The organism is Sphingomonas hylomeconis (assembly GCF_025370105.1).
Classification (GTDB): Bacteria; Pseudomonadota; Alphaproteobacteria; order Sphingomonadales; family Sphingomonadaceae; genus Sphingomonas; species Sphingomonas hylomeconis.
The window spans coordinates 1-56,047 of sequence record NZ_JANQBK010000005.1 but is presented as its reverse complement, the minus strand read 5'-3'; the positions used below and the strand labels follow the sequence as shown (position 1 = coordinate 56,047).

The window sequence follows — 56,047 nt, the reverse complement described above, 5'->3', positions numbered from 1 at the left end:
GCGCAAGGGCGCGAGCAGTTCGCGTTCGCGCGCGATGCCGTCGCTGGCAAGCCGATCGAGCGCCAGCGGATGCCGCCGCCGCGTCTCGGAATAGCGCCGCTCGAGTTCCGATCCCGCGCAATCGAGGAACAGCGTGCCGATATCGTGGCCGTGATCCTCGCGCAGCGTCTTGATCCGCTTGACGATACGATCGGGATCGAAATCGCGCGTGCGGGCACCGATGCCGATGGCGAGCGGCTGATTATTGCCCTCCGACCCCTCCGGCAGGGGCGCGCCGAGCAGGCGATCGAGCAGCAACAGCGGCAGATTGTCGACCACTTCCCAGCCGAGATCCTCCAGCGTGCGCAGCACGGTCGATTTGCCCGCGCCGGACAGGCCGGTGACGAGCAGGATTTGCTTCGGTTTCGGCATCAGTTCCCCGTCCCGGCAAGCGCGAGTTCGACCTTGATCGGCGCCGACGGCTCCAGGCCGCTGAGCGCGATCATCGGTATGGCGACGCCGGCGATCATCTCGTCGGCGCGCTCGGGCATCCGCTCGACCGGCCGGTCGAGCCGGACGAGCAGCGCCACCGGCGCGCAGGGCAGGTGGCCGAGCGACACGATGCCGAGCCCGCGCACTTCGATCTGCCCGGCGATCGTCGCCGGCGCGCGCGCGACGAGCCGGTCGTCCTCGCGACTCAGCACGGTATAGTCATCGCTCACCAGCGTGGCACCGCGATCGATCAGGCGCAGCGCGAGATCGGATTTGCCCGCGCCCGAGGGCCCCGCGATCAGCACCGCGCGGCCGCCGATCGCCACGGCGGACACGTGCCGCGTTTCGCTGGTGCCTGCAGTCGCCGTCATCTCTGGTCCGCCAACGGTAATCTCACCACGAAGCGCGCGCCCCTCAATCGGTCTTCCCGCGATTCGACCGAGATGTCGCCCTGATGCCCTTCGACGATGGTCCGCGCAATGGCGAGACCGAGCCCGGAATGCTTGCCGAACTCTTCGCTTTCCGGCCGAAGCGACTGGAATCGGCTGAATACCTGCTCGCGCGCTTCCTCCGGAACGCCGGGGCCTTCATCCTCCACGCGGATCGTCACCCGATCGCTGCCCTGCACCGCGCCGATCGTGATCAGCCCGCCATCGGGCGAGAAGGATACCGCATTGTCGATCAGATTCTCGAACACCCGCTCGAGTCGGGCGCCTTCGCCCATCACGACCAGCGAGTCGCCGGGGGTGTGATCGAACTTCATGCGAATGCCGCGCTCGATCCCGCGCTGCGCGCGCTGATCGAGCAGCCCGGCGATCATCGCACCGATATCGACCGGCTCGAACTTGGCGCGGCTGAGCTGCGCATCGAGCCGCGACGCTTCGGAGATATCGGTGATCAGCCGGTCCATCCGGTGCACGTCATCGCGCAGGATCGCCAGCAACCGTTCCTGCAGCGCCGGATCCTGCACCATCGACAGGCCCTCGATCGCCGAGCGCATCGAGGCCAGCGGGTTCTTCATCTCATGCGTCACATCGGCCGCGAACGCCTCGGTCGCGTCGATCCGCGCCCGCAGCGCCTGGCTCATGTCGGACAGCGCACGGGCCAGCATGCCGAGTTCGTCGCGCCGCGACGGCAGGCGCGGCACGACCACTTCGCGCGCGCGCCCCAGCCGCACCCGCACGGCGGCGCGGGCCAACCGGCGCAGCGGCCGGACGATCGTCCGCGCAAGAAACAGCGAGAGCAGGATCGAGACCAGCGACACGATCAGCAGCACCATGCTCAGCCGGAACCGCTCGACGCGCACCGTCTGCGTAATCTCGGTCGCGTTGCTCGTCGTCAGAACGGTGCCCTGCCCGGGGACCACCGCCGCGGCGGTGATCACCGGGGTGCGATCGGGCGCACGCCACACCGTCGCCGGGATCGCCCCGGTTTCCTGCGCCGCGCGGACATCCGGCCAGGCCAGACCGTCCGCGCGCTCGCGATACAAGGGCGCGCGCGGCGCACCGACGACCGTGTCGATCACCGCATCGAGAAAGCGCGCCGCGCCCTGGCCCCAATCCTGCTTGTCGGGATCGCGCAGCACAACGTTGCGCAACCCGAGCGCGCGCGTATCGGCGAGCAGCATGCCGCTTTCGTCGTACAGGCGCAGCCGCGCGCCCGTATCGCCGCCGAGCCGCAGCATCAGCGCATCGCGCCGCCCCGGCGCCACCGAGCGCAGCGCTTCCGCGACCAGGCGCGCTTCGCTCACCGATTGCGCGACGCGGCTGTCGACGATGCGGCTGCGATAGGAATCGAGATAGAAGAAGCCGCCGGCGAGCAGGGCGAGCGCGAAGATGTTGACCGCCAGGATGCGCGGCGTGAGCGAAATGCGGCCCGACCAGCGCAGGTCGAGCTGGTCGTCATCATCGCGCCCGAAAGGGGTCATTCCTCGGAAAATCGGTAGCCGGCGCCGTACAGCGTCTCGATCGCATCGAATTCCGGATCGCTCTGGCGGAACTTGCGCCGCACGCGCTTAATATGGCTGTCGATCGTGCGGTCGTCGACATAGATGTCGTCCTGATAGGCGGCATCCATCAGCTGGTTGCGCGTCTTGACGATGCCGGGGCGCTGCGCGAGCGTCTCGAGGATCAGGAATTCGGTCACCGTCAGGGTCACCGGCTTGCCGTCCCACATCACGCGGTGCCGCGCCGTATCCATCGCCAGCCGCCCGCGCACCAGCTCGCCGGCGGCAACCTCTTCCGCGCTCGCCGACCCGGCCTGCACCAGTTCGGTACGCCGCAGGATCGCCCGGATCCGCGCGATCAGCAGGCGTTGCGAGAACGGCTTGGCGATATAATCGTCCGCGCCCATCGCCAGGCCCAGCGCCTCGTCGAGCTCGTCGTCCTTGCTGGTCAGGAAGATGACCGGCGTCGCCTGTTTCTCGCGCAATCGGCGCAGTAGCTCGAGCCCGTCCATCCGCGGCATCTTGATGTCGAAGATCGCCAGATCGGGCGGGTTGTCGACCAGCGCCTTGAGCGCGGTCTCGCCATCGGAATAGACCCGGGTGACAAAGCCCTCGGCCTGCAACGCGATCGACACCGAAGTCAGGATGTTGCGGTCGTCATCGACGAGCGCGATCGTTGCCGTCATTGGATCACCTTGCTTACCGGCCTCGGGATTAGGCCAAATGCTGCAACTGCTCAACTGCTGGCGACATTGCGCCCATCTTTCAGACGTTTCGAGATATTGTCCGATAAATCGCAGCAAAGTGCGCCACTGGACAAGGTTCGGCCGCGCGCGATAAGCGCTCTGCAAAACAAGCGTCGGCGGTATTGCCGCGGCGCCATTTAGGAGAGGCATGTTGAGCGATCGTATCCGCGACCGTGGTCTGGAGGCGCAGGGCATCGAAACGCGCGCCAATCTGCATTGGAACTTGGTCACCGCGCGGCTGATCGAGACGGCGGTTGCCAAGAACGAAGGCAAGCTTTCTGCCGATGGCCCGCTGGTCGTCGAGACCGGCGATCACACCGGCCGCTCGGCGCAGGACAAGTTCATCGTGCGCGATGCCGAAACCGAGTCCGCCGTCTGGTGGGGCAAGAGCAACAAGGGCATGAGCCCGGATGATTTCGCCGCGCTCAAGGCCGATTTCATGGCCGCGCTGCGCGACAAGGAAGACCTCTATATCCAGGACCTGTTCGGCGGCTCGCAGCCGGAGAACCGCGTCCGCGTCCGCGTCGTCACCGAGCTTGCCTGGCACAACCTGTTCATCCGCACGATGCTGGTGCGCCCGCAGGAATCGGAGCTGCGCGGGTTCGAGGCGGACTATACGATCATCGACCTGCCGAGCTTCCGGGCCGATCCGGCGCGCCACGGCTGCCGCAGCCAGACGGTGATCGCGGTCAACTTCACCGAGAAGCTGATCCTGATCGGCGGCACCAAATATGCCGGCGAGATGAAGAAGAGCGTGTTCGGGCTGCTCAATTATCTGTTGCCGGTCGACGGGGTGATGCCGATGCATTGCTCGGCCAATATCGGCCCCAACGGCGATACGGCGGTATTTTTTGGCCTGTCCGGCACCGGCAAGACGACGCTCAGCGCCGATGCCAGCCGCACGCTGATCGGCGATGACGAACATGGCTGGTCGGACACCGCGGTGTTCAACTTCGAGGGCGGTTGCTACGCCAAGATGATCCGCCTGTCGGCCGATGCCGAGCCGGAAATTTTCGCCACCACCAAGCGCTTCGGCACGGTGCTCGAGAATGTCGTGATGGACCCGGTGACCCGCGCGCTCGATCTCGAGGATAACAGCCTGGCCGAGAACAGCCGCGGCGCCTATCCGATCGATTTCATCCCCAACGCGTCCAAGGACAATATGGGGCCGGTGCCGCGCAACATCGTGATGCTCACCGCCGACGCGTACGGCGTGCTGCCGCCGATCGCCCGGCTGACCCCGGACCAGGCGATGTATCACTTCCTGTCCGGCTATACCGCGCGCGTCGCCGGCACCGAGATTGGCGTGACCGAGCCGGACGCGACCTTCTCGACCTGCTTCGGCGCGCCGTTCATGCCGCGCCACCCGTCGGTCTACGGCAATCTGCTCAAGAGCCGGATCGCCAAGGGCGGGGTGGATTGCTGGCTGGTCAATACCGGCTGGACCGGCGGCAAATACGGCATCGGCCAGCGCATGCCGATTAAGGCGACACGCGCGCTGCTCAATGCGGCGCTCGACGGCTCGCTCAATACCGCCGAGTTCCGAACGGACCCGAATTTCGGCTTCCAGGTGCCGGTCAGCGTGCCGGGCGTCGACAGCGCGATCCTCGATCCGCGCGAGACCTGGGCGGACAAGGCGGCCTATGACGCCACCGCGGCGAAGCTGGTCGACCTGTTCGTGGAGAATTTCGCGCAATTCGCCGACCATGTCGACGAAGGCGTGCGGCAGGCCGCGCCGCAGGTCCGGGAGGTGGCGTAAGGCGGGCGCCGCCCCCCAGACTGTCGTCATCCCGGATCAAGTCCGGGATTACGATTTGGGTTAGGAGGGCGTAAGAGCCGCGATCGGCTCCACCACCAGCACACCGCGATCTACTTCCACCACGCGCACCCGCGCGCCGGTCGGGGCATCCGGCCCGCGTGCCGGCCACACGCCGTCACCGACCCGCACCCGCCCGCCATCCGCCTCAATCGCCTGCTCCACCACGACAATCTCGCCGACCAGCCGCGCGGCGCGATCGTTGAGCAGCGGATCGGCGGTGGCGACGGGATAGTCGTGGTACCAGCGGCGGCCGATCAGCACGGTCACGCCGCTCCAGATCGCGAACGAGCCGAGCTGCGCGGCGAGCGGTAGATCGGGCAGCGCGAGCGTCGCCGCGCCGGTGATCGCCGCGGCGACCGCCAGAAAGATCAGAAACACGCCGGGGATCAGCAGTTCGGCAAGCCCCAGCAGCAGCGCGAGCGCGAGCCACAGCGTGCCAGCGCTGATCCCGCCCAGCGTCACTGGCCGCTCTGCTCGAACGGCCCGCGCACGCGCGCCGGCGGGGCAGGGGGCGTGGGCGCGGTGGGCGCATCCGACAGCGCCTGCTTGGCGAGCTCGCCGATCCCGCCCAGCGTGCCGATCAGCTGCGTCGCCTCGACCGGGAACAGGATCGTCTTGGCATTGGGCGAGGTGGCGAACTTGCCGATCGCCTCGACATATTTCTGCGCGATGAAATAGTTGAGCGATTGCGCGCTGCCCTGTTCGATCGCCACCGAAACGAGCTCGGTCGCCTTGGCCTCCGCCTCGGCCGAGCGCTCGCGGGCCTCGGCGTCGCGATAGGCGGCCTCGCGCCGGCCCTCGGCCTCGAGGATCTTCGACTGCTTCTGCCCCTCGGCGCGCAGGATCTCCGAGGCGCGGCTGCCTTCGGCCTCGAGGATGTTGGCGCGCTTCTCGCGCTCGGCCTTCATCTGGCGGCCCATCGCGTTGACGATATCGGCCGGCGGGCGGATGTCCTTGACCTCGACGCGGGTGATCTTGACCCCCCAGGCGGTCGTCGCGTGATCGACCACGGCGAGCAACCGCGCGTTGATCTCGTCGCGTTTGGACAGCGTCTCGTCCAGGTCCATCGACCCCATCACGGTGCGCAAATTGGTCGTCGTCAGCTGCAGGATCGCAACATAGAGTTCGGATACTTCATAGGCCGCCTTGGCGGCATCGAGCACCTGGAAGAACACCACGCCGTCGACCGCGACCATGGCATTGTCCTTGGTGATGATCTCCTGACCCGGAATATCGATCACCTGCTCCATCATGTTGATCTTGCGGCCGACGCGGTAGAAAAAGGCGGGGTAGAAATTGAACCCCGGCCGCGCGGTGGTGGTGAAGCGGCCGAAATGTTCGATCGTATATTGATAGCCTTGCCGCACGATCTTGATGCTGGTCATGAGATAGAACAGCACCAACGCGACCACGATCGCACTCAAGATCAACGCCATGTCCAACCCCTCCATAAGCCTGGCCGGCAAGTTAGCAGATCGGCGGGGCAAACCTAGCCAAATGCGCCGTGCGAACCCGGCCTAGCGCAATGCCCCCCACTTGGTTACATGGCACGCCACGATTCTCCCCACGCAGGAACTGGCTCTCATGGACATCCGCCTCGGCCTCACTTTCGACGATGTCCTGCTGTATCCGGCCGAATCCGATATCGTGCCCAGCCAGGCCAATACGCGCACGCAGCTGACGCGGGGCATCGCGCTCGACATTCCGATCGTCTCCTCGGCGATGGACACGGTGACCGAGGCGGACATGGCGATCGTGATGGCGCAATTGGGCGGCATCGGCGTGCTTCACCGCAACATGGAAATCGACGAGCAGGTCGCCGCGGTGCGCCAGGTCAAGCGCTTCGAGAGCGGCATGGTGGTCAACCCGATCACGATCCATCCGCGCGCCACGCTGGCCGAGGCGCGCGCGCTGATGACCAACAACCGCATCAGCGGCATCCCGGTGGTGGAGAGCGACGGCAAGCTGGTCGGCATCCTCACCAACCGTGACGTGCGCTTCGCCGAGAACCCGCTCCAGCCGGTGTCCGAGCTGATGACGCACGAAAATCTCGCCACCGTCTCGTCGGGCGTGGGCAAGGACGAGGCGCGCCGCCTGCTGCACCAGCGCCGGATCGAGAAGCTGCTCGTCGTCGACGATTCCTACCGCTGCGTCGGGCTGATCACGGTCAAGGATATCGAAAAGGCGGTCACCTATCCCAACGCGACCAAGGACGAGAGCGGCCGGCTGCGCGTCGCCGCCGCGACCACGGTCGGCGACAAGGGCTTCGAGCGCACCGAGGCTCTGGTCGATGCCGAACTCGACCTGATCGTGATCGATACCGCGCACGGCCATAACCGCGATGTCGCGCGTGCCGTGGAGCGGGTGAAGAAGCTGAGCAATTCGGTCCAGGTGATCGCCGGCAACGTCGCCACGGCCGAGGCGGCGCGCGCGCTGATCGATGCCGGTGCGGACGGGATCAAGGTCGGCATCGGGCCAGGCTCGATCTGCACCACGCGGATCGTCGCCGGCGTCGGCGTGCCGCAGCTGACCGCGGTGATGGATTGCGCGGCGGAAGCGGCCAAAAGCGGCGTGCCGGTGATCGCCGATGGCGGCATCCGCACCTCGGGCGACATTGCCAAGGCTTTGGCTGGCGGAGCGTCGAGCGTGATGATCGGCTCGTTGCTCGCCGGCACCGAGGAAGCACCGGGCGACACGTTCATCTATCAGGGCCGCGCGTACAAATCGTATCGCGGCATGGGCTCGGTCGGCGCGATGGGCCGCGGCTCGGCGGATCGCTATTTCCAGGGCGACATCAAGGATCAGTTGAAGCTGGTGCCCGAGGGGATCGAGGGCCAGGTGGCGTTCAAGGGCCCGGCGCGCGACGTGATCCACCAGTTGGTCGGCGGCGTGAAGGCGGCGATGGGCTATACCGGCTCGGCCACCATTCCCGATCTGCAGCAGCGCGCGCGCTTCGTGCAGATCACCGGCGCCGGGCTGATGGAAAGCCATGTCCACGACGTCTCCATCACGCGCGAAGCGCCGAACTATCCGACGCGCTGACGTAAAATCCCCCGCGCTTCCCCGGCGAAGGCCGGGGTCCAGTCGCGATGGCAGACTATCTTAATCGTCACCCCGGACTTGTTCCGGGGTCCACTGTGCCGCATGAGCCTCGGCCGATTGGTTGCGGCGCGGTGGACCCCGGAACATGTCCGGGGTGACGTATTGTTTGTCGGTCCTGCCGCTCACCGACCCGACCACGTCAGGAAAATGACATGACCCCCTCCGCCCGTATCCAGGCCGCGATCGACCTGCTCGACGCCATCGTCATCGCCGCGCGCGATCAGGGGGCGGCGGCGGACACGATCATCGCCAAATATTTCGCGCAGCGCCGCTATGCCGGGAGCAAGGATCGCCGCGCGGTGCGCGAGCTGGTCTATCGTGCGATCCGCATGCTCGGCGAACGGCCGAAGAGCGGCCGCGCGGCGATGCTGGCGCTGGCCGCGACCGATCCCGAGATCGCCGCTTTGTTCGACGGCTCGACGCACGCGCCGGCGGCGATCGGCGACAAGGAAGCCGCCGCCGCGCCGGGCATCGCGCCCGCGTGGATCGTCACCAAGCTTACCGAGTCCGGGATCGGCGCCGACGAGCTGCCCGCGCTGATCGACCGCGCCCCGCTCGACATCCGCATCAACACGCTGGTCGCCACGCCGGCACCGATCGACGGCGCCGCGCCGATCGCCGGCCTGCCGGACGCGCGTCGGCTGCCCTCGGGCACCAGCATCGAGCAGCTCGATGCGTTCAAGGACGGCGCGATCGAGGTCCAGGACGCCGGCAGCCAGATCGTCGCGCTCGCCGCGCGCGCGCAGCCGGGGCAGCGCATCGTCGATCTGTGCGCCGGCGCCGGCGGCAAGACGCTCGCGCTCGCCGCGGCGATGCAGGACCAGGGCGTGCTGCTCGCCACCGATACCGATCGCGCACGCCTGTCGCGCCTCACGCCGCGTGCGGCACGCGCCGGCGCGACCATCGTCGAAACGCGGCTGCTCAATCCCGGTCGCGAAGCCGAGCTACTGGCCGACTGGAACGACAGCGCGGATGTCGTGCTGATCGACGCGCCCTGCTCGGGCACCGGCACGTGGCGGCGCAACCCCGAGGCGCGCTGGCGGCTGACGCCGGACCGGATCGAGCGGCTGGCGACGACGCAGGCGCATGTGCTCGAGATCGGCGCCAATTTGGTCAAGCCGGGCGGGGCGCTGGTCTATATCGTCTGCTCACTACTCGACGAGGAAGGGGCAGGGCAGGTGTCGGCCTTCCTGACCGCGCATCCCGGCTGGCAGGTCGAGGGCCTCGATCTCCCCGCCGGCCGGGCGCATGGCGGCGGCGTGCGGCTGACGCCAGCGCGTGACGCCACCGACGGATTTTTTGTCGCGCGCCTCCTGCGGCCATGCTAGCCACAGCCACCGTGCCCACCCTGGAGAGCATCATGCGTTATTCGTCCGTCGCCGCCGCCGCCGCGCTGACTTTGCTGACGGTGTCGACGTCGCTGCACGGGCAGCGCCCGGACGATCAGATCGACCCGCGCTCGCTGGCGCTGCTCGCGCAGGGCCGCGCGGCGCAGGCGGCGGGCAATCTCGATGGCGCGACCGATCTGCTGGAAACCGCGCTGGCGGTCGATCCGCGTAACCGGCCGGCCTATATCGTGCTCGGCGATGTCGCGCAGAAGCGCGGCCTGCCGGGCAAGGCGATCCGCCTGTACCGCGAAGCGCTGATGCTCGAACCGAACGACCGCCTGGCCTTGCTCGGCCAGGGCGAGGCGCTGGTCGCCAAGGGCGCGGTCGCGCAGGCCAAGGGCAATCTGGTCAAGATCCGCACCCTCTGCGCCAAGGCCGCCTGCCCCGAGAGCGCGAGCCTGGCGGCGGCGATCGCCAAGGGCCCACCGGTGCAGACCGCCGCGGCGACCAAGGTGCCCGACAAGGTTCCGACCGCCAAGGAGTGACCCCAGCCGCCGTGGGCGGCGGCGCGACGGGTCACGCGCCGGTCACGTCGACCGCATCACCGAACGGCACGCGCGCCACGCACGCCCCAGTATCGTCGACGATCTCGATCAGGCAGGCCAGGCACAGCTTACCCTCACCAAGCTGATCGCACATGATCGCGCGCGCATCGCGGATCGCGGCGGCATAGGCTGCCGCCAGCGTCGCAAAGACGCGCCCTTCCTCGTCGACGGTGATCGTGCCGCGCTCGTGCAGATGGAAGAAGTAGCGCGCCATGCAACGCGAGCGTTCGAAACCGTGCGAAGTTTCGGGACTTTATCGAGATCAGGCCAATAAACTGCCCGCTCAGTCGACTTTCTCGAGCACCAGATAGCGCGGATCGAACTCGGCGATCGCGGACAACAGCTTCCAGTCGAGGACATGCAATTGCTTGTCGACGATCCGCGCGGCGCGCGCCTCGCGCAGCGCCCGCAGCGTGCGGTTGACATGGACCGGGGTGAGGCCGGTCGTATCGCCGAGCGTGGTCTGGGTCAGCGGCCAGCCGATCACGCCGCCGTCCGGGCACTGGCCCCGGCCGAAGCGGCAGGCCATCTCGCACAAAAGGTGCGCGACCCGCCCCTTGGCGGAGAGCCGCGCATTGACCAGCGCCCATTGCGAGAGCACCGCGGCATCGACCATGCAATCGCGCCAGAATGCTTCGGCCAGTGTCAGCGACTGGCCGGCGAGCCGGTGGATCTCGGCATGCGGGACGCGGTAGATCACCGTCTCGCCGACGCTCTGCAACGCGGTCGCGGCATTGGGCAGCATGACCGAATGCAGATCGGCCATGTCGCCGGGGATGTGCAGCGCGGTCATCTGCCGCTCGCCGTCGCGCGTCTGCCCGAAGCGGCCGGCCAGGCCCGAGACGATCAGGCAGGCGCGATCGACCCGCTCGCCGAGCCGCACGAAATCACGATTGGGCCGGATCGTTTCGAGCTCCCCCGGCAGGGCCAGGATCGCGTGGCGCTCCGCGTCGCTCAGTGTCGAGCGCAGCGTCAGTCGGTCGAGCCAGAGGGACAGGGCATGTCGAGCGTCAGTCATGCAGGCGCCCTACAATGAATTGGGTGGCCTATCCAATAGCAGGCGCGGTCATCGCGCGCGCGGTGGCGGCGAACTCGGCCACGCTGACCGTCTCGGCGCGGCGCGTGGCGTCGATGCCGACCGCCTCCAGCGCGGCCAGCGCGCCGGGCAGGCCTTTGACGCTCTGCCGCAGCATCTTGCGCCGCTGCCCGAACGCGGCCGCCGTGAGCCGTTCGAGTGTCGCGAAATCGACACCCTCGGGCGCGGCGGTGGGGGCGATATGGACCACTGCCGACATCACCTTGGGCGGCGGGGTGAAGGCCGAGCGATGCACCGGCATGGCCAGCCGGGCGGAAGAGCGCCACTGCGCCAGCACGGCGAGGCGGCCATAGGCATCGTCGTTGGTGCCGGCGACGATGCGATCGGCGACTTCCTTCTGGAACATCAGCGTCAGGCTCTGCCACCAGGGCAGCCAGTCGGCGGACAGCCAGCGGACCAGCAACGCGGTGCCGATATTATAGGGCAGGTTGGAGACGATATGCGGCTTGCCCTCGAACAGCGCGGCGGTGTCGAGCTCCAGCGCATCGCCCTCGATCACGCGCAGCCGGCCAGGAAAGGCCTCGCCCAGTTCGGTCAGCGCCGGAATGCAGCGGCGGTCGCGCTCGACCGCGGTGACGCGCGCGCCGGCCTGCAGCAGCGCGCGGGTCAGCCCGCCGGGGCCGGGGCCGACCTCGAACACCTCGGCATCGTGCAAATCGCCCGGGATCCGCGCGATGCGCGCGAGCAATTGCTGGTCGAGCAAGAAATTCTGCCCCAGCGCCTTGCTCGCATTGAGCCCGTGCCGCGCGATCACCTCGCGCAGCGGCGGCAGATCGATGCTCACGATCCCGCCGCGGCGCGGCGTGCGGTGGCGTCGCCGGCCATGTGGATCGCCGCGATCATCGCGCCGGGATGCGCGCTGTTTGTGCCGGCGATGCCGAACGCGGTGCCGTGATCGGGCGAGGTGCGGACGATCGGCAGGCCCAGCGTGATGTTCACGCCATCGTCGAAATGCAGCGTCTTGAGCGGCACCAGCGCCTGATCGTGATAGCAGCACAGGGCCGCATCATAGGTGCTGCGCGCGCGATCGTGGAACATCGTGTCGGCGGCGAACGGCCCGGTGGCGTCGATCCCCTCGTCCTGCAGCAGCGCGATCGCCGGCATCAGGAGATCGATCTCCTCGCGGCCCAGCGCGCCATGCTCGCCGGCATGCGGGTTGAACCCGGCAAAGGCCAGGCGCGGCCGTTCGATGCCGAAATTGCGCTGCAGCCCGCGCGCCGTGACGCGCGCCTTGGACAGGATCAGATCGATCGTCAGCAGCCCGGAGACGGCCGCCAGCGGGACATGCGTGGTGATCGGCACGACGCGCAACGTCGGCCCGGCGAGCATCATCACCGCATTGTCGCGCGCGATGCCGCAGCGTTCGGCGATGAATTCGGTCTGGCCGGGATAGGAAAAGCCGATCTGATAGAGCTGCGCCTTGGACACCGGCCCGGTGACCAGCGCGCTGACCGCATCGGACCGCGCCAGCCCGGCGGCGAGCTCGAGCGAATGCAGCGCACAGCGCGCGCCATCGACATCGGCGATACCGGGATTGATCTGCCCGCCATCCTCGACATTGAGCACCGGCAGCGCGGTGGCGAACGCCGCGGCGGCCTGGCCGGGATCGCCGATTTCGGCGACCGGCCCGTCCCACACGGCAGCGATCGCGCGCGCGTCGCCGACCGCAAAGAACAGCGGCAGGCGCTCAGCGACGCGCGCGGCCCAAGCCTTGGCGATCACTTCCGGCCCGATGCCGGCGGGATCGCCCATCGAGACCGCGAGGGGAGCGGTCATCGCCCCGGCCTCAGCGATATTCGACGATCGCGTCGCGGCGCAGATCGCGCAGCATCTGCTGCGCGCGCAGATTGACGCGCTGCTGCTCGATCTGGCCCTGCAGCTGATCGGCCCGCGGCAGTTCGCCGTTGCGCGGCTCGTCGCGGCCGCACACCACCAGCGCCCGCACGCCATCCTGCGCCGAGCCGAACGGCGGGGTCGCCTCGCCGATCTGCAGGCGCAGCACGATCTGCTGCAGCGCCGGCGGCAGATCGCGGATCAGGATCGAATCGCGATCGACGACATCGGCGCCGAGCGTCCCGGCGACCTTGGCGACGTCGCCGCAGCCCTTGAGTTCCTTGATCGCAGTCGCGAACGCGCTGACCCGCGCGGTGGCCTGGGCCTGCGTCGTGCCGGCGGGGAAGCTCACCGTCATCTGCTTGAGCGCAAGCCGCGCGTCGCGCGGATCGGCGGTCAGCACCTGCCGCTTGTCGACCAGATAGAGCAGCGAGAAGCCGCCCGGCACCTCGATCGGGCCGGCGATCTGCCCGGCTTCCATCGTCGTCGCCGCCTTGGCCAGCGATTCCGGCAGCTGCGCGGTGCGCACCCAGCCGAGATCGCCATCGACCGCCTTGGTCGAGGCTTCGGAGAAGTTGCGCGCGAAATAGCCGAACGGCGCCTCGCCCTTCTGGATCTTCTCGATCATCTGCCGCATGCTGGCGAACACCTGCTCGGCGCGCTCGGGCGTGGCCGAGAGATAGATTTCGTTGACGCGATATTCCTCGGTGCCCTTGCTCGCCTCGAGCCGCTTGAGGATCGACTGGACCTCTTCCTCGCCGACATTGACGTTCGGCTCGACCTTGCGGCGCAGGAAGCCGCTCCACGCCAGTTCGCCCTCGATCTGGCGCTTCATCGAGCGCTCCGACGAACCGGCCTTGCGCAGATAGGTGCGGAACTGTTCCGGCGTCTGCTGGAAGTTCTTGGCCACGCTGTTGAAGCTCGAATTGATCTGCGCCGCCGGGATCGTGATGTCGTTGGCCTTGGCCTCCTGGATCTGCAGCGCTTCGTCGATCAGCTGGTTGAGCACCTGCGTGCGCAGCCGGATCTTGTCCTCGTCGCTGATCTTCAGGGGGTTGGCGGCCATGATCAGCGCCACGCGCTGGTCGACATCGGTGCCGGTGATGACGGTGTCGTTGACGATCGCGGTCGGCTTGCGCACGTTGGGATCGACCTTGCCGAACACCTGCATGTTGTCGGGGATGTTGAGCCCGATATCGGGCACCGCCTCATCCCCCACGGTCTGCGCCACGGCTGCCGTCGCGACGGCGATACCGGCGCACAGCGTCATCACGCGACCGATACGGGTAGCCTTCGTCATCGAAATCATCACGTTGTTCTTAATCCCATGAAGCGTCGTCGCGCCAATGCTGGCCAGGCTTTGTAGCGGAGCAGGTGAATGCAAGCTTAGCGGCCGAGATTCTTGAAGGAAAGGCTCAACGAGAAGCCGTTGCCACTCCGCGCGTCGCCGGTGCTCTGATAATCGTGGCGCCAGGTAAAGCCCAGCTTCAGGCAATCGTCTTCATAAGCCACACCGAGCCGGTGCCGCACCGGATCGAAACCATCCGAAACGGACAGCGCATCCTCGTTGCGATCGGTGAGATCGACCACCGCCGAGCCGAACACCGACCAGAAGCGGGCGAACTGCACGCGCCCGGCGATGCGGGCTTCCTCGCGATCGGCGAGATCCTCCGCCGTGCCGGTGATATCGCGGTTGAGCCGCAGATAGCCGAGCAAGGCATAGGTGCCGCGCGTGCCGATCGTCGCGTCGATCTCGTTGCGGCGGATCGCCAGATCATCCTTGTCGAGCCGATAGCGGTGCGTGAAGGTCACGAAATCGCGGATCCGGATATCGGTGCGGCCGACGAAATCGGAAAAGCGGTCGTCGAGGCCGGTGCCCTGCGGGAAGATCACCGGGCGCGATCCGAGGCGATAGCTCTGCCCGATATTGGTGGCGATCGCCACGCCGGGCAGATCGAGCGCCCAATCGGCGCCATAGGTGAAGCGCGTGGCATCCTCGACCCGGTCGTAGCCGGCGAAGCGATTGAGCGCGAACAGGTTCGAATCCTCGAGATCGACCGCGCGGGCATCCTCGTTCGGGATATCGAGATTCTCGACCTTGGGCGAGGCGACGATCTGCACCCGCGGCGTCAGCCGCTGCGTCCCGCCGAACAGTTCGCCGATCAGCGGCCATTTCACGTCGACCGCCAGCGCGCCGACCAGCCGGCCGTGATAGCCCTCGGTGCCGCTATAGCTGGCGACCGCGGTCGAGAGCGTATCGTTGGCATGATAGGCGTCGGCCCGGCCATAGGCGGTGAAGGTCACTTCCTGGCCCCAGCGGGTCAGCTTGCGCAGATCCCAGCGCGCGCTGGCGAAGGCGCGCTGCGTGTCCTGCCCGTCGGTGCGGGTCAGCGCGAGCGTGTTGACCTGCAGCTGGATCTTGCCGCCGAGCAGCCCGTCGTCGAGCCGGCGGCGGTAATCGAGCTCGGGAAAGGCGATCGGCTGCAGCCCCTGCGGGTCGTTAACGCGCACGGTCTGCACCGCCCAGCCGGTCAGCGCGAAATAGCTGTTGGCGTCGATCCGCTCCAGGCTCGCGGTCGAGCGCAGGCGATCGTCATAGGAAATGTCGTAACGGCGCAGGAAGGTGCGATCGGTGGCCAGGCGCACCGAGGCGCTGGCGCTCCAGTTCTGATCGAACTGGAAGCGCGCGACGCCGTCGATATAGCCGCGGAACGCGGTCTCGGTGCCGAGCGGGTTGGCGGTGTTCAGATCCTCGGCGCGCCGGCCATAGGTGGCATAGCCGCGCAGCTTGAACGCGCCCTTGGCGCTCAGCGCGCTGTAATCCACCTGCAGCATCGGCAGCACACCGGTGAAGACGTGCGGCGTGACGATCAGGCTGCGGTTCGGCGCCAGGTTGAAGAAATAGGGCTGGGCATATTCCAGCCCGTTGGTGCGGTTGTATTTCAGGTCCGGCGTCAGCAGCCCGTTGGCGCCCTGGCTGTTGCCGCCCACCGGATGCGAGAAGGCGGGCAGCGGCAGGCTCGGCAGGCCGAACAGCGTGATCTTGGCGCCGCTGTAGAAGATCCGGCCACGTTCGGGGCGATAGACCACGCGCACCGCGGTGATCTTCCACGAGGGCTCCTTCGGGCAGCCGGCCGAATTGGTCACGGTGCACGGCGTATAGGCGGCGTCGTCGAGCGTCACCGTCTCGTTGAGCGACCGCGTGCCGCGCCGTGCCGCCAGCCGACCGCCGCGCTCGAGCACGACGAGCATATTGTCGACCACGCCGTCCTTCAGCGAATCGGTCAGCTCGATCGAATCGCCATAGGCGGTGTCGCCGCCGGGATTGGTCACCGCGATCTGGCCGGTGGCGACGACCTTGCCGGTCTTGCGGTTCCACACCACCTTGTCGGCGCGCAGCCGATCGCCGCTGCGATACATGCGCACGTCGCCGATCGCCGTCACGACATCGGAATCATTGTCATATTGCAGCTCGCCGGCGGCGAACTCGACCTGATCCTCGCCGTTCGGCGCGGCCGGCGCAGCAACGCTCGCCGGCGGCGGCGGCGGCTCGACCGGGCGCGACTGGAGATCCTGCGCCCGGGCGGTTCCGGCGGCGAACAGGGCGAGCGGGAGCGCGCACGTGGAGAACAGATCGGAACGCTTCACGGTGGGAAACACACCCCCAGGCACGCCGGGATGGCGCACGATTAAGCGCCCTATCGCACCACCGTCCGCGCGCCGCAATCTCGCGCATGGCTTTGCCAGCGCTTTGCGGCTGGCCTAGAGGGTGCCGAGTCGTCATTTCTCAAGCAGCTCCAAGGATTGCCATGCAGATCGTCTTCTCCACCGCGCCCGCCGATGCCAGCGCCACGCTTGCCCTGCCGATCGACAAGGACGCGCTGGAACGCAGCCCGCTGGCCGGGCTCGACCCCGCGGCGAAGCGCGTCCTGCTCGGCGCGGCCCGCGGCGGCCGCTTCGCAGGCGATGTCGGCGCGATCGTCGAGGCGTTCGTCGCGTCGGGCGAGGGCGTGCGCCAGGTGCTGCTGCTCGGCACCGGCGACGGCAGCGATGCGGCATGGGAGAAAGCGGGCGGCGCGCTGACCGCCAAGCTGCTGACCTCCGGCGTGACCACCGTCACCGTCGATCTGGCGGGCGCCGGCGTCAGCGCCAAGGCGGCGGCGCTGTTCGCCGCGGCGGCGGCGCAGCGCGCCTGGCGGCATGACGTCTATCGCACCAAGCTGCCGGAGAAATCGAAGCCGACGCTGAACGAGATCCTGATCGTCAACGCGCCAGCGGGCAGCGACGCGGCCTGGGAATACCAGAAGGCGGTCACCGCCGGCATGGAGCTGACCCGCACATTGGTCGCCGAGCCCGCCAACATCATCTATCCCGAGACGTTCGTCGCCAAGGTGCTGGCCGAGATCGAGGGCCTCGGCCTCGAGGTCACCGTGCTCGACGAAGCCGCGATGGGCGAACTCGGCATGGGCTCGCTGCTCGGTGTCAGCCAGGGCTCTGCGCGGGAAGCACGGCTGCTGGCGCTCAAATGGAGCGGGGCAGGGGCGGGCGATCCCGCCATCGCGTTGGTCGGCAAGGGCGTGACCTTCGATACCGGCGGCATCTCGATCAAGGGTGCGGCCGGCATGGAAGACATGAAGTGGGACATGGGCGGCGCGGGCGCGGTGGTCGGCGCGATGAAGGCGCTGGCGGCACGCAAGGCGAAGGCAAACGTGATCGGCGTGTGCGGGCTGGTCGAGAACATGCCCGACGGCAATGCGATCCGCCCGGGCGACGTGCTGACCAGCATGTCCGGCCAGACGATCGAAGTGCTCAACACCGATGCCGAAGGCCGGCTGGTGCTGTGCGACTGCGTCACCTGGGTGCAGCGCACGCATCGCCCCAAGACGATCGTCGATCTGGCGACGCTGACCGGCGCGATGATCGTCGCGCTCGGCAACGAACATGGTGGCCTGTTTGCCAATGACGATGCGCTGGCCGATCAGCTGCTCCAGGCCGGGCTCGCGACGCGCGACAAATTGTGGCGCTTCCCGCTCTCCGACACATACAACAAGCTGATCGATTCGCCGATCGCCGACATGAAGAATGTCGGCCCGCGCGGCGCCGGATCGATCACCGCGGCGCAGTTCATCCAGCGCTTCGTGGATAGCGGCGTGAAATGGGCGCATCTCGACATCGCCGGCATGGTCTGGTCGGACAAGGCCGGGCCGAATTACGACAAGGGCGCGACCGGCTATGGCGTGCGCCTGCTCGACCGCTTCGTGGCGGACAATTTCGAGGCGTAAGCGAGGCGCGGCTCCCCCACCACCGTCATCCTGACGAAAGTCAGGATCCATCGTGCCTCTTGAACGATCGGACGCGAGGCACGACGGATGTTGAATTAAGATCAGCATGACGGAAGTTGGTGGTGTAGCGGCGATACAAGGTACGCAATGCAGGTCGATTTCTACCACCTCACCACCACGCCGCTCGACCGTGCGCTGCCGCAGATCGCGGACAAGGTGCTGTCGAGCGGCGCGCGGCTGCTGATCGTCGCGGAGAGCGCCGGCCAGCGCCAGGCGCTCGACCGCCTGTTGTGGAGCTATGCGCCGGAAAGCTTCATGCCCCACGGGCTGGCCGGCGCAGGCAACGATGCCGGCCAGCCGATCCTGCTCAGCGACGCGCCCGATCCGGTCAACGGCGCCCGGCATATCGCGTTGGTCGACGGCGTGTGGCGCGAGGCGGCGCTGGGCTTCGAGCGCGCGTTCCATTTCTTCGATAGCGAGCGGATCATCGAGGCGCGCGCCGCCTGGAAGGCGTTGGCCGAGCGCGACGGCGTCGAGCGGCGCTACTGGAAGCAGAACGACAATGGCCGCTGGGAAAAAGCGGCCTAACTTGCATCGCCGCGCTTGCCCGATTAGGGAACCGCGACTTCATTTCATCACCATCTTCAAGGAGCTTCACGGTCATGGCCGCGAACCGCACATTCTCCATCATCAAGCCCGACGCGACGCGTCGCAACATCACCGGCGCCGTCACCAAGATGCTGGAAGAAGCCGGCCTGCGCGTCGTCGCCTCGAAGCGCATCCAGATGACCCGCGAACAGGCCGAGGGCTTCTACGCGGTCCACAAGGAGCGCCCGTTCTTCGGCGAGCTCGTCAGCTTCATGATCTCCGGCCCGGTTGTCGTGCAGGTGCTCGAGGGCGAGAATGCGATGCAGCGTAACCGCGACATCATGGGCGCGACCAACCCCGAGAATGCCGAGCCCGGCACGATCCGCAAGGAACTGGCCGAATCGATCGAGGCGAACACCGTGCACGGTTCGGATTCGGACGAGAATGCCGAGATCGAGATCGCCTATTTCTTCAAGCCCGAAGAAATCGTCGGCTGATATGGACTGGCGCGTGCGACAGGCCGGGGCGGATGACGCCGATCGCCTGTCGCTCGTCGCCAATGCCTGCTTCCTCGATACCTATGCGCCGTCGCTGGACGGCGCGGATCTCGTCGCGCATTGCCTGAAGCATAACCGCGCCGAGGCGTTCGCGCAGTGGACGGGCGACCCGGCGTCGGTGGTCACGCTGGCCGAGCTGCTGCCGGGCGGCGCGCCGGTCGGCTATACCGTGCTCACCGCGCCCGATTTCCCGATTGCGCCTGAGCCCGGCGATATCGAGCTGCGGCGGATCTACACGCTGCGCCAGACCTATGGCTCGGGCATTGGCGCCGATCTGCTCACCCAGGCCTTTGCGGATGCCCGCCGGCTCGGCCGCACGCGCATGCTGCTCGGCGTATGGGACCAGAATTTCCGCGCGCACGCCTTTTACGAGCGGCACGGCTTCGTGGTGATCGGCACCCGGCAATTCACCGTCGGCAGCGAGACGCACGACGATCCGATCTACGCGCGGGATTTGTAGGCTCACTTGCAACACCGTCATCCTGAACTCGATTCAGGATCCATCGTGCCGCAAACCAATCGGCCGGTATTTATGCGGCGCGATGGATCCTGAACCAAGTTCAGGATGACGGAACGGGTTACTTGGCTGCCTTCGGCTTCTGCCGCGTCCAGATCGCCTCCAGCCGCGCGACAGACGCCGTCCGCTCCTTCAGCTTCAGCCCCTCAAGGCGAAACGCGCGGCCCTGCATGAAGCGGCCGTCGGTCTTCCACGACACGTCGTAGATCGCGGCATCGTGGCGCTCGACATCGGCATCCCAATAGCTGGCGGTGATCAGCACCGGCAGCCGCCCGCTCTGCGTGTCGGGTCCGCCATCGGTCAGCTTCAGCATCGGCGCGGACACCCAGCCGGCGGCGATCTTCGGATCGGCGTCGGTCTGCGCCGCCACGCCCAGCGCCTTGGGAAAGCGGATATCGATCGTCTGCACGTCGTGCGCCGGATCGGTCAGCGTCAGGTCGTCGCCATCCACGCTCGCCTTGAGCATCACCAGCGTGCGCACCTTGCGCTCGCTCGCCTGTTCGGCGCGCTTGGCCTGGTCGTCGGCGCGCCGGTCGGACCAGGTCAGCCACAGGCCGAACGCGGCGATCACCACGCCGGCAACGCCGACCAGTTCGGCCAGCGTCACCCAGCGGCGCCGCGTCGCGGCGGCCTCGGCACGATCGACCGCCTGCGCGACGGTCTCCGGCGCGGCAGCCGCGTTGGACGGCGGCGGCGGCACCAGCGGGTCGACCGGGATCTGCGGCACGCGCGGCGGATCGACGCTCATCGCCCGCCCGCCTCGAGCAGGCGGCGCGGCGCGGCGAGTTCCCAGCTGCGCGCGATGCGATCCTCGACCAGCGACCAGTCGAGGTCATCGCCGGTGAGATCGAGCGACACCCAGCCGGACGGGCCGAGATAGGCGGGAAGCCCGTAGAAATCGGGATTGGCTTCGATCAGCATCGCCTGCTCGTCACTGCCGCCGGTCTTGACGCATACGACGGTCAGCCCGTCACCGTGGTGATCGTCGCGAAACTGGGCGAACTGCTTGTCGGCGACGAAGAAGGTCGGGTGGCCGTGCGACAGCTTTTCGCTCGTCTCGGGCAGCGCGAGCGCGACGCTGCGGATGCGCTCGAGCGCGGCGGCGGGGGCAGGGGAGTCTGTCATGCGACGAATGCTGCCAGAACTTGCGGGTAAAGGCGATGCTCGGCGCCGAGCACGCGCTCGGCCAGCGTGTCCGGCGTGTCGCCGGGCAGGATCGGCACTTCGGCCTGGCCCAATATCCTGCCGCCATCGAGTTCCTCGGTGACGATGTGCACCGAGCAGCCGGCCACCGCATCGCCCGCGGCGATCGCGCGCGCATGCGTATCCAGCCCCTTGTATTTGGGTAGTAGCGACGGGTGGATGTTGAGGATGCGGCCGCGCCACCGCGCGACGAAATCGTCGGACAGCAGCCGCATATAGCCGGCCAGCGCGATGATCTCGACGTCGGCGGCGCGCAGCGCGGCATCGATCTGAGCTTCGTACTCGGCCTTGGGAATGCCCCGGGGGGAATGGGCGAAGGTCGGGATGCCCTGTTCGGCAGCCCAGGCCAGGCCGGGCGCGGCCGGCTTGTCGGAGGCGACGAGCGCGATCTCGTAGGAATCGCCGGCAGCGGCGGCGAGCGCCATCATGTTGGAGCCCCGACCGGAGAGGAGGATGCCGATCTTCTTCACGTCTCCCCTCCCGCCTGCGGGAGGGGCTGGGGGAGGGCATGTCCGGAAAGCGCACCGATCAACGGCAGGCCCTCCCCTAACCCCTCCCGCAAGCGGGAGGGGGATTGGGCGCGCTCAGCCATGATGCGTCGCGGTCCAGTCGGCGCGCGCGCCCCAGGTCTCGGTCGAGCCGGTGACGGTGCAGCCCTTGTCGCCGGCCTCGATCGTGCCGATCGTCGCCACCGATTCGCCCGCCGCCGCGAGCGCTGCGGTGACGCCCTCGACCTCGTCCGCCGCGACGACCACCGCCATGCCGATCCCGCAATTGAACGTACGCGCCATTTCCTCGGGCTCGATCGCGCCCTGCGCCTGCAGGAACGCCATCAGCCGCGGCTGCGGCCAGGCGTCGGCGTCGATCCGCGCGTGGACGCCATCGGGTAGCACGCGCGGCACATTTTCGAGCAGACCGCCGCCGGTGATATGCGCCAGCCCCTTGATGCGGCGTTCGGCGAGCAGCGGCAGCAGGCTCTTCACGTAAATCCGGGTCGGCGCCATGAGCGCGTCGATCAGCCGCACGTCCTGGTCGAACAGCGACGGGCGATCGAGCTTCCAGCCCTTGTCCGCGGCGAGCCGGCGGACCAGCGAGAAGCCGTTGGAATGCACGCCCGACGAAGCGAGCCCCAGGATCACGTCGCCCGGCGCGATCTCGCGGCCGGTGAGCACGCGGTCGCGCTCGACCGCGCCGACGCAGAAGCCGGCGAGATCGTAATCGCCCTCGGCATACATGCCGGGCATTTCCGCCGTCTCGCCGCCGATCAGCGCACAGCCGGCCTGCAGGCAGCCCTCGGCGATCGAGGCGATGACGCGCTCGGCGACCGCAGAGTCGAGCTTCGCAGTGGCATAATAATCGAGGAAGAACAGGGGCTCGGCGCCCTGCACGATCAGGTCGTTGACGCACATCGCGACCAGATCGATGCCGACCCCGTCATGCGCGTTGTAATCGATCGCCAGCTTCAGCTTGGTGCCGACGCCGTCGTTCGCCGCGACCAGCAGCGGATCGACGAACCCTGCCGCCTTGAGATCGAAGAAGCCGCCGAACCCGCCGAGATCGGCGTCCGCGCCCTTGCGCCGGGTTGATTTGGCCAGCGGGCCGATCGCGCGGACCAGCGCATTGCCGGCGGCGATCGAGACGCCCGCCTGGGCATAGGTGTAGGGACTATTCTGTCGGGGATCATCGCTCATATGCCGCCCCTAGCCATAACGCGCTTGGATTTCCACGCCTGCTTCGCCAAAAGGGCCGCGATGTCAGCCCGAACCCCCAAGACGCGTCTCAAGATCGCGCTCGCCTTGTTGCTCGCCACCGGCAGCGGCGTGCTGCTCGCGCAGGACGATGACGGTGGCCCGCAGGGCTATTCGATGGGCGATGCCTCGGGCAGCTACGAAGTCAGCGGCGTCGAGGTGGATGTCACCGGCAAGACTGCGATCCAGGCGCGCGAGGCCGGCTGGCGGCTGGCGCAGCGCAAGGGCTGGGTGATGCTGTCGCAGCGGCTCGGCGGCGGCGGCGGCGGTCTTTCCGATGGCACGCTCGATGCGATGGTCTCGGGCATCGTCGTCGAGAACGAACAGATCGGGCCGAACCGTTATGTCGCGAGACTGGGCGTGCTGTTCAATCGCGGCCGCGCCGGATCCTTGCTCGGCGTCGCCGGCCAGTCGCTGCGCTCGTCGCCGATGCTCGTGCTGCCGCTGCAATATTCGGGCGGCACCGGCCAGATATTCGAGAAGCGCACCGACTGGGCCGAGGCGTGGACGCGCTACCGCACCGGCAACAGCGTGGTCGATTATGTCCGCCCGGCCGGCTCCGGGCCGGATTCGCTGCTGCTCAATCTCGGCCAGATCGGGCGCCCGGGGCGCACCTGGTGGCGCACGATCCTCGATCAATATGGCGCGCTCGACGTGCTCGTGCCGGTGGTGCGGCTGTATCGGCAATGGCCGGGCGGCCCGGTGATCGGCGCGTTCGAGGCGCGGCACGGGCCCGACAACCGGCTGGTCAGCAAGTTCACCCTGCGCGTCAACACGGGCGACGGGCTGCCCGCCTTGCTCGATGCCGGGGTCAAGCGGATCGACGAATCGTACCAGGCAGCGCTGCGCGGCGGGCTGCTCAACACCGATCCCGGCCTGTCCTATGTGCCGCCACCACCGCCGGGAACGGTGGTCGAGGCGCCGGTCGCTGACCTGCCCGTCGATCCCGCCACGGCCGCGCCCACCGCCGCGACGATCGCGGTAAACATCCAGTACGACACGCCGGGCGTCGGCGCGGTATCGTCGGGCGAGGCGGCGCTGCGCGGCATTCCCGGCGTGCGCTCGGCGATGACCAGCAGCCTCGCGCTCGGTGGCGTCTCCGTCATGCGCGTGAGCTTCGATGGCGATCCGGCGACGTTGCAGGCGGCGCTCGAGGCGCGCGGCTGGACCGTCCAGGGCGCGGGCAACACGCTGCGCATCCGTCGCGCAGTGGCACCGCCGCCGCCTGCGCCGGCGCCGGCGGACAATGCGACAAGCGGATGAGCGCCGGCCCCACAGGGCAGATCGCGCTGCCGTTCGAATGGCCCGCCGATCCCCGCGACGACGAATTCCTGGTCAGTGACTCCAATGCGCGCGCCGTGCAGCAATTGGAGCATTGGGCGTCCTGGCCGGTAATGACCGTGGTGCTGACCGGTCCGCGCAAGTCGGGCCGCAGCCTGCTGGCGCGGATCTTCGCCGCCAAGAGCGGCGGCACGATCATCGACGATGCCGAGCGCCAGCCGGAGACGACGCTGTTCCATGCCTGGAACCGCGCGCAGGAGGAGCGTCATCCGCTTGTCATCGTGGCTGACCATGCCCCGCCGACATGGGCCGTCAAGCTTCCCGATCTGCGTTCGCGCCTCGCCGCCAGCCCGATCGCGCAGATCGGCGCGCCGGATGACGCCTTGATGCAGGCCCTGTTCGAACGGCTGTTCCTCCGGCGCGGGCTCGATGCGCGCCCGGACCTGATCCAGTGGCTGCTGACGCGGGTCGAGCGCAGCCATATCGCGCTGCTCCGCGCGGTCGACGTGCTCGACCAGGCGGTGCTCGAACGGCGCAAGCGCTTGTCGATCCCGCTGGCCAAGGCCACATTGACCGAGGCGAGCCTGATCGTCGATCGGGCGCCCACATTGCCATTCGAGGTTCCATGACCCGCCCCGCCCATATCGCGCGCCTCGTTCAGGACGATGATGATCAGTTCGCCGCGGAGGAAAGCGGCGATCGCTATTTCAACCGCGAGCTCTCCTGGCTGGCGTTCAACCGCCGCGTGCTGGAGGAAGCGTGCAACGAGGCGCATCCGCTGCTCGAGCGCGTCCGCTTCCTGTCGATCTCGGGCTCGAACCTCGATGAATTCTTCATGGTGCGCGTTGCCGGCCTGAAGGGCCAGCTGGTCCAGGACGTCGATCGCCGCTCGGCCGACGGCATGACCTCGGGCCAGCAGCTCGCCGCGATCGTGGCGGAAGCGGACGAGCTGATCGAGAGCCAGCGCTCGGTGTGGCGCGATCTGCGGCGCCAGCTCAGCGACCAGGGGATCGACATCCTGGGCTCGCGCACGATCGACGATTTCCTCACCGAGGAGGAGGTCGACTGGCTGCAGAACCAGTTCCTCGAACAGATCTTCCCGATCCTCACCCCCCAGGCGCTCGATCCGGCGCACCCGTTCCCGTTCATGTCGAACAAGGGGCTGGCGGTGATGTTCGATCTCGTCCGCCTGTCGGATCAGGAGCCGATCCGCGAGCTGATCATGCTGCCGAGCCAGATGCCGCGCTTCGTCCGCGTGCCGGGCGAGCGCGCACGCTTCGTTGCCGTCGAGTCGCTGGTCAAGCGCTTTGCGCCGCTGATCTTCCCCGGTTACGAGGTGCTCGGCGGGGCCGAATTCCGCGTGCTGCGCGACAGCGATCTGGAGATCGACGACGAGGCGGAGGATCTGGTCCGCTACTTCGCCAATGCGATCAAGCGCCGCCGCCGCGGGCGCGTGATCCGGCTCGAGCTGGAAAGCGGCATGCCGCCGGCGCTGGGCGAGGCGCTGCGCGACGAACTGGGCGGTCACGCCTTCGTCACCGAAAGCGGGGCGTTCCTGGGCGTCGGCGATCTCGACGCGATCGTCGACGAGGACCGCCCCGACCTCAAATTCACCGCCTTCTCGCCGCGCTTTCCCGAGCGGATTCGCGAATTCGGCGGCGATTGCTTCGCCGCGATCAAGGCCAAGGACATCGTCGTCCACCACCCGTACGAGACGTTCGACGTGGTGCTCGCCTTCCTCAAGCAAGCGGCCGCCGATCCCGACGTGGTGGCGATCAAGCAGACCCTGTACCGCGCCGGCAAGCAGCCGGCGGTGATCAACGCGCTGATCGCGGCGGCGGAATCGGGCAAGTCGGTGACCGCGGTGGTCGAGCTGAAGGCGCGGTTCGACGAGGAGCAGAACATCATCTGGGCGAGCGCGCTGGAGCGTGCCGGGGTGCAGGTCGTCTACGGCTTCATGGAGTGGAAGACGCACGCCAAGATCTCGATGGTGGTGCGCCGCGAGGCCGGGCAATACCGCACCTACTGCCATTTCGGCACCGGCAATTATCACCCGATTACCGCCAAGATCTATACCGATCTGAGCTTCTTCACCGCCGATCCGCGCATCGGGCAGGATGCCGCGCAGATGTTCAATTACATCACCGGCTATGTCGAACCGGACAATATGGCGCTGGTCAGCCTGAGCCCGCGCGATCTGCGCCCCAAGCTGGTCGATCTGGTCGATGGCGAGATCGCCAATGCCAAGGCCGGCAAGCCGGCGGCGATCTGGGCCAAGATGAATTCGCTGGTCGATCCGGCGATGATCGAGAAATTGTACGAGGCGAGCGCGGCCGGCGTCGAGATCGACCTGATCATCCGCGGCATCTGCTGCCTGCGCCCCGGCGTGCCCGGCCTGTCCGAGCATATCCGCGTCAAATCGGTGATCGGCCGCTTCCTCGAGCACAGCCGCATCTGGGCGTTCGGCAACGGCAAGGCGCTCCCCAACGACGATGCCAAATTGTTCATCTCCTCGGCCGACTGGATGCCGCGCAATCTCGATCGCCGCGTCGAATATATGCTGCCGATCCTCAATCCCACGGTGCACGACCAGATCCTCGATCAGGTGATGGTCGCCAATCTGATCGACAACGAGCAGAGCTGGGATCTGACGTCCGACGGCTCCTATGTGCGCGAGACGCCGGGCGACCGGCCGTTCAACCTGCACCGCTATTTCATGACCAATCCGTCGCTGTCCGGGCGCGGCGCGGCGCTCAAGGGCAAGTCGGTGCCCAAATTGTCGCTCAGGCGTGGACGCTGACACAGATCATGACTTCATTGTTCAGTAAAACGCGTACCGAGCCCGGCCATGACGGGCGGATAAGCGAACCGCGTACCGGGATCATCGATATCGGGTCGAATTCGATCCGCCTGGTCGTCTATCAGGGCCCCGAGCGCATCCCCTCCGTGCTGTTCAACGAAAAGGTCATGGCCGGGCTCGGGCGCGGCCTGGCGCAGGACGGCGCGATCTCGCAGGGCGCGCTCGACATGGCGGAGCAGGCGCTGGCGCGGTTCGCCGCGGTGGCGCGCGAGATGGACGTGACACGGCTGCGCACCGTGGCGACCGCGGCGGTACGCGATGCCTCGAACGGCGCGGCGCTGCTGGAGACGGTGCGGCGGCTCGGGCTCGACGTCGAGACGCTGTCGGGCGAGCAGGAAGCGATGGCGGCGGGGCACGGCGTGCTTTCCGGCATCCCGCAGGCGGACGGCATCGTCGGCGATCTCGGCGGCGGCAGCCTCGAACTGGTGCGCATCGAGCGCGGCGCGTTGCGCGAGCGCGTCTCTTTTCCGCTCGGGGTGCTGCGCATCGGCGCGGTGCGCGCGAAGGGCGCCGGCGCGCTCGAACGGCAGGTGCACAAGGCGCTCGGCGATGCCGGCTGGCTCGGGCGCGGCGCGGGCCTGCCACTCTATCTGGTCGGCGGCTCGTGGCGCGCGCTCGGGCGGCTCGACATGCATCTGTGCAGCTATCCGCTGCCGGTGATCCATCAATATGCCATGCCGGCCGACTCGATCACCCGCATGGGGCGGACGATCGCGCACGTGAACAAGCAATGGCTGCGCGCCGTGCCCGGCCTGTCCTCGGGCCGCGCCGCGACGCTGGGCGACAGCGCGGCGCTGCTGCAGGCGCTGCTCAAGCATATCGGCAGCGATCGCACGATCGTCTCGGCGTTCGGCCTGCGCGAGGGGCTGCTCTACGGCGCGCTCGATCCCGCGGTCCAGGCCGAGGATCCGCTGATCGTGGCCACGCGTGACGAAGGCCGCCGCCACGGCCGCTTCCCCGAACATGGCGACCTGCTCGATCGCTGGATCGCGCCGCTGTTCGGCAATGACGATACCGAGATGGCGCGGCTGCGCCATGCCACCTGCCAGCTGGCCGATGTCGGCTGGCGCGCCAATCCCGAATTCCGCGCCGAACGCGGCGTCGAGGTCGCGCTGCACGGCAATTGGGTGGCGATCGACGCGCGCGGCCGGGCGCTGGTCGCGCAGGCGCTGTTCACCAGCCTGGGCGGCGGCACCAACACGCCGGCCCCGCTGGCGATGCTGGCGCCGGCCGAGGATCTCAAGCGCGCGGTGAGTTGGGGCTTGGCCATGCGGCTTGGCCAGCGGCTGAGCGGCGGCCTGGCCGGGCCGCTGCAGCGCTCACGGATGAGCGAGGATGCGGCAACGGTGACGCTGCACCTCACCGACGCCGACCGCGCGCTGTACGGCGACGCGGTCGAGCGGCGGCATGCCGCGCTGGCCAATGCCGTGGGGCGCACGGCGGTGGTGGCGGGCTGACACCAACACAGCCGTCATCCCGGACTTGATCCGGGATCCATCGTGCCGCACGCTCGGCGCTCCGATATTGCGCGTGTACCAAGCCGCCTGATGGATCCCGGATCAAGTCCGGGATGACGGAATGGGCACGAGGAGCAGAACTTTACCCGCAGCTGATCCGCTCGGCCTCACCCTTCAGCCCGACCCACACATTCACGCGGCTCTCGTTGAATTCCATCGTCACGCGCATGTTCGGCGTGATCCGCCGGGCGCTGCGCGCGCCCGAGACGCGCTGCACCTTGGCGACCAGCGCCGGCGTCGCCTGCTGCCCGACGAAGCGCTGCGCGGGCGCCGCCTGACACACGCCGACCGGGCCGGGCAGCGGGGCAGGGCGTTCCTGCGTGCAGGCGGCCAGCGCGAGCACCAAAGCGGGAGCGGCAAAAACGATTTTCATGTAACATCCTCTGTACGGGTCATCTTGAGCTTGCCGCCGACCACGGCGAAGGCCAGCCGGCCCTCGACCAGATCGAGCGCGTCGCGGCCGAACTGTTCGAACCGCCAGCCGGTCAGGATCGGCAGGTCGCCGCGCGTGCCGGCGGCCAGCGCTTCGAGATCCTCGCTCCGCGCCAGCAGCCGCGCGGCGACGTCGATCTCCTTCGAGCGGATCTTGAGCAGCAGCTTGAGCAGATCGGCGACCAGCGCGCCATCCTTGCCCAGCCCGGGCTTGCGATCGTCGCGCTGCGGCATCTCATCCGCGCCCATCGGCACGGCATTCTCCAGCGCCGCCATCATGCGCGCGCCGATATCGTTGTTCGCCCAGCTGGCGGAGAGACCGCGGACCTTGGCGAGATCGCCCTGCTTGCGCGGCGGATGGCCGGCGATGTCGGCGATCGTCTCGTCCTTGACGATGCGACCGCGCGGAATGTCCTTCTGCCGCGCCTCGATCTCGCGCCAGCGCGCTAGCGCCTTCAGCCGGCCGAGCAGATCGGGCTTGCGCCCGGGCACGCGGATGCGCTTCCACGCTTCCTCGGGATCGTTGGCATAATTGGCCGGATCGCCGATCCGCTCCATTTCCTGATCGAGCCAAGCGCCGCGGCCGGTCTTGCGCAGCTTGGCGAGCATCTTGGGAAAGATTTCCGCCAGATGCGTGACGTCGCCGATGGCATATTCGATCTGCCGCGCGTCGAGCGGGCGGCGGCTCCAATCGGTGAAGCGCGCGCCCTTGTCGACGACGATGCCAAGATAGGCGTCGACCAGGTTGGAATAGCCGATCTGCTCGCCTTGCCCGAGCGCCATCGCCGCGACCTGCGTGTCGAACAACGGAAAGGGCGTCTTGCCGGTGAGATTGTAGATGATCTCGAGATCCTGCCCGCCGGCATGGAAGACCTTCAGCACGTCGTGATTTTCGGTCATCAGATCGAGCAGCGGCTTCATGTCCAGCCCCGGCGCCATCGGATCGATCGCCGCCGCCTCGTTCACATCGGCGATCTGGATCAGGCAGAGTTCCGGCCAGAACGTGTTCTCGCGCATGAATTCGGTATCGACGCAGACGAAGTCGGCCTGCGCCAGACGGGTGCACAGATTGGCGAGAGTCGCACTGTCGGTGATGAGCGGATGGATATGCATGGGCGTGCCATAGCGGGGCCTGCGCGGCTTGACAAAGGGCGGTGGGAAAGGGAAGCGCGGCGACATCAATTTGACCGTCATCCCAGCGCAAGCTGGAATCTCCGGTTGCCATGCGCGCCCTTGCGGCACGAGATCCCAGCTTGCGCTGGGATGACGAAGGTAGAGAGAAACATGCACGCCTATCGCACGCACACTTGCGCCCAGCTCCGCGCCGCCGATGTCGGCACCTCGGTCAAGCTGTCCGGCTGGATCCATCGCAAGCGCGATCACGGCAATCTGCTGTTCGTCGATCTGCGCGATCATTACGGCATCACCCAGATCGTCACCGACAGCGACAGCCCGACGCACGCCGTGCTCGACAAGTTGCGCGCGGAATCGGTCGTCACGATCACCGGCGACGTCATCGCCCGCTCGCCCGAGACGGTGAACGCCAATCTGCCCTCGGGCGAAGTCGAGATCCGCGCGCGCGACGTGGTGGTGCAGTCGTCGGCGCAGGAGCTGCCGATGCCGGTGTTCGGCGAGAACGAATATCCGGAAGAGACCCGCCTGCGCTATCGCTTCCTCGATCTGCGCCGCGAGCGGCTGCACGCCAACATCATGCTGCGCTCGAACGTCATTTCGTCGCTGCGCCAGCGCATGATCGGTCAGGGCTTCACCGAGTTTCAGACGCCGATCCTGACCGCGAGCAGCCCCGAGGGCGCGCGCGACTATCTCGTGCCGAGCCGCGTCCATCCGGGCAAGTTCTACGCGCTGCCGCAGGCACCGCAGATGTTCAAGCAGCTGCTGATGGTCGCCGGGTTCGACCGCTATTTCCAGATCGCACCGTGCTTCCGCGACGAGGATGCGCGCGCCGACCGGTCGCCGGGCGAATTCTACCAGCTCGATTTCGAGATGAGCTTCGTGACCCAGGACGACGTGTTCGCGGCGATCGAGCCGGTGCTTCACGGCGTGTTCGAGCAGTTCGCCGACTGGCAGGGCAAGGGGCGCACCGTCTCGCCGCTGCCGTTCAAGCGGATCCCGTACCGCGAATCGATGCTCAAGTACGGCAACGACAAGCCCGACCTGCGCAACCCGATCGTCATCACCGACGTGTCCGAGCATTTCCGCGGGTCGGGTTTCGGGCGGTTCGCGTCGATGGTCGAGGGCGGCGACGTCGTCCGAGCGCTGGCGGCCCCCAACACGCATGAGAAGAGCCGCAAGTTCTTCGACGAGATGAACAGCTGGGCGCAGAGCGAAGGCTTCCCGGGTCTCGGTTATGCGACGCAGAAGGACGGCGTGTTCGGCGGGCCGATCGCCAACAACCACGGGCAGGACGGCATGAAGGCGATCGCCGAGGCGCTCGGTCTGGGCCCGAACGACGGCATCTTCTTCTCGGCGGGCAAGGAAGCGTCCGCGGCGAAGCTGGCAGGGCTCGCGCGCACGCGGGTTGCCGACCAGCTCGGGCTGATCGACGACAAGACATTCGAATTCTGCTGGATCGTCGATTTCCCGATGTTCGAATATGACGAGGACGCGAAGAAGGTCGACTTCAGCCACAACCCCTTCTCGATGCCGCAGGGCGAGATGGAGGCATTGGAGACGATGAACCCGCTCGATATCCTCGCCTTCCAGTACGATATCGTCTGCAACGGGATCGAGCTGTCGTCGGGCGCGATCCGGAACCACAAGCCCGAGATCATGTACAAGGCGTTCGAGATCGCCGGTTACACGCAGGACGACGTCGACACGAACTTCGCGGGCATGATCAACGCGTTCAAGTGCGGCGCCCCGCCGCACGGCGGCTCCGCACCGGGCGTCGACCGGATCGTGATGCTGCTCGCGGACGAGCCCAACATCCGTGAGGTCATCACCTTCCCGATGACGCAGAAGGCCGAGGACCTGATGATGGGCGCGCCCAACTTCGCGACGCCCAAGCAGCTCAAGGAACTGAACCTCAAGACGGTCGCGCCGGTGGTGGCGAAGACGGTAGGCTAGGCTGTTCGACCGGAATAAGGCGACCCGGCAATCCCATAAACCGCCGTCATCCCGGACTTGATCCGGGATCCATCAAGCGGCTTGGTACACGCCGAGATCAAAGCGCCGAGCGTGCGGCACGATGGATCCTGAACCGTGTTCAGGATGACGGCAGTGGGTGAGGGCAGGGGGACCGAAATGCTCAGCAACCAGCTAACCCCCGCGCCGCCGACGCGGCTCGTGCGCAGTCTCGGCGTGCTCGGCGTGCTGTTCCTCACCCTGTCCGTCACCACGCCGGCCTCGTCGGTGTTCGTGATTGTCCCGGGCATGCTGCAGGAGGCGGGCACCGGCGCGATCTGGGCGCTGGCGATCGCCGCGGTGGTGTGCGTCGCCACCGCCTATATCTATGCCGAACTGTCCTCAGCCTGGCCTGTTGCCGGCGGCGAATATGTCATGGTGGCGCGCACGCTCGGGCCGCTCGCCGGCTTTGTGATGCTCGGCGTCAACGTGTTCAACAATCTGCTCTTTCTGCCCGTCGCCGGGCTCGGCATCAGCGAGGTGCTGGCGATCGTCGTCCCCGGCCTGCCGGTGATCCCGGTCGCGGTCGCGGTGGTCGCCGGCTCGGCGCTGATCGGCCTGCTCAACATCCGCGTCAACGCGCTGGTCACCGGCGCCTTCCTCGTGCTCGAGGTCATCGCGCTCGTCGCGGTGGTCGCCCTGGGCGGCCTCGACATGGTCCGGCCGCTCGGCGATCTGCTCGCCGCCCCGGTGATGGTCAGCGATGGCGCGCTCGGCCCGGTCAGCGCGGTATCGATCGGCGTCGCCACCTCGATCGCGATCTTCGCGCTCAACGGCTATGGCGCGGCGGTCTATTTCGGCGAGGAGATGCACCAGGCGCCGCAGAAGATCACGCGCACGATCATGCTCGCACTGGGGCTCACCTTGCTGCTCGAAGTGATTCCGATCCTTGCCCTCCTGGTCGGCGCGCCGGATCTCAAGGCGGCGCTGGCCAGTGCCAATCCGTTCGGCGAGCTGGTCCAGGTGCGCGGCGGCGACACGGTGGCGCAATGGATCGCGGTGGGCGTCGCGCTGGCCATCGTCAACGCGATCATCGCCTGGGTGCTGGCTTGCGCACGCTTCTTCTACGGCACCGCGCGCGACCGGGCCTGGGGCCGCCCGCTCGATACCTGGATGACCGCGATCCACCCGCGCTTCGGCTCGCCCTGGCTCGGCACGCTGATCATCGGCGCGGTCGGCATCGCCACCTGCTTCATTCCGCTGCAGGTGCTGCTGGTGCTCAGCGGCTCGGGGCTGGTGGTAATCTATGCCGGCATCGCGGTGGCGACGATCGCCGGCCGGCGCAGCGGCGCGACGGCGCACGCCGCCTATCGCATGCCGCTCTATCCGCTGGCGCCGATCGTCACGCTGATCGCGCTGGGCTTCGTGGTCTATTACAGCTGGCAGGATCTTGGCGAAGGGCGGCCCGGGCTGATCGCCACCGCCGCGCAGGTGGCGGGCTCGGCGGCCTATTATTGGTTCGTGGTGAAACGGCGCGGCGCTTGGCACGTTCACATCCCCGACAACGAGGAACCCCCGGCATGACGATCAACCTGTCCGATTACGAAGCCGGTACGAAATATGACGGCGATTATTCGGACGCGCTCGCCGCGCTGCAGGAGCGGCTGGCGCATATCCAGGTCGCGCATATCGTCCACAAGAAGCGCGCCGTCGTGCTGCTCGAGGGCTGGGATGCGGCGGGGAAGGGCGGGATCGTCCAGCGCCTGTGCACCACCTGGGATCCGCGCAACTATCAGGTCTGGCCGATCAAGGCGCCGCACCCGGAGGAACTGGCGCGGCATTTCCTGTGGCGCTTCTGGAAGCGGCTGCCGGCAGACGGCAATATCGCCGTGTTCGATCGCAGCTGGTACGGCCGCGTGCTGGTCGAGCGCGTCGAGGGCTATGCCAAGGAGGCCGATTGGCGCCGCGGCTATGACGAGATCAACGAGTTCGAGGCGCAGCAGGTCGATTCGGGCACGACGATCGTCAAGCTGTTCGTCCACACCACCCAGGCCGAGCAGGACGCCCGCCTGCTCGCGCGGCTCGAGCATCCGTGGAAGCGCTGGAAGACCGGCCTCGAGGATTATCGCAACCGCGAGAAGCGCGACGCCTATCTCGACGCCATGACCGAGATGTTCCGCCGCACCGATACGCGCTGGGCGCCGTGGCATGCGATCGACGGCAACAACAAGAAGGCGGCGCGGATCGCCGCGCTGACGATCGTCGCCGATGCGCTGGAGGCGGCGGTGGACATGACCGCGCCGCCGCTCGACCCGGCGATCGAAAAGGTCGCGCGCAAGGCGCTGGGCAAGGCGAAGTAAGGGCGTCATCCCGCCGCGGATGACGCCCCGGGGCTACGCGGCGGGCGTGAAGGCGCCGTCCTCGTCCATCACCAGCAGCACGCCGTCGGCGATCGAGAAATGCGCGCCGCGCAGCCGCAGCGTGCCCGCCGCTTCGCGGTTGGGGACGAACGGGAAGGTGCGCAGATTGGCGATCGAGGTCCGGATCCCCTCCAGTTCGAGCTGCTTGACCGCCTCCGGCCCGGTGCCGTGCTCGGCGACGATCCGCGTGCGCGCCGCGTCGAGGATATCGACCCAATGCGCGATGAAGCCGCCTTCGCCCGGCGCCTGATCGGCAAAGGATTGCGACAGTGCCGCGGCAACCCCGCCGCACGAGCCGTGCCCCATCACCAGGATATCGGTCACCTGCAGCTGCGTCACCGCGAATTCGAGCGCGGCGGAGACGCCGTGGCGCCCGCTGCCATCCTCGAACGGCGGCACGAGATTGGCGACGTTGCGCACCACGAACATCTCGCCCGGGCCAGAATCGAAGATCTGCGTCGGATCGACGCGGCTGTCGGAACAGGCGATGACCATCACCTTCGGGCTCTGCCCCTTGCCGAGTTCGGTCCAGCGCTCGCGCTCATGCTCGTATTCCTCGGCGCGGAAGCGCTGATAGCCGGCGATCAGATCGGAATATTCTGTCATCGTGATCCTCGTTGAGTTGACGAACAGGCCGCTAGAAAGGCTGGTCGCGCGAAAAGGTCCATGGCGGGCGAGTTGTGTCGGTCGCGCTGCATCGCTATCTGCACCGCATGAACGAGATGTCCCCGCTCGCCCGTCCGCCCCGCGAACGCAAGCCCGACTGGCTGCGCGTCAAGGCGCCGACCTCGGCCGGCTTCGCCGCAACGCGCGATCTGATGCGCGCGAAAAGCCTGACCACCGTGTGCGAGGAAGCGGCCTGCCCGAATATCGGCGAGTGCTGGAGCAAGAAGCACGCGACGGTCATGATCCTGGGCGACACCTGCACGCGCGCCTGCGCCTTCTGCAACGTCAAGACCGGCATGCCGCGCGCGGTTGACCGGCTTGAGCCGCAGAATGTCGCCGATGCGGCGTTGCAGATGGGATTGCAGCATATCGTCGTCACCTCGGTCGATCGCGACGATCTGCCCGATGGCGGTGCGTCGCAGTTCGTCCGCGTGATCCAGGCGCTGCGCGCGACCACGCCGACCACGACGATCGAGATTCTCACCCCCGATTTCCGCAACAAGGCGCAGGCCGCGGTCGAATCGATCGTCGAGGCGCGCCCCGACGTCTACAATCACAATCTCGAGACGGTGCCGCGGCTCTACCCGACGATCCGCCCCGGCGCGCGCTATTATGCCTCGCTGCGGCTGCTGGAGAGCGTCAAGCGGCACGATCCGTCGATCTTCACCAAATCCGGCATGATGATGGGGCTGGGCGAGGAGCGGATGGAGGTGCATCAGGTGATGGACGACATGCGCAGCGCCGATGTCGATTTCCTGACGCTCGGCCAATATCTCCAGCCCACGCCGCGCCACGCCAAGGTGCTCGATTTCGTCACCCCCAAGGCGTTCGATGCCTATGCGCAGATCGCCCGCGCCAAGGGCTTCATGCTCGTCGCCTCGTCGCCGCTGACGCGCTCGAGCTATCATGCCGGGGACGATTTCGCCCGGCTGCGCGCGGCGCGTGAGGCGAAGCTCGCGCGCGGCTGATGCCCAAACATTCCGAAACCCGGCATCTGCCCTATAGCTGCGAACAGATGTTCGATCTGGTCGCCGATGTCGGCCGCTATGCCGAATTCCTGCCCTGGGTCACCGCCATCCGGGTTCGGTCGAACAGCGAGACCGAGATGCTCGCCGACATGATCGTCGGCTTCAAGGGGCTGCGCGAAACCTTCACCTCGAAGGTCGAGAAGCAGCGCCCGTCGCATCTGTCGGTCGATTATGTCGATGGCCCGCTCAAATATCTGCGCAACGACTGGACCTTCCGGCCGGACGGCGACGGTGGCTGTTTCGTCGATTTCACGGTCGATTTCGCGTTCAAGAACCGCGTGTTCGAGATGCTTGCCGGCCAGGTGTTCGGCACCGCGCTGCGCAAGATGATCGGCGCCTTCGAGGAGCGCGCGGCGGTGCTCTATGCGTCGCCCGGCGGCATCAGCAGTTCGAGCGCGCAGAGCGCCGCCTGAAGCCGCACGCCGCCGCGGCCGAGATCGCCGAAATCCTTGCGATCGGCGACGATGTCGGCCGGATCGGCGCCCTTTTCCGCCCGCGCGAACACCACGGTGCCGACGGGCTTCTTGTCCGATCCGCCGCCGGGCCCGGCAATCCCGGTGATCGCCACCGCGACATCCGCGCCGCTCACCGCCAGCGCGCCCTGCGCCATGCTCCAGGCGACCGCGATCGACACCGCGCCGAACGTGTCGACGATGTCGGCGCTGACGTTGAGCAGATCGACTTTCGCCTCGTTGGAATAGGTCACGAAGCTTGCCTCGAGAACCTCGGACGATCCCGGAATCTCGGTCAGCGCGGCGGCGACCAGCCCGCCGGTGCAGCTTTCCGCCACGCTGACGCGGCGTCCGAGCGCAAGGTTGCGTTCGATCACTGTCCGCGCGACGTCGACCAGTTCGGCCGGCAGGATCGTGTCCATCGTCATGGCCTCGGCATAGCGGGAAGGGGGGGAATAGCGGGGAGGGGGCAGATCGTGAAGGGCGATCGGCCCGGCTTGGCATCGCTGCCGAGCGTGAACAGCAGCACGGCGATGCCGGCGACGTTGCGCGCCGGCAGCGGGCCGATCAGCGTGACCATGCGCTCGACCTTGGGGCAGTCCGCCGGCTTGATTTCCTTGGCCAGCATCGGCGCGATCATCGCGGTGATCACCGGGCGCATCAGATCGGGATCGACCCCCTCCACGCCCTGGCCGATCAGCTTGGCGAAGGCGGTCTTGGTCTGCGGCAGCACCGCCGGGCCGTCGGCGCGGTAACGCGCCACCAGCGGCTGCAGCCCGGCGCGCAGCGTCGCTTCCGGCGGCAGGCTGGCGGCGCAGCCCTGGCCAACCGCGTCGAGCATGTCGGGCAACAGCGTGATCACCAGCCCCTCCGCCTCCGGCTGGGTCAGGCAGGGGGTCGCCGCCTGCGCCGTGGTCGCGGCCAGCGCGAGCCACAGGGAGGCCGCGGTGCGGATCGTGTGTCTGCCGGTCATCATGCCCCAATCCTGATCGTCGCCATCGCCTGCGCGGCGATTCCCTCGCCCCGCCCGGTAAAGCCGAGCCGTTCGGTCGTCGTCGCCTTGACGCTGACCTGCGCGGTCGACAGCTGCAGCAGGTCCGCGATACGGGCCCGCATCGCCTCGCGGTGCGGGCCGATCTTGGGCGCTTCGCACATCAGGGTGAGATCGATGAAATCGATGATCCCGCCCGCCGCGCGCACCAGGCCGGCGGCATGATCGAGAAATTGCGCCGAATCGGCACCCTTCCATTGCGGGTCGCTGGGCGGGAAATGCGTGCCGATATCGCCGGCCGCGATCGTGCCGAGCAGCGCGTCGGTGATCGCGTGCAGCGCGACATCGGCGTCGCTATGCCCGGACAGGCCCTTGTCGTGCGGGATCAGCACGCCGCCGAGCCACAGTTCCTCGCCGGTTTCGAGGCGGTGGACATCGAACCCGCTCGCGCTGCGCGAGATCAGGCTGGCGCCATGGCGTGCCTCGGCGGCGGCGAAATCGGCGGGGTAGGTGATCTTGTCGAGCATCACGTCTCCTTCGACCATCGCGACGCTGCCGCCAAGCCGCCGCAGCATCTGCGCATCGTCGGTCGGCTCCTCGAACGCCCAGTCGCGATGCGCGCGCAGGATCGCGTCGAAGCGGAACGCCTGCGGCGTCTGAACGCGCGACAGGCCGGTCCGGTCGACCGTATCGCCCTGCGCATTGACCAGCGTGTCGGCGACGGGCAGGGTGGGAAAGGCGCCGTCTGCTGCGTCCAGCGCGGCGAGCAGGCGATCGATCACTGCGGCGGGTAGAAAGGGGCGCGCGGCGTCGTGAATCAGAACCCGCTCGACCAACTCCCCATCTGTCACCCCGGACGTGTTCCGGGGTCCACCGTGGTTCGTGAGTTCGGGCTGCGGTGTTTGCGGCACGGCGGACCCCGGAACAAGTCCGGGGTGACGGGGAGGGTTGGCCAGTGCCTCCAGTCCGGCGCGCACCGATAGCCGCCTGGTTGCGCCCCCGATCACGTGATCGGCACCGGCGACTGCCTCGCCCAGCAACGCCTGTTGATTCTCGCCGATGACCACGATCACCCGGTCGATGGCCGGGTGCGCGCTGAGCGCGGCAAGGCTGTGCGCGATCATCGGTCGGCCCGCCAGCATGGCGAATTGCTTGGGCATATCGCTGCCGCTGCGTGTGCCGGTGCCGGCGGCGACGATGATGGCGGCTGTACGGGGCGTCGTCATGCGCTCCGCCTAGCGGATGTGATCCGGGGTCGCCAGCCTTGCCATTTTCGCCCGCCGGCGCTACTGCCCGTTTTTCAGGCACATGATGAAAACACTTTCCCCCATCCAGGTCGGCCCGGTGCGGATCGACCATCCCGTGGTGCTCGCGCCGATGACCGGCGTCACCGACATGCCGTTCCGCACGCTGGTGCGCCGCTACGGCTCCGGCCTCAACGTCACCGAGATGGTCGCCAGCCAGGCGGCGATCCGCGAGACGCGCCAGTCGCTGCAGAAGGCGGCCTGGCATGTCAGCGAGAATCCGGTGTCGATGCAGCTGGTCGGCTGCACGCCCTATGAAATGGGCGAGGCGGCCAAGCTCAGCCAGGATCGTGGTGCGGCGATCATCGACATCAACATGGGCTGCCCGGTGCGCAAGGTGACCAACGGCGATGCCGGCTCCGCGCTGATGCGCGATCTCGACAATGCCGCCGCGATCATCCGCGGCGTGGTCGATGCCGTCACCGTGCCGGTGACGCTCAAGATGCGCATGGGCTGGTGCCATGACAGCCTCAACGCGCCGGATCTGGCCAGGATTGCGCAGGATCTCGGCGTCAAGCTGATCGCGGTGCACGGCCGCACGCGCAACCAGATGTACAAGGGCAATGCCGATTGGGCGTTCATCCGCAAGGTCAAGGATGCGGTCGATCTGCCGGTCATCGCCAATGGCGATATCTGCGGGATCGAGGATGCCGAAGCCGCGCTGGAGCAATCGGGCGCGGACGGTATCATGATCGGTCGCGGCGCCTATGGCCGGCCCTGGCTGCTCGGCCAGCTGATGGAATATTTCGCCACCGGGCGGCGTGTCGAGGATCCCAGTCTCGAAGAACAATATGACGTGATTTCCGAGCACTACGACGCCATGCTGCAGCATTATGGCAACGAGGTCGGGGTCAATATGGCGCGCAAGCATATCGGCTGGTACACCCGCGGCATCCACGGTTCGGCCGAATTCCGCAACCGCGTCAACCAGATCCCCGACCCCAAGGTGGTGCAGGCGATGCTGGCGGAATTCTACGCGCCGTATCGCAGCCGCGCCGCCGCCTGATGGCGACGGCCCGGGCCAGCGGCGGGCCGAGTTTCTCGGAGCTGCTGGCCGCGCTGCCGGTCGCGGTGCTGGTGCTCGATCCGGCCGACCGCGTGGTCCATGCCAATGCCGAATGCGAGGCGCTGCTCAACCTGTCGGAGCGCGCGATGCTCGGCCAGCCGATCGACTCGATCCTGCGCTCGCCGCGCGATTCGACCGCGCATGACAGCCACGGCTTCGCCGCCTTCGATGTCGAGATCGATCTGGTGCGCGGCGGTCGGGTGCGCGCCGACTTCATCGAGGCAGGCGTTGCCGACCGGCCGGGCTGGCGCACGATCACGCTGCACCATGCCGCGGCATCGCGGCGCCTCGGTCACAGTGCCGACCGCGCGTCGGCGGCGCGCGCCGCGGTCGGCGCGGCGGCGATGCTCGCGCACGAGATCAAGAATCCGCTGTCCGGCATCCGCGGCGCGGCGCAACTGCTCGGCATGGGGGCGGGCGAGGGCGCGGCCGAACTCACCACGCTGATCACCACCGAGGTCGATCGCATCGCCGCGCTGATCGATCGGATGCAGGATTTCACCGACACGCGCCCGCTGACCATCGCGCCGGAGAATATCTATCCGATGCTCGATCATGTGCGCCGCGTCGCCAACGCCGGCTTCGCGCGCGAGGTGCCGATCGACGAGCGCTTCGATCCCTCGCTGCCGCCCGTGCTGGTCGATCGTGACGCCATGGTGCAGGTCATCCTCAACCTGATCAAGAACGCCGCCGAGGCACTGGGGGGCCAGGCCGACGGCCGCATCACGCTGGCCACCGCGTACCGCCACGGCATGGCGGTGAGCGCCGCGCCGGGCCGCGCGCGGCGCCCGCTGCCGATCGAGATCTGCGTGATCGACAACGGCCCCGGCGCGCCGGCGGAGATCGCCGATCACCTGTTCGACCCGTTCATTTCCGGCAAGCCCGAAGGCGAGGGGCTGGGGCTGGCGCTGGTCGACAAATTGGTCCGCGATATGGGCGGGATCATCCAATATGCGCGGGAGGGATCGCCCGAGGCGACCATCTTCCGCATCCTGTTGCCACGAGGCGAATGATGAGCAAGACCGGCACGATCCTGGTGCTCGACGACGATGCGGCGATCCGCACCGTCGTCGCGCAAGCGCTGCGCCGCGACGGGCACCGGGTGACGACCACCGCGTCGTTCGCCGAATTCGAGGTGCAGCTGCGGCTGACCACGCCCGATGTGGTGATCTCCGACGTGATCCTGCCCGACGGCAACGGGCTCGATCGCGTCGCGCGGCTGACCGCCGAGCATCCGTCGCTCCCGGTGATCATGCTCTCGGCGCAGAACACGCTCTCCACCGCGGTCCGCGCGACCGAGGTCGGCGCCTATGACTATCTGCCCAAGCCGTTCGATCTCGACGCGCTGTCGCGCGCGGTGCAGGGCGCGCTGGCGCGCAGCGCCGGCGGCCCGCTCGACGCGGTCGATGGCGATGAGGGCACGCTGCCGCTGATCGGCCGCTCGCCGGCGATGCAGGACGTGTACCGCATCATCGCGCGCGTCGTCTCCAACGACCTGACCGTGCTGATCTCGGGCGAATCGGGCACCGGCAAGGAATTGGTTGCCCAGGCGATCCACGATCTCGGGCCCCGCCGCCGCTCGCCATTCGTCGCGCTCAACATGGCGGCGATCCCGCGCGAGCTGATCGAGGCGGAACTGTTCGGCCATGAGCGCGGTGCGTTCACCGGCGCGCAGGCGCGCTCGGCCGGGCGGTTCGAGCAGGCCGCCGGCGGCACCCTGTTCCTAGACGAGATCGGCGACATGCCGATGGAGGCGCAGACCAGGCTGCTGCGCGTGCTGCAATCGGGCGAGTTCACCACCGTCGGCGGCGCGCGCACGATCCGCGCCGACGTGCGCATCGTCGCCGCGACCAACCGCGATCTCGCCGGTCTGGTCGCCGGTGGGCAGTTCCGCGAGGACCTGTTTTACCGCCTCAACGTCGTGCCGATCGCGCTGCCCGCGCTGCGCGCCCGCCGCCAGGATATCGCCGCGCTGGCGCGCCACTTCCTCGACAAGGCGGCGGAAAGCGGCCTGCCGCGCAAGCAGCTCGAGCCGCAGGCGATCGCCGCGCTGGAACATTACGACTGGCCCGGCAACGTCCGCGAGCTCGAGAATATCATGCGCCGCATGGCCGTGCTCGCCCGTGACGAGCGAATCGATGCCGACGAAGTCCGCGCGATGCTCGGCAGTGCGGGCGCCGTGCCGGTCGAGGTCGATCCCGGGATCGAGGCGGCGGTGCGCGGCCGGCTCGAGCGCATGGCGCGGGAGGAACCGGCCGTGTTCGACGATGGCACGCTGTACGATCGCATCATCGGCGAGGTCGAACGCCCGCTGATCGAGGCTATGCTCGCCCGCCACGGCCACAACCAGCTGCGCGCCGCGCGGGCGCTGGGAATCAACCGCAACACGTTGCGCAAACGGCTCGATACGTTGGGCATCGATCCCGCGACGGGGCGGTCGGGCGAGCCGGCAGCGGGCTAGGCCGCGAGAAAGTGTGTTCTATTGGCCACATTCTCGTTGTATCAATGCCACGATGATTGCCGAGACCACCGCGATGGACTTGCCGCAAACGACGAACCGCCGGTTCAGCGTGACGCCCTTCGTCGAACTGCTGGTGCTCGCGGTCGCGGTGATCGTCGCCACGGTCAGCTATTTCGTCATCGTCGGCGAGCAATCGACGCAGCGCCTGCTCACCCCGCCGATGGTCGCGCTGTTGCTCGTGTCGAACCTGGTGCCCGGCGTCGCGTTGCTCGTCCTGCTCGGCCGGCGCATCGCCATGCGACGCGCGGCGCAGTCGCCGATCGGCGGCAACGGCCGGCTGCACGTCCGCCTCGTCGCCTTGTTCTCGGTCGTCGCCGCGGTGCCGATGCTGTTGGTGACGATCTTCGCTTCGCTGCTGTTCCAGTACGGCGTCGAATTCTGGTTTTCCGACAAGGCGCGCGGCATGCTGGAAAACGCCACCGTGCTGGCGCGCGTCTCCTATCAGCAGCAATTGGATCGTTGGAATTCCGAGACGCTGGCGATGGCCGAGGACATTGCCAGCGTGCTGCGCGAGCAGCCGATCGACGATCCGCGCTTTCGCGATTTCTACGGCCGTCAGGTCTATTATCGCAACCTCAGCGAGAGCGCGATCTTCACCATTTCGCCCAAAAAGGAGATCCAGTCGCTCGCGTTGGTCAACCCGTACGAGCGCAATCTCACCGAACAGGTCAGTGCGAAGACGATCGCCACGCTCAAGAGCGGGCAGAAGAGCGTGATCACCGATATGGGCGATCGCATCCAGACCGTGACGATGCTGCCCGGTGCGGCCGACCTGTACCTCTACACTGCCCGCCTGACCGATTCGAAGACGATGACCGCGCAGACCGACCGCGCCGAGGCGGTGCTGGGCGACTATCGCGATCTGCTCGCGCGATCTCGATCGCTGCAGATCCGCTTCAACGCCGCCTTGCTGCTCGTATCCCTGTTCATCGTCGGCGTGGCGGTGTGGATCGCGCTGGAAGTGGCCGATCGTCTGGTCAGGCCGGTCGGGCAATTAGTCGGCGCGGCGCGCGCGGTGGCAGGCGGGGATCTCACCGCCCGCGTGCCCTCGCCCAAGACGCGCGACGAGGTCGGCGTGCTGGCCGATGCCTTCAACCAGATGACGCGCCAGCTCGAGGAACAGACCGGCGCGCTGGAAACGCGCCGCGCGCTGATCGAGGCGGTGATGTCCGGCGTCAGCGCCGGCGTGGTGTCGACCGGGCGCGACGGCACGATCCGGCTGATCAACCGCTCGGCGAACAATCTGCTCAAGACCGGGGCCGAAAGCCCCGTCGGCCGGAAGCTCGGCGATATCGCGCCGGAACTCGCCGCCTTGATCGACACCGATCAGCGCGATGCGATCGTCGAGGTCGATGCCGGCGGCGAGGCGCGCACGCTGGCGGTGCGCATCGCCCGTGCCGAGGCCGGCCCGATCCTCACCTTCGACGATATCACGCAGCAATTGCTCGATCAGCGCCGTGCCGCCTGGTCGGATGTCGCGCGGCGCATCGCGCATGAGATCAAGAACCCGCTGACCCCGATCCAGCTCGCCGCCGAGCGGCTGCAGCGTCGCTACGGCAAACAGATCGTGAATGACGACGGCACCTTCGCCCGCCTGACCGAGACGATCGTCCGCCAGGTCGGCGATCTGCGCCGGATGGTCGACGAATTCTCGTCCTTCGCGCGCATGCCCAAGCCCTTGTTCAAGCATGAATCCTTGGTCGATATCGCGCGCCAGTCGCTGTTCCTGCACGAGGTCGCGTATCCCGGCGTGCACTTCTCGCTGGTCAGCACCCCGGCCAGCATCGATCTGGTCTGCGATCGCCGCCAGATCGGTCAGGCGCTGACCAACATCATCAAGAATGCGGTCGAGGCGATCGAGGCGCAGGGCGAGGGCAATGCCGGTCAGGTGGCGATGACGATCGCCGGCGATCCGGCGCGCGCGATCGTCCTCGAAGTGGCCGATAACGGCGTCGGCCTGCCCGCCGCGCGCGATCGCATCGCCGAGCCCTATATGACGACGCGGGCGCGCGGCACCGGGCTCGGCCTCGCGATCGTCAACAAGATCGTCGAGGAACATTGCGGCACCATGTCGTTCGGCGATCGGCCGGGTGGCGGCACGATCGTCACGATGCGCTTCGATGCCGCCGCGCTCGCGCGCATGGATGCCGGGGACGACGACGCGATCGATTCGAAGAACGACCGGCGCCCCGCCGAACTCATCAAAACACGGACATAGATCATGGCGCTCGACATCCTCATCGTCGACGACGAACGCGACATCCGGGAGCTCGTATCGGGCGTGCTCGAAGACGAAGGCTATGCCACGCGCACCGCGGCGGACAGCGACGCCGCGCTGGAGGCGATCGCCGCGCGGCGACCGTCGCTGGTGCTGCTCGATGTATGGCTGAAGAATTCGAAGCTCGACGGGCTCGATCTGCTCGACGAGCTCAAGCGCCGCGATCCCTCGATCCCCGTCCTGGTCATTTCCGGCCATGGCAATCTCGATACGGCGGTGGCGGCGATCCGGCGCGGCGCGGTCGATTTCATCGAAAAGCCGTTCGAGGCCGAGCGCCTCCTGCTGATGGTCGCGCGCGCCACCGAGACCGAGGCGCTGCGTCGCGAAGTCGCGTCGCTCCGCGCCAGCGTCGGCCGCGATACCGATCTCACCGGCAATTCCACCGCGATCAACGGCGTGCGCGCGACGCTCAAGCGCGTCGCCGCGACCGGCAGCCGCGTGCTGGTGATGGGCGGGGCAGGGGTCGGCAAGGAAGTCGCTGCGCGCCTGCTGCACGGCTGGAGCCAGCGCGCCGATGCGCCGTTCATCATCGTCAGCGCGGCGCGCATGACGCCGGAACGGGTCGAGGAGGAATTGTTCGGTGTCGAGGAGGGCGGCGATCTCGTTCGTCCCGGCATGCTCGAACAGGCGCATACCGGCACCTTGTTCCTCGACGAGATCGCCGACATGCCGCTCGCCACGCAGGGCCGCATCCTGCGCGTGCTGACCGATCAGAGCTTCACGCGGGTCGGGGGGCAGCGCGTCGTCAAGGTCGACGTCCGCGTCGTCTCGGCCACCGCGCGGGATCTGGTGCACGAGATCGCCGAGGGGCGGTTCCGCGAGGATCTCTATTACCGGCTCAACGTCGTGCCCGTGCTGATCCCCAATCTCAGCGAGCGGCGCGAGGACATCCCGGCGCTGGTGCATCATTTCATCGCGCATTACGCCAATGAGCGCCGCGTGCCGACGCCGGAGATCGCGTCCGACGCGATGGTCGCGCTGCAGAGCTACGAATGGCCCGGCAATGTCCGCCAGCTGCGCAACGTGGTCGAACGCACGATCATCATGGCGCCGGGCGATCGAATCGGGCGGATCGATATCGATCTTCTGCCGGCCGAAGTGCTCGGCGAGCCGGGTGAGATGGGCGCGGGGAGCAATGCCATCATGGGCAGCCCGCTGCGCGAAGCGCGCGAGACGTTCGAGCGCGAATATCTCCGCGTGCAGATCCGCCGCTTCTCCGGCAACATCTCGCGCACCGCGCATTTCATCGGCATGGAGCGCTCGGCGCTGCATCGGAAGCTGAAGCTGCTCGGCATCACCGAGACGCGCGACGAGTAAGGGGAGCGGAGCGCGCTTGCATTGTTGGATTTTGTCGGAAAGTATCGTCCGGCTGTTTGAACCGTGGATCGTCCGCCTCCGCGCGCGCGTAGCGCGTGCGACTTTCGCGACCTTTGCCGTCCTGCCGGACCATTGAACCGCTAATCGGAAACGCTATTATTCGCTGTCGTGGTGGACGACGGGCCTGCGCATCCCTAGATTAGAGCTGCACGGGGAACTGATGCAATCCGACGCCGGGAAACGGCGCCATGCGGGAAACTCCCGCCAAAAATAAAGGATCGAGCCGATGGCCGACAAACAGACTTCGCTGCAGGACCTGTTCCTGAATGCATTGCGGCGCTCCAAGACGCCGGTGACGATGTTTCTCGTCAAGGGCGTCAAGCTCCAGGGGATCGTTACCTGGTTCGATAACTTCTCCGTGCTGCTGCGCCGGGACGGCCAGTCGCAACTGATCTACAAGCACGCCATTTCTACGATCATGCCGTCGGGCACGGTGGATGTCGCGGCGATCGTCAACGCGGTCGGCGAGGCGCAGAAGCGCGCGCCACTGCTGCAGGAAATCTTCCTCAACGCGGTGCGCAAGTCGGAAGACAATGTCACCATGTTCCTGGTCAACGGCGTCATGCTGCAGGGGCAGATCGCCGCGTTCGACCTGTTCTGCATGCTGCTGCAGCGCGACGGCATGTCGCAGCTGGTCTACAAGCATGCCGTCTCGACGATCCAGCCGGCACATCCGCTGAACCTTGCCGAAGAACCCACCGACGAGGCTGCAGATTGACCGCTGGATTTGATCGCGACGCGCAGGATTTCGCCCGCGGCGCACGCTGTATCGTGGTGTTGCCCGAACAGGGCGGGTCGTCACGCGACGTCGCTGCGCGGCTCGACGAAACAGCAGGGCTCGCCGCGGCGATCGGCGTGGTCGTCGCGGACAAGGTTTCCTATCGCATCCGCGATCGGCGCCCGTCGACCCTGCTCGGCAGCGGGCAGGTCGAGATGCTCGCCGCCACCGTGCAGATGGAGGGGGCCGATCTCGTCGTGTTCGATGCGGCGCTCACCCCGGTGCAGCAACGCAATCTCGAAAAGGCGCTCAAGGCCAAGGTGATCGACCGTACCGGCCTGATCCTCGAAATCTTCGGCGAGCGCGCCGCGACCGCCGAAGGCCGGCTGCAGGTCGAACTCGCGCATCTCGATTACCAGGCCGGGCGCCTGGTGCGCAGCTGGACCCATCTCGAACGCCAGCGCGGCGGCTTCGGCTTCCTTGGCGGCCCGGGCGAGACGCAGATCGAGGCCGACAGGCGCCTGATCCGCGACCGCATGGCCGGGCTCAAGAAGGAATTGGAAAAGGTCAGCCGCACCCGCGGTCTGCACCGCGACCGGCGCCAGCGCGCGCCTTGGCCGGTGATCGCTTTGGTCGGCTATACCAATGCCGGCAAGTCGACCTTGTTCAACCGCCTGACCGGTGCCGAGGTGATGGCCGAGGATCTGCTGTTCGCCACGCTCGATCCCACACTCCGCCAGATCAGCCTGCCGGGGATCGACAAGGTCATTCTGTCCGATACGGTCGGCTTCGTCTCCGAATTGCCGACGCAATTGGTCGCCGCGTTCAAGGCGACGCTCGAGGAAGTCGTCTCCGCCGACCTGCTCATCCACGTCCGCGATATCGCGCATCCCGATACGATCGCCCAGCGCGACGATGTCGAGGCGGTACTGCGCGATATCGGTGTCGACGAGACGACGCCGCGGATCGAGGCGTGGAACAAGCTCGATCTGCTGCCCGAGGAAGAGCGTGTCGAACTGCTCGGCGAAGCGCAGCGCCGCGACGATGTCGTGGCGATCTCGGCGCTGAGCGGGGAAGGGGTCCCGGGCCTGCTCGACGCGATCGCCAGAATGGTCACCGAAGGGCACCGTGATTATCATATCGAGCTCGATGCCGGCGACGGCGCGGCCGCGGCCTGGCTTCATGCCCACGGCGAAGTGCTGAGCCAGGACGTCGAAGGCGATCGCGCCAGTTACGACGTGCGCATGGCGCCGCGCGATTTCGAGCGGTTCGCGCAGCGCGCGGGGTAGGCGGGGGCAGCGCCCCTCGCCAGAGTTCAAGATTAGGCTTTTGATTCCAGTGACTTAGCTATCCGCCACAAAGCTTCCTTGGCGTCCAGATCGAGCCCGGCAAAACCATCGCCGGCCTGTGCTTCCATCGCCGCGAACCGCGCCTCGAACTTGGCATTCGTCGCCCGCAACGCCGCCTCCGGATCGACGCCCAGATGTCGCGCCCAATTGACCACCGAGAATAGCAAATCGCCGATTTCGCCCTCGCGTTCGGCCGCGGAGGCGGCATCGATCTCGGCGATTTCCTCGATCACCTTGGCGCGCGGCCCCGCCCCATCCGGCCAGTCGAACCCGGTGCGCGCCGCGCGCTTCTGCAGCTTCTCGGCGCGGAGCAAAGCGGGCAGGCCGATCGCCACACCGTCGAGCGCGCCACTCGCGCCTTTGCCGGCACGCTCCTCGGCCTTGATCTGCTCCCACAGATGATGACCGCCATCCGGCGTATCGCCGAAAATATGCGGGTGGCGCCGTTCCATCTTGTCGATGATCGCGGTCGCCACGTCGGCCAGCGCGAAATGGCCGGCTTCCTCGGCGATACGACTGTGAAAAATGACCTGCAGCAGCAGATCGCCAAGTTCGTCCTTGAGATCGGCCATATCGTGCCGCGCGATCGCGTCGGCAACCTCATAGGCTTCCTCGATCGTGTACGGCGCGATCGACGCGAAATCCTGCGCCGCATCCCATGCGCACCCGCCGACGGGATCACGCAGCCGCGCCATGATCGCCACCAGCCGATCGATCCCGCCGACGGGGGATGAAGATCCCCCCCGCTCATCCTGCATAATCAAATCCGATAATAAGCATTATGTTAAACTCAGATGCTGTTCGGGGAAAGTGCGTCGCTGTCGGACACCAAGCCGCCCTTCGGTTGGAGCACCAAGACATTCCCCTCGACGCGCCACGATTTGAGCCGCGACAGGAAGTTCATGCCGATCACGTTGGTATCGCCAAAGGCCGGCGATACGACGACGCCGATGTCCCGCGCATGGATGCCGCCAATGTCGATCGTCTTGCCTGTGGCCCGCCGGGCGCTGATCGTCCCGTTGGCTGTGTCGATCAGCGTGTTGAACGCGTCCTCGTCAAGGTCGATGCCAGCGGCCGTCGCCGTGTCGGTCGAGATTGCCGTGGTGGTTGCGCCGCTATCGATCAACATCCGCCGCTCGACGCCGTTCACCACGACATTGGCCCAGAAATGGCCGTCCTCGCCCTTGCGAATCCTGACCGTATCGCCCGACACGGATTGGTCGCTGATCCCGAGCGTATCGCCAAGCGCGCGGAACGCGGGCGCGACGCGCTCCCAATTGCCGACCGCCAGGATCAGTACGGCGAAGATCGCTACCCAGCCCAGCGCCATCTTGGCCATGCTGCCGAGCGGCAGGCGCCGCGCCGCGAGCGCGGACAATGGCAGGATCAGCATCAGCAGCAGATAGGCGAAGCCCGGCCCGTCGCTCATCGGATCGACTTCATGCGATCAGCTCCAACCCGTCATAGCCAGGCTCCACCCCAGGCGGCAGTTCGCCCAGCAATGTGGCATAATCCAGCGACTGGTCCATATGGATCAGCGCCGATCGTGTCGGTTGCAGCTGCTCGATCCACTGCAACACTTCGGACAGTTGCGGGTGAGACGGATGCGGAAAGCGGCGCAGCGCATCGACCACCCAGATATCGAGGCCATGATATAATCTTCGCATATCGTTGGTTAAGATATTGAAATCAGTGGCATAGCCGATCGATTTTCCGTTCGATTCGAAGCGCAGGCCGGCCGAGAAGATATTGCCGTGCGGCTGATCGACGACCTGTATCTCGATATCGCCGATGCGCACCTTGTCGGGCAATTCCTCCCCAGCAACCGTCGGCGGATATCCTGCGTGCCCACTGAACACATAGCCGAAGCGGGTCATGAGATGACCCAGTGTCTCGCTCCGCGCGAGACCGCGCACCGGCGTGCCGCGCGCGTGATAGATCTGCCGCAGATCATCGATGCCATGGCAGTGATCGGCATGATCGTGCGTCCAGATCACCGCATCGACCTCGCCGATCTCGGCGGCAAGCAACTGTTCGCGCAAGTCCGGGCTGGTATCGATCAGGATCCGCGTCGTTGCGGTCTCGACGATCGCCGAGGCCCGCGTGCGGCGGTTGTGCGGGTCGTTGGGATCGCAGGCGCCCCAGTCGTTGCCGATGCGCGGCACGCCCGACGAGGTGCCGGAACCGAGGATGCGGATCTTCATATCGTTGCGCGCGATCGTGACCCGTGTGCCACCCCGGCGAACGCCGGGGCCCAGTCGTGGAACAGACGTTGGCTGGTGTCGCGCTTCATTGCCTGAGCCGCCGCTACTGGGCCCCGGCGTTCGCCGGAGTGGTATGAAGGTGCAGGACGGCTTTCACTGGACCGTCTTGGCGAACAGGCAATGGAAGTTACGCGCTGTCGCCTCGCTCAGTTCCTCGACGCTTTCGCTACGCAGCGTCGCTAGGAACGCCGCCGTGTCGGCGACGAAAGCCGGCTCCCCGGTCTTCCCGCGATGCGGCACCGGCGCCAGGAACGGCGCGTCGGTCTCGATCAGCAGGCGCTCAAGCGGCAGCCCGGCGGCGGTTTCCTGCAAATCCTTGGCGTTCTTGAACGTCACGATGCCCGAGATCGAGATGTAAAAGCCGAGATCGAGCGCGATATCCGCAAACGCGCCGCTCGCCGTGAAGCAGTGGATCACGCCTGGATAGGGCCCCTTCCCCAGCTCCTCGCGCAGGATTGCAGCGGTATCCTCCTCGGCGTCGCGCGTATGGACGATGATCGGTAGCTGTGTCTCGCGGCACGCCGCGAGATGCGCGCGGAAGCTCGCCTGCTGCCGCGCGCGATCGCTATGATCGTAAAAATAATCCAGCCCGCTTTCGCCAATGCCGACAACGCGCGGATGCCGCGCGCGCTCGATCAGCTTGGCGGTATCGATATGGGAATGCTTGTCCGCCTCGTGCGGATGGATGCCGACCGTCGCCCACACGTCCGCCTCACGCTCGGCGGTGGCCAGCACGTCATCCCATTCGCTCTCGCGTGTCGCGATGTTGAGCATCGCCGTCACGCCGCGCGCCCGCGCGCGTTCGAGCACGGCCTGCTGATCCTCGGCCAACCCCTTGTAATTGAGGTGGCAATGGCTGTCGGCAAGCATCAGGCGGGCTCCGCCGGCAGGTCGAGCCGCGGAAACACGCCCTGCGGCGCGGGCAGCGTGATGCCGGCCTGCAACGGCATGGCAAGTGCGGCGAAGTCGCGCGCGTCGGGTGTCTGCGCCAACAGGTCGAGCAGCTTGTCCGCGCTCGCCGGCACGACCCAGCGGACCAGGATAGCCAGTTGCCGCACCACTTCGGCGGTGTGGTACAATACGCCATCGGCGCGCGCCGGATCGGTCTTGCGGAGCGCCCAGGGCGCCATCTCGGCGAAATAGCCGTTGGCGATGCGGACGCCCTCCCAGATCGCTTCGAGCGCCTCGTTGAGCTTGAGATCGGCCATCAGCGAAGTGACGTTGCCGAGAATATCGCCCAGTTCCGGCGCGGGCGTATCGACCGTGTCCGCCGGCAGGACGCCGCCACAGTTCTTGGCGATGATCGACAGGCAGCGCTGCGCCAGATTGCCCAGGCCATTGGCGAGATCGGCATTGGCGCGCGTCACGATCGCCTCCGCCGAATAGGAGCCGTCCTGCCCGAAGCTCACTTCGCGCAGCAGGAAATAGCGCAGCGCATCGACGCCGAACGTCTCGGCCAATGCGATCGGATCGACCACGTTGCCGATCGACTTGGACATCTTCTCGCCGCGGTGGAGCAGGAAGCCGTGACCGAACACGGTCTTGGGCAGCGCCAGCTTCGCAGAGAGCAGGAAGGCCGGCCAGTAAACCGCATGGAATCGCACGATATCCTTGCCGATCAGGTGCAGATCCGCAGGCCACCATTTGGCTTGTTCGTCAGCATTGTCGGGATAGCCCGCGCCGGTGAGATAATTGGTCAGCGCATCGACCCAGACGTACATCACATGCCCATCGCTGCCCGGCACCTTGACGCCCCAGTCGAAGCTGGTGCGCGAGACGGACAGGTCCATCAGCCCGCCTTCGATGAACTTGGTCACCTCGTTGCGGCGGCTTTCCGGCCGGATGAAATCGGGATTGGCAGCGATATGATCGAGCAGGGGCTGCTGATATTTGGACAGGCGGAAAAACCAGCTTTCCTCCGCCGTCCATTCGACCGGCGTGCCTTGCGGGGAAAGCTTGCCCCCGTCCCCGTCGACGAGTTCCTTCTCTTCGTAGAACGCCTCGTCGCGCACCGAATACCAGCCTTCGTAGCGGCTGAGATACAGATCGTCATTGGCCGCCATAGCCTGCCAGATCGCCTGGCTGGCCTTGTGATGCTCCGGCTCCGTCGTACGGATGAAACGATCATAGCTGATGTTCAGCGCATCATCCATCGCACGGAAATAGCCCGACATTTCCGCTGCCAGATCGGCCACCGGGACGCCCTTGTCGCGCGCCGCCTGGACCATCTTGAGGCCGTGTTCGTCGGTGCCGGTCTGGAAGCGGACGTCGCGGCCGGCCTGACGCTGAAAGCGCGCGATGGCATCGGCGGCGATCGCTTCATAAGCATGGCCGATATGCGGGCGACCATTGGGATAGCTGATCGCGGTGGTGATGTAATAGGGGTCCATGTGCGCGGCTGTAGAGCAAGGTCGGGCGCAATTGAAGCCTCACCGCGCGCCGCTGCGCGCCTGCCTTACTGCTATCTGGTGGGCGCCAAGCGCGCGACCAGCCCGGCCATCTCGAACACCGTCGCCTGCGCGTCGAGCGACAACCCGCGCGCACTGGCCGACAGCGCCCGCGCCGCATCATAGCTGTCGAGCGCGGTGCGCAGCGCCACGCCGTGCCGCCCGGGCGCCTTTGCCGCGATGAAGGCCGGCGCGCGATCGAGGAAGGCTTCGTAGCGCGGCTGCGCAGCCTTGGGCGACAGCAGTTTCGCCAGCTTTGCGCGGCGCGCATTGCTTGGATCGCCGTCGCTGGCGATCGCGGTCAGCGCGCCGTCGAGTTGCGCCATGTCGAGCCCGGCAAAACCCAGCGCTCGGCCGGGCGAGCCCTGCCCCGCCGCGATCAGCGCAGCGACCTCCTCGTCGGGCAGCATCGGCTGCTGCGCGCGCAACACGGCGCGCATCGTCGCGTCATCGAGCGCCTCGAAGCGCAGCAGGCGGCAGCGCGATCGGATCGTCGGCAGCAGGCGGCCGGGCGCATGGCTGATCAGCAGGAAGATCGTGCCCTGTGGTGGCTCCTCGAGGTTCTTGAGCAGCGCGTTGGAAGCGCCGGGTCGCTCTACCTCGTCGATCGCGTCGATGATGATCACGCGCCGCGACGATTGCGACGGCGCCATCGCGAACATCGGGTTGAGCGCCCGGACCTGCGCGATCGGGATCGAGCGGGCAAGTTCGGCTCCGCCCTTGTCGTCCTTCGGCGCGCGCGCGAGCACGCGGTAATCGGGATGCGCGCCGGACTCGATCAGGCGGCTGGTCGGGTGATTTTCCGGCACGTCGTAGCCCGGCGGCAGCGGCGGGCCGCCCGCGCCGTCGGCAAGCAAGCGGCGCGCAGCGATGCGGGCAAACGTCGCCTTGCCCACGCCCTCGGGGCCGGCGAACAGCCAGGCGTGGTGCAGCGATCCGCCGGTGATGGCGGACAGGAATGCGTCGTGCGCCGCGCTGTTGCCGAGCGGAAGCGTCATGGCAGCAGATCCGCCAGACCAGCGAGCAAGGCAGAAGTCACCGTTTCGGCGCTGGCCGAGGCATCGATCAGCCGCACGCGTTCCGGCTCACGCGCCGCATAACCGCGGAACGCACCGGCGACATCCTCATGAAACGCATCGCTCCGCGCCGCGAAGCGGTCCGCCGCCGCGCCGTCGCGCCCCTCGGCCCGCGCCCGCCCCTGTTCGACCGGCACTTCCAGCACGAACGTGCGATCGGGCAGCAGCCCGCGCGACCCGAAGGCGTGCAGCGCCAGCACCGCGGCGTCGTCGATTCCTTCGACCACACCCTGATAGGCACGGCTGCTGTCGACGAAGCGGTCGCAGATCACCCAGCTGCCCGCGCCCAGCGCCGGGCGGATCGTCTTCTCGACATGATCGGCGCGCGCCGCGGCGAACAGCAGGGCTTCGCTATGGGCGCTCCACCGCGCCACCGCGCCTTCCATCAGCAGCGTGCGGATCGCTTCCGCCCCCTCGCTCCCGCCCGGCTCGCGCGTGACGAGCACGGGAACGCCGCGCGCCTCGAGCACGGCGGCCAGCGCGCGCACCTGTGTCGATTTGCCCGCCCCCTCGCCGCCTTCTAGCGAGATGAAGCGCCCGATCACCCGCCGAACAGGCCGGTCAGCCCGGCCCAGGCGCGGCCGAAGAAGCCGGCCTCGCCGACATCGCTCTCGGCCACCAGCGGCAGGCGCTGCTCGGGCAGGTCCGGCGAGCTGATCACCAGATCGGCGATATGCTGCCCGGCCTTGATCGGCGCCTTGATCGGGCCGTCATAGACCACCTTGCCCGACAGCGCCGGTGCAGCGCCGGCCGGCAGCGTAACGGTCAGATTGGTCGGCGCGACGAGCCCGACGGTCGCGGCATCGCCCAGTTGGACCTCGGCGGTCTCGATCTTGCGCCCCTTGGCGGCGATCGGCTTGGCCTGCCACGAGCGGAAGCCCCAGTTCATGAACTTGACCGACTCTTCCATGCGCTGGTTCGAGCTGGTGAGGCCAGCCATCACCATCACCAAGCGGCGGCCGTTCTGCGTCGCGGAACCGGTAAAGCCGTAGCCGGCTTCCTCGGTATGGCCGGTCTTGAGGCCATCGGCGCCGGCGACGCGGCCGAGCAACGGATCGCGATTCTGCTGCGTGATGTCGGCGCCCGCGCCCAGCGTCTTGCCCCAGGTGAAGCTCGGCAGCGAATAGAACTTCTTGTAATAATCCGGGAAGTTCTGGATCGTCGCCGCCGCCAGCTTGGCCAGGTCGCGCGCCGTGACAAACGTCACGCCGTTATCGGGCCAGCCGTTCGAGGTGCCGAAATGGCTGTTGGTCAGGCCCAACTGCTTGGCCGCCTCGTTCATGCGCGACGTGAACGCCGGCTCGGTTCCCGAAATGCCCTCGGCCAGCACCACGCAGGCGTCGTTGCCCGACAGGGTGACGATGCCCTTGAGCAGATTCTCCACGCTGACCTGCTCGCCGGTCGACAGGAACATGGTCGAGCCCGCCGCGGGTCCGTGCCAGCGCTGCCACGTCTCGGGGCGCACGTCGAATTTCTGGCCGAGCTTGATCTCGCCCTTCTTGAGCATGTCGAACGCGACATACACCGTCATCATCTTGGCCATCGATGCCGGCGGCATGCGGCGATCGGCATCCTTGGAAAACAGCACCGCTCCGGTCGACAGATCGGTCAGGTAGGCGACCGGCGCCGGGGTCGGGAAATCGGGTGCCTCGGCCAGGCCCGGATTGGCAATCAGCAGCGCAGGCGTGAGGATGGTGGCGGCGAGCAGTTTCTTCATGATCAGTCCGTGGCGCTAGGAGGAGAAGCTCAGTTCGTGGTTACGATCCGGGCATCTCCATAGCCGCGCCGGGCGACGTCGTCACGTGCGCGTTGCGCCGAAGCGGTATTTGCATACGGCCCAATCTGCACGCGGAACAGCGCGCCGGCCCGTTGCACGCGCCCGCCCAGGCTGGTGGCGAGCGCCTGCGCCCTGCCCTCGTTCGACAATGCCGCAACCTGCACGAACAGACCGGCGGTCACCGGCGCGCGCACCGGGGCGGGACGGGGTGCGGGGGGCGCGTAGCTGGTGCCGGGCACCGGGCGGGCGGGCCGCGCCGGCGTTGCCGCGCCGCGCACCGGTGCGGCCGGGCCGAGGCG

At 67.4% G+C, this 56,047-nt stretch carries 55 protein-coding genes (1 of these 55 cut by a window edge); 24 read left to right on the top strand and 31 right to left on the bottom strand.

Annotation, left to right across the window (positions count from 1 at the left end):
• The 4 genes in view from rapZ to NV401_RS09215 are tightly spaced (each overlapping or abutting the next) and all read right to left on the bottom strand, a layout consistent with a single transcriptional unit that may run on beyond the window.
• Positions 1-411, bottom strand: the beginning of a protein-coding gene (rapZ, locus tag NV401_RS09230) for an RNase adapter RapZ (RefSeq protein WP_261294127.1). Its footprint begins 525 nt before the window's first position; only the first 411 of its 936 coding nucleotides appear in the window; its start codon is at positions 409-411; the stop codon falls past the left edge of the window.
• The gene (locus tag NV401_RS09225; protein ID WP_261294126.1) at positions 411-842 is read right to left on the bottom strand and encodes an HPr kinase/phosphorylase; all 432 of its coding nucleotides are present in this window, start codon (positions 840-842) and stop codon (positions 411-413) included. Before NV401_RS09225 ends, rapZ begins: the two co-directional genes overlap by 1 nt.
• Positions 839-2,398 carry a sensor histidine kinase gene (locus NV401_RS09220; RefSeq protein ID WP_261294125.1) on the bottom strand — a complete coding sequence of 520 codons (1,560 nt, stop codon included), beginning with the start codon at positions 2,396-2,398 and terminating at the stop codon, positions 839-841. The genes NV401_RS09225 and NV401_RS09220 overlap by 4 nt, the downstream gene beginning before the upstream one ends.
• Positions 2,395-3,102, bottom strand: coding sequence for a response regulator transcription factor (locus tag NV401_RS09215; RefSeq protein ID WP_261294124.1), 708 nt, complete (start codon positions 3,100-3,102; stop codon positions 2,395-2,397). Before NV401_RS09215 ends, NV401_RS09220 begins: the two co-directional genes overlap by 4 nt.
• A gap of 211 nt (positions 3,103-3,313) precedes the next feature.
• Between NV401_RS09215 and NV401_RS09210 the strand changes: the two genes are divergently transcribed.
• Positions 3,314-4,921: a phosphoenolpyruvate carboxykinase gene (locus NV401_RS09210; protein ID WP_380816825.1), complete on the top strand. Its 1,608-nt coding sequence runs from the start codon at positions 3,314-3,316 to the stop codon at positions 4,919-4,921.
• Positions 4,922-4,981: 60 nt separating this feature from the next.
• On the opposite strand, the gene NV401_RS09205 is transcribed toward NV401_RS09210, so the two are convergent.
• Both NV401_RS09205 and NV401_RS09200 read right to left on the bottom strand, forming a co-directional pair.
• A complete protein-coding gene (locus NV401_RS09205; protein WP_261294122.1) occupies positions 4,982-5,443 on the bottom strand; it encodes an NfeD family protein in 462 nt (153 codons plus the stop codon).
• Positions 5,440-6,417 (bottom strand): SPFH domain-containing protein, encoded by a 978-nt coding sequence (locus NV401_RS09200; protein ID WP_261294121.1) that lies wholly within the window; start codon positions 6,415-6,417, stop codon positions 5,440-5,442. Before NV401_RS09200 ends, NV401_RS09205 begins: the two co-directional genes overlap by 4 nt.
• 148 nt (positions 6,418-6,565) lie before the next feature.
• Between NV401_RS09200 and guaB the strand changes: the two genes are divergently transcribed.
• The 3 genes from guaB (at position 6,566) to NV401_RS09185 (ending at position 9,956) form a co-directional block, all read left to right on the top strand.
• Positions 6,566-8,023: an IMP dehydrogenase gene (gene guaB, locus NV401_RS09195; RefSeq protein ID WP_261294120.1), complete on the top strand. Its 1,458-nt coding sequence runs from the start codon at positions 6,566-6,568 to the stop codon at positions 8,021-8,023.
• A gap of 212 nt (positions 8,024-8,235) precedes the next feature.
• Positions 8,236-9,411, top strand: coding sequence for an RsmB/NOP family class I SAM-dependent RNA methyltransferase (locus tag NV401_RS09190; protein WP_261294119.1), 1,176 nt, complete (start codon positions 8,236-8,238; stop codon positions 9,409-9,411).
• Positions 9,412-9,443: 32 nt separating this feature from the next.
• Positions 9,444-9,956 carry a tetratricopeptide repeat protein gene (locus NV401_RS09185; protein ID WP_261294118.1) on the top strand — a complete coding sequence of 171 codons (513 nt, stop codon included), beginning with the start codon at positions 9,444-9,446 and terminating at the stop codon, positions 9,954-9,956.
• A 31-nt stretch (positions 9,957-9,987) separates the two neighbouring features.
• Here NV401_RS09185 and NV401_RS09180 read toward each other — a convergent pair whose 3' ends face one another.
• From NV401_RS09180 to NV401_RS09155, 6 genes are all read right to left on the bottom strand, one after another.
• On the bottom strand, positions 9,988-10,230 hold the full coding sequence (locus NV401_RS09180; RefSeq protein WP_261294117.1) for a DUF6894 family protein: 243 nt from the start codon (positions 10,228-10,230) through the stop codon (positions 9,988-9,990).
• 69 nt (positions 10,231-10,299) lie between these two features.
• The gene (locus NV401_RS09175; protein WP_261294116.1) at positions 10,300-11,034 is read right to left on the bottom strand and encodes a Crp/Fnr family transcriptional regulator; all 735 of its coding nucleotides are present in this window, start codon (positions 11,032-11,034) and stop codon (positions 10,300-10,302) included.
• A gap of 28 nt (positions 11,035-11,062) precedes the next feature.
• Entirely contained in the window at positions 11,063-11,896 is an 834-nt protein-coding gene (rsmA, locus tag NV401_RS09170; protein ID WP_380816819.1) for a 16S rRNA (adenine(1518)-N(6)/adenine(1519)-N(6))-dimethyltransferase RsmA, read from the bottom strand.
• Complete coding sequence (gene pdxA, locus NV401_RS09165; RefSeq protein ID WP_261294115.1) at positions 11,893-12,888, bottom strand: 4-hydroxythreonine-4-phosphate dehydrogenase PdxA; 996 nt, start codon at positions 12,886-12,888, stop codon at positions 11,893-11,895. Before pdxA ends, rsmA begins: the two co-directional genes overlap by 4 nt.
• Positions 12,889-12,898: 10 nt before the next feature.
• Positions 12,899-14,254, bottom strand: coding sequence for a peptidylprolyl isomerase (locus NV401_RS09160; protein ID WP_380816816.1), 1,356 nt, complete (start codon positions 14,252-14,254; stop codon positions 12,899-12,901).
• 77 nt (positions 14,255-14,331) lie between these two features.
• A complete protein-coding gene (locus tag NV401_RS09155) occupies positions 14,332-16,593 on the bottom strand; it encodes an LPS-assembly protein LptD (protein WP_261294113.1) in 2,262 nt (753 codons plus the stop codon).
• A 161-nt stretch (positions 16,594-16,754) separates the two neighbouring features.
• Here NV401_RS09155 and NV401_RS09150 point away from each other — a divergent pair, with 161 nt between their 5' ends.
• From NV401_RS09150 to NV401_RS09135, 4 genes are all read left to right on the top strand, one after another.
• The gene (locus NV401_RS09150; RefSeq protein ID WP_261294112.1) at positions 16,755-18,227 is read left to right on the top strand and encodes a leucyl aminopeptidase; all 1,473 of its coding nucleotides are present in this window, start codon (positions 16,755-16,757) and stop codon (positions 18,225-18,227) included.
• Positions 18,228-18,374: 147 nt separating this feature from the next.
• Entirely contained in the window at positions 18,375-18,815 is a 441-nt protein-coding gene (locus tag NV401_RS09145) for a DNA polymerase III subunit chi (protein WP_261294111.1), read from the top strand.
• A 74-nt stretch (positions 18,816-18,889) separates the two neighbouring features.
• Positions 18,890-19,312: a nucleoside-diphosphate kinase gene (gene ndk, locus NV401_RS09140; protein ID WP_261294110.1), complete on the top strand. Its 423-nt coding sequence runs from the start codon at positions 18,890-18,892 to the stop codon at positions 19,310-19,312.
• A 1-nt stretch (position 19,313) separates the two neighbouring features.
• Entirely contained in the window at positions 19,314-19,832 is a 519-nt protein-coding gene (locus tag NV401_RS09135; RefSeq protein ID WP_261294109.1) for a GNAT family N-acetyltransferase, read from the top strand.
• Positions 19,833-19,950: 118 nt separating this feature from the next.
• On the opposite strand, the gene NV401_RS09130 is transcribed toward NV401_RS09135, so the two are convergent.
• The 4 genes from NV401_RS09130 to purM form a co-directional block, all read right to left on the bottom strand.
• On the bottom strand, positions 19,951-20,637 hold the full coding sequence (locus NV401_RS09130; RefSeq protein ID WP_261294108.1) for a hypothetical protein: 687 nt from the start codon (positions 20,635-20,637) through the stop codon (positions 19,951-19,953).
• Positions 20,634-21,014, bottom strand: a complete 381-nt coding sequence (locus NV401_RS09125) for an MmcQ/YjbR family DNA-binding protein (protein WP_261294107.1) — start codon at positions 21,012-21,014, stop codon at positions 20,634-20,636. Before NV401_RS09125 ends, NV401_RS09130 begins: the two co-directional genes overlap by 4 nt.
• Complete coding sequence (gene purN / locus NV401_RS09120; protein WP_261294323.1) at positions 21,011-21,520, bottom strand: phosphoribosylglycinamide formyltransferase; 510 nt, start codon at positions 21,518-21,520, stop codon at positions 21,011-21,013. Before purN ends, NV401_RS09125 begins: the two co-directional genes overlap by 4 nt.
• A gap of 156 nt (positions 21,521-21,676) precedes the next feature.
• Complete coding sequence (purM, locus tag NV401_RS09115; protein WP_261294106.1) at positions 21,677-22,783, bottom strand: phosphoribosylformylglycinamidine cyclo-ligase; 1,107 nt, start codon at positions 22,781-22,783, stop codon at positions 21,677-21,679.
• A gap of 60 nt (positions 22,784-22,843) precedes the next feature.
• Between purM and NV401_RS09110 the strand changes: the two genes are divergently transcribed.
• The 4 genes from NV401_RS09110 to NV401_RS09095 are packed head-to-tail and all read left to right on the top strand — an operon-like array spanning position 22,844 to position 28,438.
• Positions 22,844-24,103 carry a heavy-metal-associated domain-containing protein gene (locus NV401_RS09110; protein ID WP_261294105.1) on the top strand — a complete coding sequence of 420 codons (1,260 nt, stop codon included), beginning with the start codon at positions 22,844-22,846 and terminating at the stop codon, positions 24,101-24,103.
• A complete protein-coding gene (locus tag NV401_RS09105; RefSeq protein WP_261294104.1) occupies positions 24,100-24,750 on the top strand; it encodes an HdaA/DnaA family protein in 651 nt (216 codons plus the stop codon). The genes NV401_RS09110 and NV401_RS09105 overlap by 4 nt, the downstream gene beginning before the upstream one ends.
• Complete coding sequence (locus NV401_RS09100; RefSeq protein ID WP_261294103.1) at positions 24,747-26,921, top strand: RNA degradosome polyphosphate kinase; 2,175 nt, start codon at positions 24,747-24,749, stop codon at positions 26,919-26,921. The genes NV401_RS09105 and NV401_RS09100 overlap by 4 nt, the downstream gene beginning before the upstream one ends.
• Positions 26,922-26,929: 8 nt before the next feature.
• A complete protein-coding gene (locus NV401_RS09095; RefSeq protein ID WP_261294102.1) occupies positions 26,930-28,438 on the top strand; it encodes a Ppx/GppA family phosphatase in 1,509 nt (502 codons plus the stop codon).
• A gap of 142 nt (positions 28,439-28,580) precedes the next feature.
• Here NV401_RS09095 and NV401_RS09090 read toward each other — a convergent pair whose 3' ends face one another.
• Together NV401_RS09090 and rnd are read right to left on the bottom strand one after the other, a co-directional pair.
• Positions 28,581-28,871 (bottom strand): I78 family peptidase inhibitor, encoded by a 291-nt coding sequence (locus tag NV401_RS09090; protein WP_261294101.1) that lies wholly within the window; start codon positions 28,869-28,871, stop codon positions 28,581-28,583.
• Entirely contained in the window at positions 28,868-30,043 is a 1,176-nt protein-coding gene (gene rnd / locus NV401_RS09085; protein WP_261294100.1) for a ribonuclease D, read from the bottom strand. Before rnd ends, NV401_RS09090 begins: the two co-directional genes overlap by 4 nt.
• Positions 30,044-30,214: 171 nt before the next feature.
• On the opposite strand from rnd, the gene aspS reads away from it, so the two are divergent.
• The 3 genes from aspS to NV401_RS09070 all read left to right on the top strand — a co-directional run bounded on the left by aspS (position 30,215) and on the right by NV401_RS09070 (position 34,374).
• Positions 30,215-32,017 (top strand): aspartate--tRNA ligase, encoded by a 1,803-nt coding sequence (gene aspS, locus NV401_RS09080; RefSeq protein WP_261294099.1) that lies wholly within the window; start codon positions 30,215-30,217, stop codon positions 32,015-32,017.
• Between the two features lie 144 nt (positions 32,018-32,161).
• Positions 32,162-33,598 carry an APC family permease gene (locus NV401_RS09075; protein ID WP_261294322.1) on the top strand — a complete coding sequence of 479 codons (1,437 nt, stop codon included), beginning with the start codon at positions 32,162-32,164 and terminating at the stop codon, positions 33,596-33,598.
• A complete protein-coding gene (locus tag NV401_RS09070; protein ID WP_261294098.1) occupies positions 33,595-34,374 on the top strand; it encodes a polyphosphate kinase 2 family protein in 780 nt (259 codons plus the stop codon). The genes NV401_RS09075 and NV401_RS09070 overlap by 4 nt, the downstream gene beginning before the upstream one ends.
• 33 nt (positions 34,375-34,407) lie before the next feature.
• Here the strand turns inward: NV401_RS09070 and NV401_RS09065 are convergent, their stop codons facing one another.
• A complete protein-coding gene (locus tag NV401_RS09065) occupies positions 34,408-35,040 on the bottom strand; it encodes a carbonic anhydrase (protein WP_261294097.1) in 633 nt (210 codons plus the stop codon).
• Between the two features lie 107 nt (positions 35,041-35,147).
• Between NV401_RS09065 and lipA the strand changes: the two genes are divergently transcribed.
• Both lipA and NV401_RS09055 read left to right on the top strand, forming a co-directional pair.
• On the top strand, positions 35,148-36,068 hold the full coding sequence (lipA, locus tag NV401_RS09060) for a lipoyl synthase (protein ID WP_261294096.1): 921 nt from the start codon (positions 35,148-35,150) through the stop codon (positions 36,066-36,068).
• On the top strand, positions 36,068-36,541 hold the full coding sequence (locus NV401_RS09055) for a type II toxin-antitoxin system RatA family toxin (RefSeq protein WP_261294095.1): 474 nt from the start codon (positions 36,068-36,070) through the stop codon (positions 36,539-36,541). Before lipA ends, NV401_RS09055 begins: the two co-directional genes overlap by 1 nt.
• Here NV401_RS09055 and NV401_RS09050 read toward each other — a convergent pair.
• Genes NV401_RS09050 through ispF form a run of 3 tightly spaced genes read right to left on the bottom strand, consistent with a single transcriptional unit; the run spans position 36,490 to position 38,797 of the window.
• Positions 36,490-37,008: a CinA family protein gene (locus NV401_RS09050; protein WP_261294094.1), complete on the bottom strand. Its 519-nt coding sequence runs from the start codon at positions 37,006-37,008 to the stop codon at positions 36,490-36,492. The genes NV401_RS09055 and NV401_RS09050 overlap by 52 nt on opposite strands.
• Positions 37,005-37,556, bottom strand: a complete 552-nt coding sequence (locus tag NV401_RS09045) for a hypothetical protein (protein ID WP_261294093.1) — start codon at positions 37,554-37,556, stop codon at positions 37,005-37,007. The genes NV401_RS09050 and NV401_RS09045 overlap by 4 nt, the downstream gene beginning before the upstream one ends.
• The gene (ispF, locus tag NV401_RS09040; RefSeq protein ID WP_261294092.1) at positions 37,553-38,797 is read right to left on the bottom strand and encodes a 2-C-methyl-D-erythritol 2,4-cyclodiphosphate synthase; all 1,245 of its coding nucleotides are present in this window, start codon (positions 38,795-38,797) and stop codon (positions 37,553-37,555) included. Before ispF ends, NV401_RS09045 begins: the two co-directional genes overlap by 4 nt.
• A gap of 85 nt (positions 38,798-38,882) precedes the next feature.
• Between ispF and dusB the strand changes: the two genes are divergently transcribed.
• The 7 genes from dusB to hflX all read left to right on the top strand — a co-directional run bounded on the left by dusB (position 38,883) and on the right by hflX (position 48,124).
• Entirely contained in the window at positions 38,883-39,881 is a 999-nt protein-coding gene (gene dusB, locus NV401_RS09035) for a tRNA dihydrouridine synthase DusB (protein ID WP_261294091.1), read from the top strand.
• Positions 39,881-40,954 carry a two-component system sensor histidine kinase NtrB gene (locus tag NV401_RS09030; protein ID WP_261294090.1) on the top strand — a complete coding sequence of 358 codons (1,074 nt, stop codon included), beginning with the start codon at positions 39,881-39,883 and terminating at the stop codon, positions 40,952-40,954. Before dusB ends, NV401_RS09030 begins: the two co-directional genes overlap by 1 nt.
• Positions 40,954-42,402 (top strand): nitrogen regulation protein NR(I), encoded by a 1,449-nt coding sequence (gene ntrC / locus NV401_RS09025; RefSeq protein WP_261294089.1) that lies wholly within the window; start codon positions 40,954-40,956, stop codon positions 42,400-42,402. Before NV401_RS09030 ends, ntrC begins: the two co-directional genes overlap by 1 nt.
• A gap of 52 nt (positions 42,403-42,454) precedes the next feature.
• Positions 42,455-44,680 carry a sensor histidine kinase gene (locus NV401_RS09020; protein ID WP_261294088.1) on the top strand — a complete coding sequence of 742 codons (2,226 nt, stop codon included), beginning with the start codon at positions 42,455-42,457 and terminating at the stop codon, positions 44,678-44,680.
• 3 nt (positions 44,681-44,683) lie between these two features.
• Positions 44,684-46,057, top strand: coding sequence for a nitrogen assimilation response regulator NtrX (gene ntrX, locus NV401_RS09015; protein WP_261294087.1), 1,374 nt, complete (start codon positions 44,684-44,686; stop codon positions 46,055-46,057).
• 286 nt (positions 46,058-46,343) lie between these two features.
• On the top strand, positions 46,344-46,835 hold the full coding sequence (gene hfq / locus NV401_RS09010; RefSeq protein ID WP_261294086.1) for an RNA chaperone Hfq: 492 nt from the start codon (positions 46,344-46,346) through the stop codon (positions 46,833-46,835).
• Entirely contained in the window at positions 46,832-48,124 is a 1,293-nt protein-coding gene (gene hflX / locus NV401_RS09005) for a GTPase HflX (protein WP_261294085.1), read from the top strand. Before hfq ends, hflX begins: the two co-directional genes overlap by 4 nt.
• 32 nt (positions 48,125-48,156) lie before the next feature.
• Here the strand turns inward: hflX and mazG are convergent, their stop codons facing one another.
• The 9 genes from mazG to NV401_RS08960 form a co-directional block, all read right to left on the bottom strand.
• The gene (gene mazG, locus NV401_RS09000; RefSeq protein WP_261294084.1) at positions 48,157-48,942 is read right to left on the bottom strand and encodes a nucleoside triphosphate pyrophosphohydrolase; all 786 of its coding nucleotides are present in this window, start codon (positions 48,940-48,942) and stop codon (positions 48,157-48,159) included.
• Between the two features lie 32 nt (positions 48,943-48,974).
• Positions 48,975-49,613, bottom strand: a complete 639-nt coding sequence (locus NV401_RS08995) for a retropepsin-like aspartic protease family protein (protein ID WP_261294083.1) — start codon at positions 49,611-49,613, stop codon at positions 48,975-48,977.
• 10 nt (positions 49,614-49,623) lie between these two features.
• Positions 49,624-50,388: an MBL fold metallo-hydrolase gene (locus NV401_RS08990; RefSeq protein ID WP_261294082.1), complete on the bottom strand. Its 765-nt coding sequence runs from the start codon at positions 50,386-50,388 to the stop codon at positions 49,624-49,626.
• Positions 50,389-50,541: 153 nt separating this feature from the next.
• Positions 50,542-51,318: a TatD family hydrolase gene (locus tag NV401_RS08985; RefSeq protein ID WP_261294081.1), complete on the bottom strand. Its 777-nt coding sequence runs from the start codon at positions 51,316-51,318 to the stop codon at positions 50,542-50,544.
• On the bottom strand, positions 51,318-52,838 hold the full coding sequence (gene metG / locus NV401_RS08980; RefSeq protein WP_261294080.1) for a methionine--tRNA ligase: 1,521 nt from the start codon (positions 52,836-52,838) through the stop codon (positions 51,318-51,320). Before metG ends, NV401_RS08985 begins: the two co-directional genes overlap by 1 nt.
• A gap of 71 nt (positions 52,839-52,909) precedes the next feature.
• Entirely contained in the window at positions 52,910-53,893 is a 984-nt protein-coding gene (locus NV401_RS08975; RefSeq protein ID WP_261294079.1) for an AAA family ATPase, read from the bottom strand.
• Positions 53,890-54,516 carry a dTMP kinase gene (gene tmk, locus NV401_RS08970; RefSeq protein ID WP_261294078.1) on the bottom strand — a complete coding sequence of 209 codons (627 nt, stop codon included), beginning with the start codon at positions 54,514-54,516 and terminating at the stop codon, positions 53,890-53,892. Before tmk ends, NV401_RS08975 begins: the two co-directional genes overlap by 4 nt.
• Positions 54,513-55,688, bottom strand: a complete 1,176-nt coding sequence (locus NV401_RS08965; RefSeq protein WP_261294077.1) for a D-alanyl-D-alanine carboxypeptidase family protein — start codon at positions 55,686-55,688, stop codon at positions 54,513-54,515. The genes tmk and NV401_RS08965 overlap by 4 nt, the downstream gene beginning before the upstream one ends.
• 29 nt (positions 55,689-55,717) lie before the next feature.
• Positions 55,718-56,047 (bottom strand): SPOR domain-containing protein (locus NV401_RS08960; RefSeq protein WP_261294076.1); only part of this gene is annotated, 330 nt, incomplete at its 5' end.

Coding starts and splice junctions, on each gene's coding strand:
- NV401_RS09105 (WP_261294104.1), top strand. CDS start 24,100: ATGAGCGCCGGCCCCACAGGGCAGATCGCGCTGCCGTTCGAATGGCCC.
- ntrX (WP_261294087.1), top strand. CDS start 44,684: ATGGCGCTCGACATCCTCATCGTCGACGACGAACGCGACATCCGGGAG.
- NV401_RS09160 (WP_380816816.1), bottom strand. CDS start 14,254: ATGATTTCGATGACGAAGGCTACCCGTATCGGTCGCGTGATGACGCTG.
- NV401_RS09075 (WP_261294322.1), top strand. CDS start 32,162: ATGACGGCAGTGGGTGAGGGCAGGGGGACCGAAATGCTCAGCAACCAG.
- ndk (WP_261294110.1), top strand. CDS start 18,890: ATGGCCGCGAACCGCACATTCTCCATCATCAAGCCCGACGCGACGCGT.
- NV401_RS09070 (WP_261294098.1), top strand. CDS start 33,595: ATGACGATCAACCTGTCCGATTACGAAGCCGGTACGAAATATGACGGC.
- NV401_RS08975 (WP_261294079.1), bottom strand. CDS start 53,893: ATGACGCTTCCGCTCGGCAACAGCGCGGCGCACGACGCATTCCTGTCC.
- NV401_RS09225 (WP_261294126.1), bottom strand. CDS start 842: ATGACGGCGACTGCAGGCACCAGCGAAACGCGGCACGTGTCCGCCGTG.
- NV401_RS09030 (WP_261294090.1), top strand. CDS start 39,881: ATGGCGACGGCCCGGGCCAGCGGCGGGCCGAGTTTCTCGGAGCTGCTG.
- NV401_RS09145 (WP_261294111.1), top strand. CDS start 18,375: ATGCAGGTCGATTTCTACCACCTCACCACCACGCCGCTCGACCGTGCG.
- NV401_RS09050 (WP_261294094.1), bottom strand. CDS start 37,008: ATGACGATGGACACGATCCTGCCGGCCGAACTGGTCGACGTCGCGCGG.
- purN (WP_261294323.1), bottom strand. CDS start 21,520: ATGATGGCGCTCGCCGCCGCTGCCGGCGATTCCTACGAGATCGCGCTC.
- NV401_RS09055 (WP_261294095.1), top strand. CDS start 36,068: ATGCCCAAACATTCCGAAACCCGGCATCTGCCCTATAGCTGCGAACAG.
- NV401_RS09190 (WP_261294119.1), top strand. CDS start 8,236: ATGACCCCCTCCGCCCGTATCCAGGCCGCGATCGACCTGCTCGACGCC.
- NV401_RS09090 (WP_261294101.1), bottom strand. CDS start 28,871: ATGAAAATCGTTTTTGCCGCTCCCGCTTTGGTGCTCGCGCTGGCCGCC.
- ispF (WP_261294092.1), bottom strand. CDS start 38,797: ATGACGACGCCCCGTACAGCCGCCATCATCGTCGCCGCCGGCACCGGC.
- rnd (WP_261294100.1), bottom strand. CDS start 30,043: ATGCATATCCATCCGCTCATCACCGACAGTGCGACTCTCGCCAATCTG.
- NV401_RS09125 (WP_261294107.1), bottom strand. CDS start 21,014: ATGACAGACTCCCCTGCCCCCGCCGCCGCGCTCGAGCGCATCCGCAGC.
- lipA (WP_261294096.1), top strand. CDS start 35,148: ATGAACGAGATGTCCCCGCTCGCCCGTCCGCCCCGCGAACGCAAGCCC.
- NV401_RS09020 (WP_261294088.1), top strand. CDS start 42,455: ATGATTGCCGAGACCACCGCGATGGACTTGCCGCAAACGACGAACCGC.
- NV401_RS08965 (WP_261294077.1), bottom strand. CDS start 55,688: ATGAAGAAACTGCTCGCCGCCACCATCCTCACGCCTGCGCTGCTGATT.
- ntrC (WP_261294089.1), top strand. CDS start 40,954: ATGAGCAAGACCGGCACGATCCTGGTGCTCGACGACGATGCGGCGATC.
- guaB (WP_261294120.1), top strand. CDS start 6,566: ATGGACATCCGCCTCGGCCTCACTTTCGACGATGTCCTGCTGTATCCG.
- aspS (WP_261294099.1), top strand. CDS start 30,215: ATGCACGCCTATCGCACGCACACTTGCGCCCAGCTCCGCGCCGCCGAT.
- NV401_RS09180 (WP_261294117.1), bottom strand. CDS start 10,230: ATGGCGCGCTACTTCTTCCATCTGCACGAGCGCGGCACGATCACCGTC.
- purM (WP_261294106.1), bottom strand. CDS start 22,783: ATGAGCGATGATCCCCGACAGAATAGTCCCTACACCTATGCCCAGGCG.
- NV401_RS09200 (WP_261294121.1), bottom strand. CDS start 6,417: ATGGCGTTGATCTTGAGTGCGATCGTGGTCGCGTTGGTGCTGTTCTAT.
- NV401_RS09175 (WP_261294116.1), bottom strand. CDS start 11,034: ATGACTGACGCTCGACATGCCCTGTCCCTCTGGCTCGACCGACTGACG.
- mazG (WP_261294084.1), bottom strand. CDS start 48,942: ATGCAGGATGAGCGGGGGGGATCTTCATCCCCCGTCGGCGGGATCGAT.
- NV401_RS08985 (WP_261294081.1), bottom strand. CDS start 51,318: ATGCTTGCCGACAGCCATTGCCACCTCAATTACAAGGGGTTGGCCGAG.
- NV401_RS09110 (WP_261294105.1), top strand. CDS start 22,844: ATGTCAGCCCGAACCCCCAAGACGCGTCTCAAGATCGCGCTCGCCTTG.
- NV401_RS09150 (WP_261294112.1), top strand. CDS start 16,755: ATGCAGATCGTCTTCTCCACCGCGCCCGCCGATGCCAGCGCCACGCTT.
- pdxA (WP_261294115.1), bottom strand. CDS start 12,888: ATGACCGCTCCCCTCGCGGTCTCGATGGGCGATCCCGCCGGCATCGGG.
- metG (WP_261294080.1), bottom strand. CDS start 52,838: ATGGACCCCTATTACATCACCACCGCGATCAGCTATCCCAATGGTCGC.
- hfq (WP_261294086.1), top strand. CDS start 46,344: ATGGCCGACAAACAGACTTCGCTGCAGGACCTGTTCCTGAATGCATTG.
- NV401_RS09095 (WP_261294102.1), top strand. CDS start 26,930: ATGACTTCATTGTTCAGTAAAACGCGTACCGAGCCCGGCCATGACGGG.
- NV401_RS09135 (WP_261294109.1), top strand. CDS start 19,314: ATGGACTGGCGCGTGCGACAGGCCGGGGCGGATGACGCCGATCGCCTG.
- dusB (WP_261294091.1), top strand. CDS start 38,883: ATGAAAACACTTTCCCCCATCCAGGTCGGCCCGGTGCGGATCGACCAT.
- NV401_RS09220 (WP_261294125.1), bottom strand. CDS start 2,398: ATGACCCCTTTCGGGCGCGATGATGACGACCAGCTCGACCTGCGCTGG.
- NV401_RS08995 (WP_261294083.1), bottom strand. CDS start 49,613: ATGAGCGACGGGCCGGGCTTCGCCTATCTGCTGCTGATGCTGATCCTG.
- NV401_RS09065 (WP_261294097.1), bottom strand. CDS start 35,040: ATGACAGAATATTCCGATCTGATCGCCGGCTATCAGCGCTTCCGCGCC.
- NV401_RS09215 (WP_261294124.1), bottom strand. CDS start 3,102: ATGACGGCAACGATCGCGCTCGTCGATGACGACCGCAACATCCTGACT.
- NV401_RS08990 (WP_261294082.1), bottom strand. CDS start 50,388: ATGAAGATCCGCATCCTCGGTTCCGGCACCTCGTCGGGCGTGCCGCGC.
- NV401_RS09185 (WP_261294118.1), top strand. CDS start 9,444: ATGCGTTATTCGTCCGTCGCCGCCGCCGCCGCGCTGACTTTGCTGACG.
- NV401_RS09130 (WP_261294108.1), bottom strand. CDS start 20,637: ATGAGCGTCGATCCGCCGCGCGTGCCGCAGATCCCGGTCGACCCGCTG.
- NV401_RS09045 (WP_261294093.1), bottom strand. CDS start 37,556: ATGATGACCGGCAGACACACGATCCGCACCGCGGCCTCCCTGTGGCTC.
- NV401_RS09100 (WP_261294103.1), top strand. CDS start 24,747: ATGACCCGCCCCGCCCATATCGCGCGCCTCGTTCAGGACGATGATGAT.